At 33.3% G+C, this 50205-nt stretch carries 51 protein-coding genes, 1 tRNA gene and 6 pseudogenes; 24 read left to right on the top strand and 34 right to left on the bottom strand.

The window, feature by feature from the left end:
- The 3 genes and pseudogenes from OUY_RS00220 to OUY_RS06045 form a co-directional block, all read right to left on the bottom strand.
- A pseudogene (locus OUY_RS00220) lies at positions 1 to 702 on the bottom strand (helix-turn-helix domain-containing protein); the annotation flags it as partial.
- A gap of 53 nt (positions 703 to 755) precedes the next feature.
- Complete coding sequence (locus OUY_RS06040; protein WP_246038491.1) at positions 756 to 1001, bottom strand: hypothetical protein; 246 nt, start codon at positions 999 to 1001, stop codon at positions 756 to 758.
- A gap of 69 nt (positions 1002 to 1070) precedes the next feature.
- Positions 1071 to 1505, bottom strand: coding sequence for a hypothetical protein (locus OUY_RS06045; RefSeq protein ID WP_246038493.1), 435 nt, complete (start codon positions 1503 to 1505; stop codon positions 1071 to 1073).
- Positions 1506 to 1717: 212 nt separating this feature from the next.
- Here OUY_RS06045 and OUY_RS06775 point away from each other — a divergent pair.
- A pseudogene (locus tag OUY_RS06775) lies at positions 1718 to 1894 on the top strand (IS481 family transposase); the annotation flags it as partial.
- A gap of 241 nt (positions 1895 to 2135) precedes the next feature.
- Here OUY_RS06775 and glmS read toward each other — a convergent pair.
- The 3 genes from glmS to OUY_RS00240 all read right to left on the bottom strand — a co-directional run bounded on the left by glmS (position 2136) and on the right by OUY_RS00240 (position 4576).
- Positions 2136 to 3947: a glutamine--fructose-6-phosphate transaminase (isomerizing) gene (glmS, locus tag OUY_RS00230; RefSeq protein ID WP_139686380.1), complete on the bottom strand. Its 1812-nt coding sequence runs from the start codon at positions 3945 to 3947 to the stop codon at positions 2136 to 2138.
- Positions 3948 to 3955: 8 nt separating this feature from the next.
- Entirely contained in the window at positions 3956 to 4369 is a 414-nt protein-coding gene (gene yajC / locus OUY_RS00235) for a preprotein translocase subunit YajC (RefSeq protein WP_139686381.1), read from the bottom strand.
- Between the two features lie 130 nt (positions 4370 to 4499).
- Positions 4500 to 4576, bottom strand: a tRNA-Asp gene (locus tag OUY_RS00240).
- A gap of 181 nt (positions 4577 to 4757) precedes the next feature.
- Here OUY_RS00240 and rpsB point away from each other — a divergent pair.
- The 5 genes from rpsB to OUY_RS00265 all read left to right on the top strand — a co-directional run bounded on the left by rpsB (position 4758) and on the right by OUY_RS00265 (position 8917).
- Positions 4758 to 5573, top strand: a complete 816-nt coding sequence (gene rpsB / locus OUY_RS00245; RefSeq protein ID WP_139686382.1) for a 30S ribosomal protein S2 — start codon at positions 4758 to 4760, stop codon at positions 5571 to 5573.
- Positions 5570 to 6415, top strand: coding sequence for a translation elongation factor Ts (gene tsf / locus OUY_RS00250; RefSeq protein WP_010407216.1), 846 nt, complete (start codon positions 5570 to 5572; stop codon positions 6413 to 6415). Before rpsB ends, tsf begins: the two co-directional genes overlap by 4 nt.
- Positions 6399 to 7142, top strand: a complete 744-nt coding sequence (gene pyrH, locus OUY_RS00255; RefSeq protein ID WP_139686383.1) for a UMP kinase — start codon at positions 6399 to 6401, stop codon at positions 7140 to 7142. Before tsf ends, pyrH begins: the two co-directional genes overlap by 17 nt.
- A gap of 7 nt (positions 7143 to 7149) precedes the next feature.
- The gene (gene frr / locus OUY_RS00260) at positions 7150 to 7707 is read left to right on the top strand and encodes a ribosome recycling factor (RefSeq protein WP_017532537.1); all 558 of its coding nucleotides are present in this window, start codon (positions 7150 to 7152) and stop codon (positions 7705 to 7707) included.
- A 193-nt stretch (positions 7708 to 7900) separates the two neighbouring features.
- Positions 7901 to 8917 carry a substrate-binding domain-containing protein gene (locus OUY_RS00265; protein WP_139686384.1) on the top strand — a complete coding sequence of 339 codons (1017 nt, stop codon included), beginning with the start codon at positions 7901 to 7903 and terminating at the stop codon, positions 8915 to 8917.
- A 632-nt stretch (positions 8918 to 9549) separates the two neighbouring features.
- Here the strand turns inward: OUY_RS00265 and pyrE are convergent.
- Both pyrE and OUY_RS00275 read right to left on the bottom strand, forming a co-directional pair.
- Positions 9550 to 10140, bottom strand: coding sequence for an orotate phosphoribosyltransferase (gene pyrE / locus OUY_RS00270; RefSeq protein ID WP_139686385.1), 591 nt, complete (start codon positions 10138 to 10140; stop codon positions 9550 to 9552).
- Complete coding sequence (locus OUY_RS00275) at positions 10137 to 11321, bottom strand: dicarboxylate/amino acid:cation symporter (protein WP_010402120.1); 1185 nt, start codon at positions 11319 to 11321, stop codon at positions 10137 to 10139. The genes pyrE and OUY_RS00275 overlap by 4 nt, the downstream gene beginning before the upstream one ends.
- A 121-nt stretch (positions 11322 to 11442) precedes the next feature.
- On the opposite strand from OUY_RS00275, the gene OUY_RS00280 reads away from it, so the two are divergent.
- Positions 11443 to 11652, top strand: coding sequence for a hypothetical protein (locus tag OUY_RS00280; protein WP_139686386.1), 210 nt, complete (start codon positions 11443 to 11445; stop codon positions 11650 to 11652).
- A complete protein-coding gene (locus OUY_RS00285) occupies positions 11627 to 11908 on the top strand; it encodes a hypothetical protein (protein ID WP_139686387.1) in 282 nt (93 codons plus the stop codon). Before OUY_RS00280 ends, OUY_RS00285 begins: the two co-directional genes overlap by 26 nt.
- Before the next feature lie 82 nt (positions 11909 to 11990).
- Here the strand turns inward: OUY_RS00285 and murB are convergent, their stop codons facing one another.
- Positions 11991 to 12875 (bottom strand): UDP-N-acetylmuramate dehydrogenase, encoded by an 885-nt coding sequence (gene murB, locus OUY_RS00290; RefSeq protein ID WP_010405304.1) that lies wholly within the window; start codon positions 12873 to 12875, stop codon positions 11991 to 11993.
- Positions 12866 to 13744, bottom strand: a complete 879-nt coding sequence (gene hemC, locus OUY_RS00295; RefSeq protein WP_139686388.1) for a hydroxymethylbilane synthase — start codon at positions 13742 to 13744, stop codon at positions 12866 to 12868. The genes murB and hemC overlap by 10 nt, the downstream gene beginning before the upstream one ends.
- Before the next feature lie 119 nt (positions 13745 to 13863).
- Here hemC and OUY_RS00300 point away from each other — a divergent pair, with 119 nt between their 5' ends.
- From OUY_RS00300 to OUY_RS06780, 4 genes and pseudogenes are all read left to right on the top strand, one after another.
- Complete coding sequence (locus OUY_RS00300) at positions 13864 to 14238, top strand: hypothetical protein (protein WP_010405308.1); 375 nt, start codon at positions 13864 to 13866, stop codon at positions 14236 to 14238.
- A gap of 72 nt (positions 14239 to 14310) precedes the next feature.
- Complete coding sequence (gene secD, locus OUY_RS00305) at positions 14311 to 15825, top strand: protein translocase subunit SecD (protein ID WP_010405309.1); 1515 nt, start codon at positions 14311 to 14313, stop codon at positions 15823 to 15825.
- A gap of 480 nt (positions 15826 to 16305) precedes the next feature.
- A pseudogene (locus tag OUY_RS06050) lies at positions 16306 to 16533 on the top strand (transposase); the annotation flags it as partial.
- Positions 16534 to 16568: 35 nt separating this feature from the next.
- A complete protein-coding gene (locus tag OUY_RS06780; protein WP_410543256.1) occupies positions 16569 to 16613 on the top strand; it encodes a hypothetical protein in 45 nt (14 codons plus the stop codon).
- A 157-nt stretch (positions 16614 to 16770) separates the two neighbouring features.
- On the opposite strand, the pseudogene OUY_RS06060 reads toward OUY_RS06780, so the two are convergent.
- From OUY_RS06060 to OUY_RS00340, 4 genes and pseudogenes are all read right to left on the bottom strand, one after another.
- Positions 16771 to 17049, bottom strand: a pseudogene (locus OUY_RS06060) (helix-turn-helix domain-containing protein); the annotation flags it as partial.
- A gap of 106 nt (positions 17050 to 17155) precedes the next feature.
- Positions 17156 to 18070 (bottom strand): outer membrane protein, encoded by a 915-nt coding sequence (locus OUY_RS00325; protein WP_139686391.1) that lies wholly within the window; start codon positions 18068 to 18070, stop codon positions 17156 to 17158.
- A 59-nt stretch (positions 18071 to 18129) separates the two neighbouring features.
- Positions 18130 to 19356, bottom strand: coding sequence for a tRNA (N(6)-L-threonylcarbamoyladenosine(37)-C(2))-methylthiotransferase MtaB (gene mtaB / locus OUY_RS00330; protein WP_010402133.1), 1227 nt, complete (start codon positions 19354 to 19356; stop codon positions 18130 to 18132).
- 345 nt (positions 19357 to 19701) lie between these two features.
- Positions 19702 to 20789, bottom strand: a pseudogene (locus tag OUY_RS00340) (IS481 family transposase).
- Between the two features lie 92 nt (positions 20790 to 20881).
- On the opposite strand from OUY_RS00340, the gene OUY_RS00345 reads away from it, so the two are divergent.
- From OUY_RS00345 to OUY_RS06070, 3 genes are all read left to right on the top strand, one after another.
- Positions 20882 to 21409, top strand: a complete 528-nt coding sequence (locus tag OUY_RS00345; RefSeq protein ID WP_139686392.1) for a phospholipase D family nuclease — start codon at positions 20882 to 20884, stop codon at positions 21407 to 21409.
- An 84-nt stretch (positions 21410 to 21493) separates the two neighbouring features.
- Positions 21494 to 21658: a hypothetical protein gene (locus OUY_RS06065; RefSeq protein WP_246038495.1), complete on the top strand. Its 165-nt coding sequence runs from the start codon at positions 21494 to 21496 to the stop codon at positions 21656 to 21658.
- 121 nt (positions 21659 to 21779) lie between these two features.
- Positions 21780 to 22034: a hypothetical protein gene (locus OUY_RS06070; protein ID WP_246038497.1), complete on the top strand. Its 255-nt coding sequence runs from the start codon at positions 21780 to 21782 to the stop codon at positions 22032 to 22034.
- Between the two features lie 213 nt (positions 22035 to 22247).
- Here the strand turns inward: OUY_RS06070 and lgt are convergent, their stop codons facing one another.
- The 3 genes from lgt to OUY_RS00365 form a co-directional block, all read right to left on the bottom strand.
- Entirely contained in the window at positions 22248 to 23039 is a 792-nt protein-coding gene (lgt, locus tag OUY_RS00355; protein WP_139686393.1) for a prolipoprotein diacylglyceryl transferase, read from the bottom strand.
- Positions 23040 to 23045: 6 nt separating this feature from the next.
- Complete coding sequence (smpB, locus tag OUY_RS00360; RefSeq protein ID WP_007301946.1) at positions 23046 to 23495, bottom strand: SsrA-binding protein SmpB; 450 nt, start codon at positions 23493 to 23495, stop codon at positions 23046 to 23048.
- Between the two features lie 88 nt (positions 23496 to 23583).
- Complete coding sequence (locus OUY_RS00365; RefSeq protein ID WP_139686394.1) at positions 23584 to 24495, bottom strand: ankyrin repeat domain-containing protein; 912 nt, start codon at positions 24493 to 24495, stop codon at positions 23584 to 23586.
- Between the two features lie 103 nt (positions 24496 to 24598).
- On the opposite strand from OUY_RS00365, the gene OUY_RS00370 reads away from it, so the two are divergent.
- Complete coding sequence (locus tag OUY_RS00370) at positions 24599 to 25120, top strand: Na+/H+ antiporter subunit E (protein WP_139686395.1); 522 nt, start codon at positions 24599 to 24601, stop codon at positions 25118 to 25120.
- On the opposite strand, the gene OUY_RS00375 is transcribed toward OUY_RS00370, so the two are convergent.
- Complete coding sequence (locus OUY_RS00375) at positions 25113 to 25529, bottom strand: hypothetical protein (protein ID WP_007301944.1); 417 nt, start codon at positions 25527 to 25529, stop codon at positions 25113 to 25115. The two genes, OUY_RS00370 and OUY_RS00375, sit on opposite strands and share 8 nt — an antisense overlap.
- Positions 25530 to 25795: 266 nt before the next feature.
- Here OUY_RS00375 and purN point away from each other — a divergent pair, with 266 nt between their 5' ends.
- Positions 25796 to 26362 (top strand): phosphoribosylglycinamide formyltransferase, encoded by a 567-nt coding sequence (purN, locus tag OUY_RS00380; RefSeq protein ID WP_010402201.1) that lies wholly within the window; start codon positions 25796 to 25798, stop codon positions 26360 to 26362.
- Here purN and OUY_RS00385 read toward each other — a convergent pair.
- The 4 genes from OUY_RS00385 to ribF are packed head-to-tail and all read right to left on the bottom strand — an operon-like array spanning position 26356 to position 30403.
- A complete protein-coding gene (locus tag OUY_RS00385) occupies positions 26356 to 27678 on the bottom strand; it encodes a M16 family metallopeptidase (protein ID WP_139686396.1) in 1323 nt (440 codons plus the stop codon). The genes purN and OUY_RS00385 overlap by 7 nt on opposite strands.
- Positions 27665 to 28993, bottom strand: a complete 1329-nt coding sequence (locus OUY_RS00390; protein ID WP_139686397.1) for a M16 family metallopeptidase — start codon at positions 28991 to 28993, stop codon at positions 27665 to 27667. The genes OUY_RS00385 and OUY_RS00390 overlap by 14 nt, the downstream gene beginning before the upstream one ends.
- A 4-nt stretch (positions 28994 to 28997) precedes the next feature.
- Positions 28998 to 29474, bottom strand: coding sequence for a signal peptidase II (lspA, locus tag OUY_RS00395; RefSeq protein WP_139686398.1), 477 nt, complete (start codon positions 29472 to 29474; stop codon positions 28998 to 29000).
- Positions 29471 to 30403, bottom strand: coding sequence for a riboflavin biosynthesis protein RibF (gene ribF / locus OUY_RS00400; protein ID WP_139686399.1), 933 nt, complete (start codon positions 30401 to 30403; stop codon positions 29471 to 29473). The genes lspA and ribF overlap by 4 nt, the downstream gene beginning before the upstream one ends.
- Positions 30404 to 30471: 68 nt before the next feature.
- On the opposite strand from ribF, the gene OUY_RS00405 reads away from it, so the two are divergent.
- Positions 30472 to 30843 carry a glutaredoxin gene (locus tag OUY_RS00405; protein ID WP_006015443.1) on the top strand — a complete coding sequence of 124 codons (372 nt, stop codon included), beginning with the start codon at positions 30472 to 30474 and terminating at the stop codon, positions 30841 to 30843.
- A gap of 95 nt (positions 30844 to 30938) precedes the next feature.
- Complete coding sequence (locus OUY_RS00410; protein ID WP_139686400.1) at positions 30939 to 31811, top strand: hypothetical protein; 873 nt, start codon at positions 30939 to 30941, stop codon at positions 31809 to 31811.
- A gap of 239 nt (positions 31812 to 32050) precedes the next feature.
- Here OUY_RS00410 and lepA read toward each other — a convergent pair whose 3' ends face one another.
- The 3 genes from lepA to OUY_RS00425 all read right to left on the bottom strand — a co-directional run bounded on the left by lepA (position 32051) and on the right by OUY_RS00425 (position 36401).
- Entirely contained in the window at positions 32051 to 33847 is a 1797-nt protein-coding gene (lepA, locus tag OUY_RS00415) for a translation elongation factor 4 (RefSeq protein ID WP_139686401.1), read from the bottom strand.
- 81 nt (positions 33848 to 33928) lie between these two features.
- On the bottom strand, positions 33929 to 34747 hold the full coding sequence (locus OUY_RS00420) for a hypothetical protein (protein ID WP_246038499.1): 819 nt from the start codon (positions 34745 to 34747) through the stop codon (positions 33929 to 33931).
- A 277-nt stretch (positions 34748 to 35024) separates the two neighbouring features.
- Positions 35025 to 36401: a malonyl-CoA decarboxylase gene (locus tag OUY_RS00425; protein ID WP_010402191.1), complete on the bottom strand. Its 1377-nt coding sequence runs from the start codon at positions 36399 to 36401 to the stop codon at positions 35025 to 35027.
- A 282-nt stretch (positions 36402 to 36683) separates the two neighbouring features.
- Here OUY_RS00425 and OUY_RS00430 point away from each other — a divergent pair, with 282 nt between their 5' ends.
- Positions 36684 to 37376 (top strand): TerC family protein, encoded by a 693-nt coding sequence (locus OUY_RS00430; RefSeq protein WP_029237607.1) that lies wholly within the window; start codon positions 36684 to 36686, stop codon positions 37374 to 37376.
- A gap of 248 nt (positions 37377 to 37624) precedes the next feature.
- On the opposite strand, the gene OUY_RS00435 is transcribed toward OUY_RS00430, so the two are convergent.
- From OUY_RS00435 to OUY_RS06080, 5 genes are all read right to left on the bottom strand, one after another.
- Positions 37625 to 38329: an ankyrin repeat domain-containing protein gene (locus OUY_RS00435; protein ID WP_139686403.1), complete on the bottom strand. Its 705-nt coding sequence runs from the start codon at positions 38327 to 38329 to the stop codon at positions 37625 to 37627.
- Positions 38330 to 38698: 369 nt separating this feature from the next.
- Positions 38699 to 40261 carry a glutamine-hydrolyzing GMP synthase gene (gene guaA / locus OUY_RS00440; protein ID WP_139686404.1) on the bottom strand — a complete coding sequence of 521 codons (1563 nt, stop codon included), beginning with the start codon at positions 40259 to 40261 and terminating at the stop codon, positions 38699 to 38701.
- A 227-nt stretch (positions 40262 to 40488) separates the two neighbouring features.
- Positions 40489 to 41964, bottom strand: a complete 1476-nt coding sequence (locus OUY_RS00445) for a type II secretion system protein GspD (RefSeq protein WP_179949510.1) — start codon at positions 41962 to 41964, stop codon at positions 40489 to 40491.
- A gap of 563 nt (positions 41965 to 42527) precedes the next feature.
- Positions 42528 to 42737, bottom strand: a complete 210-nt coding sequence (locus OUY_RS06075; RefSeq protein WP_246038501.1) for a hypothetical protein — start codon at positions 42735 to 42737, stop codon at positions 42528 to 42530.
- Complete coding sequence (locus tag OUY_RS06080) at positions 42734 to 43123, bottom strand: hypothetical protein (RefSeq protein WP_246038503.1); 390 nt, start codon at positions 43121 to 43123, stop codon at positions 42734 to 42736. The genes OUY_RS06075 and OUY_RS06080 overlap by 4 nt, the downstream gene beginning before the upstream one ends.
- Before the next feature lie 103 nt (positions 43124 to 43226).
- Between OUY_RS06080 and OUY_RS06085 the strand changes: the two genes are divergently transcribed.
- A complete protein-coding gene (locus OUY_RS06085) occupies positions 43227 to 43421 on the top strand; it encodes a hypothetical protein (protein ID WP_246038505.1) in 195 nt (64 codons plus the stop codon).
- Between the two features lie 42 nt (positions 43422 to 43463).
- Here OUY_RS06085 and ccmC read toward each other — a convergent pair whose 3' ends face one another.
- Positions 43464 to 44174: a heme ABC transporter permease CcmC gene (ccmC, locus tag OUY_RS00455; protein ID WP_139686406.1), complete on the bottom strand. Its 711-nt coding sequence runs from the start codon at positions 44172 to 44174 to the stop codon at positions 43464 to 43466.
- Positions 44175 to 44316: 142 nt separating this feature from the next.
- On the opposite strand from ccmC, the gene OUY_RS00460 reads away from it, so the two are divergent.
- Complete coding sequence (locus OUY_RS00460) at positions 44317 to 45135, top strand: pyruvate, water dikinase regulatory protein (protein WP_010402159.1); 819 nt, start codon at positions 44317 to 44319, stop codon at positions 45133 to 45135.
- 69 nt (positions 45136 to 45204) lie between these two features.
- Entirely contained in the window at positions 45205 to 45333 is a 129-nt protein-coding gene (gene ykgO, locus OUY_RS00465; protein WP_006015378.1) for a type B 50S ribosomal protein L36, read from the top strand.
- A gap of 220 nt (positions 45334 to 45553) precedes the next feature.
- On the opposite strand, the gene OUY_RS00475 is transcribed toward ykgO, so the two are convergent.
- A complete protein-coding gene (locus tag OUY_RS00475) occupies positions 45554 to 45748 on the bottom strand; it encodes a hypothetical protein (protein ID WP_139686407.1) in 195 nt (64 codons plus the stop codon).
- 328 nt (positions 45749 to 46076) lie between these two features.
- Positions 46077 to 48116 (bottom strand): ATP-dependent DNA helicase RecG, encoded by a 2040-nt coding sequence (gene recG, locus OUY_RS00480; RefSeq protein ID WP_139686408.1) that lies wholly within the window; start codon positions 48114 to 48116, stop codon positions 46077 to 46079.
- Positions 48117 to 48260: 144 nt separating this feature from the next.
- Between recG and OUY_RS06785 the strand changes: the two are divergent.
- Positions 48261 to 49230: pseudogene (locus OUY_RS06785) on the top strand (hypothetical protein).
- 370 nt (positions 49231 to 49600) lie between these two features.
- Here the strand turns inward: OUY_RS06785 and OUY_RS00490 are convergent.
- A complete protein-coding gene (locus tag OUY_RS00490) occupies positions 49601 to 49849 on the bottom strand; it encodes a hypothetical protein (RefSeq protein WP_139686409.1) in 249 nt (82 codons plus the stop codon).
- Positions 49850 to 50205: the final 356 nt, after the last annotated feature.

The raw sequence follows: 50205 nt of genomic DNA on the forward strand, positions 1-50205 counted from the left end.
GATCCGTCAAAACACGTAGCAATGATACTTTCTGTTCATCAAAGAACGGTACTACCCTATCATTAAGAAGATCTGCAGCTGTGATAGCAGTCCTTTCTGTGTAAAGCTTAGCAAAAGCAACTCTGGAATAGGTATCAACAAAGGTTTGCTGGTAAATTCGTCCAATACCTTTGATATTACCAACATAATAACTGTCTTGGCTACCTAAGTATCCTGGATGCTCTGTTTCAATTTCTCCATGGGCCTCTTTTTCTTCCTTAGCCTTTTCTAGAGCTGTTATCTGTTCTTCTGTTAAAATGATACCATCCTGAGCTACTTTTGCTTCTAATGCCTTTAACCTCTTTTTAAAATTTTCAAGATCGTTTCTTTGCCACACTGATCTTATTCCACTTGCAGAGATGAGAATTCCTCTCTTTTTCAGTTCGTTTGCTGCTCTTTCTTGTCCGTATGCTGGAAACTCTATTGCTATTTCAACTACTGCTTTTTCTATATCCTCCGACACTCTATTTGCATACAATGGCTTGCTTTTGCTTATCTCGTGTAAAGCCTCTTCTCCTCCTGTTTCATACAGTTCTTTGAAGCGGTAAATGTATCCCTTGAATATCCCATTACTTTACACGCCTGTGATACATTTCCTAATTGCTTTGCAAGTTCTAGCAATCCCAACTTTGGTTTTAGTATTTTTTCTTGTGTTGTATTCATATCTGACACTCCTTTAAAACTTGTCTATATTTTTATCTTACTTTGTTTGCTTGTCAGATCAAGTCTAGACTATTACAGTTTATTTGGACTTCTTTTGATTCATCTATTTTAGTATTAGGTCTTAGTGCTGCATATGTAGCACCACCAGCTACGAGTGCAGATGATGTAGCTATGCCAATTATTGCTAACATACTTAGTCTAGTTGTATGTTCAAGTATAGTACTTGCTACCAGCCCAACAGCAAGACCAACACCAATAACAGCAGTGTACAACATTCTAGGATTATTTGAATTAGGCATATAGCTCACTAACTCTCTGCAACACTTTTCTGATTCTTTCTTTATGTCCTCGAGCTTATTTAGATCTTCTTATTCTATTTTAGCATTTAATTCTAGTTTCTTACATAATTCTTGCATTTCTTTTACTTGTTTTTCTAATTTTTTTAAAAAATTTATTATTTTTGTTCCTTGTAATTTTATTATTGTTTCCTTAAGTAGTAACGTTGATATTGGCATTGCTATTTCTTCTATCTCTTTTTCTGTTTTCCTTTCCAATTCCACTACTTTTTCTATTCCTTCGTCTGATATTTCAGTGTCTTTTTTTAGTTCTATTTCAAACTTTCTTTTTTTTAACTCTGATTTTGCTTCTTGTAATGATTCTAATGCATTCCATAGCTTTTCACCAGAATTCCGACTACGTTTTGGTGACATTTGTTGACTACTTTTGGACTTTTTTGGTGACATAAGCTGAAATTTAATTTCTTTGAGCTTTCTTGCGCTTTCACCTGCATTTACTTTAGCCATAATAAACCTCGCATATTAAATAATGCTATTACATAATATCTTTAAAGCTCAAGGTCAAATAGTATCTTTACATAATATAAATCATAAACAGAAAATTTAGTGTAAATTGCCATATTTACTTTGTGCTACAGTTTGAGATAGAATAACAACTTGCTTCAAATATGGAAAGGCAGTACAACTCTATAATCAAGTTACTGAACTCTCATTTACTCCTCTTTTTTTGTAAAACAATCTACAATTCATTAGAAGATCTTCAGATAGACGTTGATCATTGGTTGTGTTTTTACAATGAGACAAGACCTCATTCTAGTAAATATTGTTATGGCGATGTAGACTTTCCTGAATAGAAAACATATTGCTTTTAGAAAAATATTAGTAGCATTACATAAGAGACTGATATTAGTTTTCAATTTTTCTGTTAGTTAATTCTTGCTTGCTAGATTAAGTTGTGTCTGGTAACCATAATGGCAAATCTTGTTAATTTGAGGCGTGGATTTTAGCCTCTCTCATCCTTACATTAGTTACATATTCTTTCGCAGAGGGCTAATGATAGCAATGAATTTATTAGTAAAATTCAGTAATTTATAACTGACAATTAGAGCTGTTAATTAGCAACTCACTTTAAATAAGTTACTCAACTGTGACAGATTTAGCTAAATTTCTCGGACAATCTACATCTAACCCTTTTTTTTCTGCAATAGAATAAGCAAGAAATTGCATAGCAACACTGTAGATAATTGGAGAAACAAAATTGTCAACTTCTGGAAGTTGCACCACATCTATGCAAATTCCCTTTAAGAGCGGTGCTCCTTGCTTATCACTAAAGGCAATTACTTTACCTTTTCTTGCAATAATCTCTTGTATATTGGATAGCGTTTTAAAGAATAAATTATCGTAAGGAATAATTGCGATAACAAGTACAGTAGAGTCTATCAAGGCGATAGAACCGTGCTTCATTTCTCCTGCTGCAATACCAATTGTGTTGATATATGAAAGCTCTTTTATCTTCAATGCACCTTCCATTGCAACTCCATATGAGCTTCCTCTCCCAATTATAATTATATTATTGTGCTCTAATATACTGCCTGATATATGTTGTATTTCCATCACATTCAAAACATGCTCTACATGTTCGGGAATGGAATTAATAGCACCGCTTAGTTCCTTTATCCTCTCTCTACCCAGTATACCTTTTATTTTTCCAAGCTCTACAGCAAAGCATGCTAAAATTGCAAGCTGCGTAGAAAAGGTTTTTGTCGAAGCAACACCAATCTCAGGTCCAGCAAGAGTATGCAATACAATATCTGAGGCTTTTTCTATGCTGCTATTAAATGTATTAATTATGCTAATGATCATTTGTTTCTGCAATCTCGCATAACGTAGTGCTTCCATAGTATCTGCAGTTTCACCAGATTGAGAAATGAATAAGCCAATACTACCTTCTTCGAGCTTGACGCTGCTATACCTAAATTCTGACGAGATTTCTAGATATACCCGAATTTGAGCAATACTTTCCAGCCAACACTTTGCTATTAGTCCAGCAAAATAGGATGAACCGCATCCAACTATAGTAATGTAACCTAGTTCAGAAAATAATTCTTTGTTGATTTCTTTATATTGTTTATAAAATTGATTTATTGTTTTGTTTAATGCATACGGTTGCTCAAAAATTTCTTTTAGCATAAAGCTAGGGTAACCATTTTTACTAATTAGAAAATTTCTTGGACTGCTATTTTCTGTTCTGCGTTTAACTTGTATACCATTATTATATATACTGAATTCGTTAGATTTTATTACTGCAATATCATTATCTTCTAAATGCAATATTTTTTCTACAAATGAATTCAAAGTATTAGTATCAGAAGCAGCAAACACTTTATTACAGTTATATCCTATTGCTAAAGGCAAATTTCTTTTTGCAACAAATAAAGTATCTGGATATTCTGCAAATAATAAAGCCAAAGCAAGTGAACCTTGTAAATTGTTTAGACACTGTAATATAGAATCAACTGGTGATAACCCTTCACCAAGATATGAAGTTAATATGTTTGGTATCACTTCTGTATCAGTATCGGTGTGGAAAGATACTCCCTTTTCCTCCAGATCCTTTTTTAATATATTGTAATTTTCAATTATGCCATTATGAGCAACAACAACATTATTTATATAAATGGGATGAGCATTTTTAAGATTTGGAGCTCCATGTGTAGCCCAACGAGTATGTGCTATACCAACTTTGCTACTAGATATCTTGCTCTTATGAACAACTTCACACAATCTTTCAACTTTACCTTCTGATTTTTTTACTTCTATCTTACCTCTATTATTTATAATTGCTATACCTGAAGAGTCATAACCTCTGTATTCCAATTTTTGCAACGCGGTTAGTAAAGTTGGTATTACTGAATCACCGCTACTTACTATACCTAATATTCCACACACTTCTTAAATTATGAAGCATTTTTGTCTTTTTTACTTTCCTCTAGTTTATTTTTCTTGCCATTCTTTTCAACTTTGCTTTTTTCAATAAATTTAGCTACTGGCTTTTGAATTTCTTTATTTAAGATTTCAGATATAGCAGACTTTAGGATTTTTATTTCAATTTTTGGTGCTATTTCTAGTATTAGTTGTGCATTTACTTCGTCAACTTTGTTTACTTCACCTATTATTCCACTAGAAGTAATAACCGTATCACCACGTTTTATTTGATCTATCATCCTTCTATGTTCTTTTAGTTTTTTGTGATTGGGGCGAATAATGAGAAAATAAAATACTACAAATATTAAAATGAGTGGAATAAAGCTAGCAACAGATGCTGATACATTCTTAGTCGCATCTGCCGCAAAAACCTCAGAAATGAACATATTTGATCCCAATTATTAATGATAAAATTAAATAGATTAAGCAGCAATTACAATATCATGTCAAGTCTCTGAAAGAAATTAATTCGAATTAATAAGAAAGTTAAAGAATTTTAAGATGTTTCTGCTGTAATGGCGGGAGTGATGAGACTTGAACTCACGACCTCATGCGTGACAGGCATGCGCTCTAACCAACTGAGCTACACCCCCCATTGCTTTTTAACGTTTGCAACCTTAAAGCTAATCAACGTGTTGCCACTTGTCAATATTTTTTGTTTGCGCTTTTTTGTCTTTTCTATTACTATGTAAATAACTTAATTTCACACATGGCTTATGCAAGTAGTCCCGTTAGGGTTATGCCATGGAGGATAAACTATTTGGAGGAGTAAATATGACAAATTTGCCTAAAGTCACTATACGTGATTTAGCTGAATCTGGTGTGCATTTTGGCCATAAAGTTAGTCGCTGGAATGCGAAAATGGCCCCATATATATATGGTATACATCAAGAGAATCGTATACACATAATAGACTTACGAAAAACATTACCATTGTTAGAGGCGGCGATGAAAGCTTTATACGATGTTGCATCTCAAGATGGTCGCATTTTATTTGTTGGTACAAAATTTCAAGCTTTAGATATTGTTGCAAGTGAAGCAGTTCGTTGTGGTCAGTATTATGTAAATGATCGATGGCTTGGTGGTATGCTTACTAATTGGAACACTGTTTCTTCTTCGATAAAAACTTTGATACAATATGAGAAAATATCCAATGATGAAGATAGCATCTTAACAAAAAAAGAATTAGGAAACATTGAAAAGAAAAGAAAAAAGCTTGATAAAGAATTGGGTGGAATTAGAGAAATGGGAGCAGTTCCTGATATTTTATTTATTATTGATACTAACAAAGAGCATATAGCGGTTAAAGAGGCTAAAAAACTGGGTATTCCTGTAGTTGGAGTACTTGATACCAATTCTGACCCAGATGGTATTGCCTATCCTATACCAGGAAATGATGATTCAAGAAAATCAATAGAGCTCTATTGTAAATTAGTTGCTGATTCTATATTAGCTGGAATAGAGTCTAGTTTGACAAGGTCTAGAGTTAAGGATGATGAGCTTATTCAAGAAAAAGAAGAGGATATTGTGCAAACTAAAAAGAAGCGTATTAAGGTTGAAACAGAAAAGGAGGTAATAGTAAGTAAATGAAGATGGATTCAAGTAGTATAAGGGAATTACGCGATAGAACAGGGCTTGGCTTAAGCGATTGTAAGAAAGCGTTAGAAGAGTGTGATGGTGATATTAAGAAAGCCGTTGATAGGTTGCGTACAATAGGATTTGCTAAAGCTGACAAAAAGTCTGATAGAGTAGCTTCGGACGGGCTTATTGCTATGTGCTTGGCTAAAAATTATGGTGTATTGGTTAAAGTCAATTGTGAAACTGATTTTGTTGCTAGAAATGAGAAGTTCATAGCATTAGTTTCAAATTTAGCATCAATTGCTTGTCAAGAACGTTGTACTAGTCTTGATGAGTTAAAAAATGCAAAATATGAAGATGTTGGTACAGTGCAGGAAGCTATTATGAGTGATACATCGGTTCTTGGTGAGAAGTTAGAGTTAAGCAATCTTTGCTACCTAGAGACTAAAGATGGGATTATTTCTGGATACGTACATGGTGATATGCCTGGCTTAGGTAAGATTGGTGCTTTAGTAGCATTGCAGTCATCTGGTGATAAAAAAGAGATTGGAAAGCAAATAGCTATGCATGTAGTTGCTATGAAACCTGAAGCTTTATCTATAAATGATTTAGATCAAGAAAAATTAAAAAATGAGCGTTCTATAATCGAGGAGCAAGTAAAGAGCTTAAATAAACCTGAAGAGGTAGCGAAAAAAATAGTAGATGGACGAATGGCTAAATACTATGAAGAAGTTGTTCTGCTAGAGCAGAAGTTTATAAAAGATGATAAAATGAAGATTGCTGATTTTATAGAATCAAGTGCTGTTAAATTAGCTAATTATAAGTTACTTACTTTGGATGGTGCAAATAAGTAACAAAACTTCAGAAGTAAAGTACCCCAGAGTGTTATTCAAAATCTCTGGGGAGGCTTTGATGGGATCAAAGCTATTTGGCCATGATATGGAAGTTATAGATAAACTATCCAAAGACATAGTTGAAGTTTGTAATCTCGGAGTTCAAGTTTGTATTGTTGTTGGTGGTGGAAATATTTTTCGTGGTGCATCAGCATCTTTAAGTGGCTGTGAAAGAGCAAGCAGTGATTATATTGGAATGCTTGGTACTGTCATTAATGCTTTAATTTTGCAAAATTTTTTAGAAAAAAGCTCTATAGTCTCTAGGGTGTTGTCTGCTATACCCATGACTACTATATGTGAGCCTTATATAAGAAGGAAGGCTATTCATCATTTAGAGAAAGGTAGAGTGGTCATTTTTGCAGCAGGCACAGGTAACCCATTTTTTACTACAGATACAGCTGCAGCTTTACGTGCTGTTGAAATGAATTGTGATGTTATTTTAAAAGGTACTCAAGTAAGTGGTGTATATTCTGCCGATCCAAAAAAAAATGAGAATGCTGTGATGTATGATAGGCTTTCTTATACAGATCTGCTAACTCGTGATTTAAAAGTTATGGATGCATCAGCAATTTCACTTGCTCGTGAGAATTCTATCCCAATTGTAGTTTTTTCTTTAAAAGGAGAAAAAATGGTTGATATTATTAAGGGTCAAGGCACTTATACTATAGTTTCAGATTGTAAACATTAGGTAATTTATGTTAAACGAAATAAAAGCTAAAACAAAAGAAAGAATGCTAAAAACTATTCAGTCTTTTCACGATGATATGAAAGGTGTACGTACTGGTAGAGCTAACGCATCATTACTTGATGGTATAGTTGTAAATATCTATGGTGGACATCAAAAACTGAACCAAGTTGCAGGCGTTTCAGCTATAGATAACAAAACTCTATCAGTTAAAGTTTGGGATGCTACTGTTATCGGTGAAGTAAAAAATGCGATAATCAATGCTAACCTGAATTTAAATCCTGTTGTTGAAGGAAATACTATACGTATAGTTCTTCCAGACTTAACACAAGAAACTCGTGAAAAATTAGTGAAATTATTGCATCAATTTTCTGAAAATGCACGAGTTGCAATTAGAAATATACGCAGAGATGTTATGGAAGAAATAGAGGAAATGAAGAAAAATAAGGAAATCTCAGAAGATGATTTTCATGTTGCCAAAAAGGAAATACAAAACATTACTGATGATAATGTAAAAAAAGTCGATGATGACTTATCTATTAAAGAAAAGGATATATTGCATCATTAAGTTAATATGAAAGAATTTTTCAGTATTGAAAAACATAAGAGGATTCGATATAGATACAGTTGTATGAATGCTGTGATTCAGATCTCATCATTACGCACACATTTGATCGTTATACCTTTTGAAATCTAGAAAAAAAGCTTTTCAGTTTGATTTTTTATTACGATAATTAAGTTTACACTCTTGAGCGAAAACGATGCTGAAACGCCTTTTCCTTATTTTTGCATTTGTATTACTCATCCCACTGTCAAATGTTGATGCCAGAAGATATATCAGAATTGTTGGATCTTCAACTGTTTTTCCTTTTATCTCATTTATATCTGAAGAATTCAGCCGTATATTTTCCTTTAAAACTCCAGTTGTAGAATCGATAGGAAGTGGATCAGGATTCAAAATGTTTTGTTCAGGAATAGGGGAAGGCACACCAGATATCACTACTTCATCTCGCCCTATGAAGGAAGTAGAGAAAGAATTATGTAAAAGAAATAAAGTGAATGAAGTAATAGAGATCATAATTGGCTATGATGGAATTGTTATTGCAAATTCAAATCAAAGCCATAGATTTGATTTTACAAAAAATGACCTGTTTGAAACTTTATCTTCATATTCTGAAGACAATGATAGATTAGTAAAGAATAACAAGAAATTTTGGTCTGATGTAAATCAAGCTCTACCAAAAACAGAAATTAAAATCTATGGCCCACATCAAAATACAGGTACACATGAAACTTTGATTAATTTTATTATGCTTGATCAATATTCATGTATGAACTCAAGGATTTTCAAAGAGAATTATCAAGACCAAGAAAAAAGAAAGAAAGCATGTAGTAATATCAGAGATGATGGAAGATATATAGAAGTTGGAATTAATGAAAACATAATAATACAAAAATTGAAGAGCAATAAAAATGCTTTAGGAATATTTAGCTTCAGCTTTTTAGCGAAAAACCAAGATGAGATTCAAGGAAGCACAATCGCAGGAATTGAGCCAACTTATAAAAATATATCATCGGGGGAGTATATGTTAGCAAGGCCTTTATATCTTTATATAAAGAAAGAACACTTAGATACTGTTGATGGATTAAGGGAATTCATTAGAGAAGTTATAGACTCTATTAGTACTGAAGGTGGATATTTATCTAGGCTTGACTTAATTCCACTTTCAAGCGAAAATATGAAAAAAGTCTTGGAAAAGGTTCGTGATATAATATGATGACTTTGATATTTTTTTATTGGAAGTGTTAAATAAACCATACGCGTCAAGTTAAGGAAATATCGTGAAATATAGCAACATTTGAGATGGGCATTTTATTTGTTACATTTATTTTTTTAGGGAGTTCTTATCTAGAAGAAGATGATTTTTTCAGAAGAACCTATAAATTAATAACTTTATTACTTAATATATAAAATAGTTTTTTTTCGTTTCCTTTCTTCCTTATACCACTTTTCCTTAACTTGACGCGTATGGTTTATTTAACACTCCCTTCCTTTCTGGATTACAGCGTCACGCGCTGGAATAACACCTATTTGTTTTAGTAGTTCCTTTCCTGTCATTCAAGTAGCCTTTTCTTGTCATTCCAGTGCCCAGACACTGGTGCTCACAAGCAAACTAATCATAGGAGGTATTATAATAAAAACAACGTTTTCAATGAAACTACATAAAGCAAGTGTCACGAACCGGAATGACACCTATTATTGTTTTTACTTTATATCTTTATTTGTCTATCTTATTTTGCCATTCTGTTGAACGAATACAGGAAAATAAACTGTAATATCTAACTTTGATGCAAAAAGATTAACATATAACACGTAAAAGTTACTGAATCACTTTAGCCATATATAGAATTATTTTGTTAAATATTCTCTACTCCCAGGTTTCATTATAGGTAATTGTTTTAATTCACTTGGCAGTTCTTCCTCGCTATAGTTTTTGATATTTAGTTCAATCAAAGATATTACAGGAAAGGGCAGTTTTGTTTCACTATTTCTCTTGATCAAAGAAGCTCCAGCAACAACTTTACCTCCATTCTCTTCTGCACATTTTACTGCTTCAAGTGAAGATTTACCTGTGGTAATCACATCTTCAATTAGTAAGATTTTCTCACCTTGTTTAATCTCAAATCCACGGCGTAATTCAAATTTACCATTAACACGTTCGCAAAATATTGTTCGGATTCCAAGCTGTCTACCAATCTCATAACCCACGATTATTCCACCAATCGCAGGAGATAGTATTAAATCTATGGGTTCAATAAGCTCTTTTCTTATTTTATTCGCCAATAGCTCACAAACGTTCATTGCTCTGCTTGGATTTTCAAAAATTTTAGCGCATTGTATGTAAGTGTTGCTGTGCAGCCCTGACGAGAGTACAAAATGTCCGTGCAAAATCGCACCAGCCTCTTCAAATTCTTTTATTATTATATTATCTAATATCATTCTTGAGTTTGAAATTCTTTATTAATTATCTGCGTTATACAGATATCAGACCACACATTTATTGCAGTTTCAAACATATCAATGATTGTATAAATAGGCAAAATCAATCCCATAATGTACAAAGGAACATTCATTGATACCAAATAACTAGTTGCCATAAAATAGCACCCCATCGGCACTCCAGCGTTACCAATTGCAGCTCCTGTAGCTAAAAAAATCCATATGAACATCTCACTTAAGGAAAATGTGTGCCCATTCATCTCTGCAACAAACATCACTGTGATTAAAATAAATGCAGCACACGCATTCATATTGACTGTTGTGCATATTGGTAGAATAAAAGATGACAATTTCTTTGGTACCTTTAGCTGATTTTGCACACATTCTATAGTTGTAGGCAGCGTTGCACTAGATGATTTAGAAAAAAACGCAAGTGTAAGTGCTGGCATCACACCTTTCATCGTTTGAATTGGTGATATACCTTTATACCACATGAGTAGTGGCAAAATCACAAATGCTTGCACGAAATTTGCAGACATTATGCAAGCAAAATACCAAAAAAGACTATGGAATTCGCTGCCACCTTTTAACTCGTATAAAAAACATGTGATAAAAGACCATACAGCAAGAGGAATAAACTTTAATAACCCTTGAGCAATTCTAAGAAGTGTATCAAATAGTGCAGAAAATATTTGGTGTAATATATCTTGTTTTTCTTTTGAGAGCGAAATAATAGCTCCACCCATCAAAAAAGCAATCAATATGCTGCCAATAACATTATTTTCAAGAAAAACTTGCACAAAATTCGAAGGAATGAGTGATTTTAAGTATGAAAAGTAATTGTGGTTGCTGTCACTCACACTTTCTATTGTGTTACTTATGAAATTTTTTCTTACTGGATCTATGAATAAATAGAAAGATAGCGCAACAAATGCAGCTATAATGGTTGTAAGCAGCGTATAAAACAGCGTCTTCTTAAGTAATACTTTAATTTCAATTGAGTCTTTAAGCCCTGAAATTGTGGACACTATAGATAGAAAAACTAAAGGTAAGCTAATCAATTTCAACAGACTGATGAATATATCGCTAAATAGCTTTGCTATTTCAAATATTACTTCATTGTTTAAATAGTAAGCAATTACCGCAAACAGTATAGAAAAGAGTATTGCAAGTTTGCGCATTGAAAATAAAACCTCAAAATAACATTATATAACAATTTTTGGAATTAGGTTAAGATAACTTTACAGATGAAGGAAAAATGAGTAACATTTCATTATTAATTAAATATACATAGAAGAAGGTATGGGTCCAGAAATTAAAAAGCGTTTAAAGTCTTATGGGATAGCAGCTATAATAGGAACACTTATAGGCTTTAGTTTAAACTTTGCAGCTTTATCACCTTTAATCATAGGCGGAATTATTTCCTTGGTTTCTACATACTCATTTCTCATTTTAATTACTTCCAGAGAAGATAATCTTAAGCATTATGAAAAAACAAGCCAAACAAAATAGCTTATTTTTTATGTACCTTAGCTACCACTGCCGCAGTAGGGATTGGTCTTGGTGCAGCTATAGGTACTTTTTTCCTGCTGTAATGTTAAATATAGAATCAGCAGCTTTGATGAGTGCAACAATAGGAGTTATTGCACCAGTTGTAAGTCTTTTTGCATTAGGTTTATTAGCATTGACGGCTGAAAAAATAAATGAATGTATTATAGAACCTACAGTCGAAAAAATAAAAGAATGCTTTTCTTCAAAGGAAGCATAAATTATCCTCGCAAAATAGTGTACCTTGGACTTAAATTGAAGTGTACTCAATTGAAATAGGTCATATTAGAGAAGGTTAGAAGTTACCTACCCAAAACCCTTATCTCCCACTCAAGTTCAATGTTAAATCTATCTTTTACTGCATCTTGTACTCTGTTGCCAAGGTTTTCTAAGTCGAATGCAGTTGCGTTATTGTAATTGAGCAGAAAATTACAATGTTTCTTAGAAATTTTAGCTCTACCGTTACTTAATCCTCGGCAGCCAGACTCATCAATCAGTTTCCATGCCTTGCAGCCTATTGGATTTTTGAATATACAACCAGCAGTTTTTCCTCTTACTGGTTGACTTTTATTTTTTTTATCAATAACTTCTTTCAATCTTTGCAATATAAGCTCATACTCTGAACTTACTCCTTTAAATTCAGCTTCAATAAAAATCCACCTGCCTTTTAGACTATGTCCACGATAAAAATATCCCATTTCTTCGCTGGAGAATTCATATAAATTTCCATCTTCTAGATTCACTGCCCTTATAAATTTTACAACACTCGCAATATCACTACCATATGCACCTGCATTCATCTCTACCCCACCGCCAACTGTTCCTGGAATTCCAGCAAGAAACTCAAGCCCACTAATTTGCTGTTCCCCTGCAAAGTAGGCAAGGTTACTAAGCAGTGCAGCACCACCTGCAACTATAGAGCTATTATCTTTACATTTAATATACGCAAATTCCTTACCTAATTTCACCGTTATTCCTCGAATGCCACTATCTCGAATTATTATGTTGGATGTTGCACCGATAACGCTAATTGGTAACTCCGCATCTTTTATCAAGCACATTAGATCTTCAATGTCACGTGGCTTAAATAGTACATCAGCTTGGCCACCAACATTTAACCAAGTCATTTTAGACATTGAAACATTATAACGGTAGATTCCACATACTTTAGGTAAGCTTATAAGCATTTTGATTTTAACTCTAATCCTGCATCCATACCCATTTTTTCTGCATCTTCTACAAACGAAGTGCGTTCAGTAAAGTATATAACTCTCTCGCCCGCTAACATACAATAAAGATGTAGCATGTTTTCACTCACATATTCTGCTAAAGCTGCAAGCGGTGTAAAGCATGAACCATTTACTGTCTTCATGAAACTGCGCTCTGATTTTGCCCTTATAAAAGACATATTATTATTAATTTTCTCTAAAAGATCGATAACTTTTATATCATTCTTTCGGCATTGAATGCAAATTGCCCCCTGCCCTACTGCGCTTAACATGACTTTTGGTGGCAATACCTCTGTAATTAAGTGATATTTTTTTAATCTTATCAGCCCTGCTTCAGCTAAAATCATTCCATCAAAATTCTGATTTTGCAGTCTAGTTGTCACATTTCCACGCAGTGTCACTACATTTAAGTCTGGCCTGAGATTTAACAGCTGAACTTTTCTTCTTATTGAAGAAGTTGCAATTGTAGCCTGCTGTGGCAAAGTTTTTAGGCTCTTATATTTATGAGAAATAAATACATCACATGGACTTAGCCTCTCTAAAACACAAGGAATTGTTAAGTCCTTCGAGAAAAACGCAGGTACATCTTTTAGCGAATGAACCGCCATATCTATATTATTTTTTAGTAATTCAGCCTCAATCTCCCTGAGGAACAGTCCTTTACCTCCTATTTCAGCAAGGGTTACATTAGCATATTTATCACCAGAAGTTTTGATTTTAATGATCTTAACGGATAGATTAGGAAAAGACTCTAATAATCTTTGTTTTGCTTCCAAAGCTTGGATGATCGCAAGGTCGCTTCCTCTCGTACCTATTTTAACTAGCATATATCCTTCATATTATATGTCTATATTCTATGTCCATTTTTTATTATCTCCAGTTTAGTTATTGAATACTTTATAATTAGTGCATAGTATCACGAACATTTAGTAATCGACGAGTATGTATGTTTGATATTTTAAAAGATTCTAATGGCAGATTTAATAAAAAGAATATTTTACCTCTTGTAGGTGCCACTGTCGCTATTATTCTAACAGCATTAAGTGCAGTAGTAGCAATTCCCAGATTTTCCTCTCACCCCTCTCTATCTAGTCCTCTCGGTTGGAAAGATCCAAGTTATAGTGAATTTCTTGCTATTCACATACCAGCTACCATAGTTACTTTCTCAATACTTGGTTTATGCATTTACCTTCCGATTGATAGTATTAGAAAAAATAAACAAATAGAGAATCTTAAAGCTACCTCTGAACCTCATTCATGGATTTATAATGATATTTTAGAAAAACAAACGCAGACCATCAATTATAGATCAGGGCTTTAGGCGGTCCTAATCTTTTAGGTGCTTGTGATTAGCAACTATTCGGTCTACAATGCACTAATATAGTTTAAATTTATGCCAAACAAGATAATAGTTAAATCTCTTTCAGTGTTACTAATTTTTTTGCTGTCCTTATATATAATACTGCCAAATTTTATTGATAATAAGTTCTTTACCTCAAAAAAGAGAATAAATTTAGGGCTTGACCTGAAAGGTGGATCATCTCTACTTCTAAATGTAGACTTAGATTTTTACTTCAAAGAGAAACTAAGCATGCTAACCGATGAAATAAAAGAAGGTCTGTTAACACAAAAGATTGAATTTAGCGCAAAAAACGATAAACAAGTGGTTGTAACTTTAAATAATATTGATGATTACAAAAAAGTTTCAACATTAATACATAAAATAAACCCAAATTTAGAATTGAGTAGAAAAAATACTGCAATTTTCATTTCATATAAACCGCATTATAAGAATTCATTAATCAATGAAGTAGTTTCAGAGTCAATAGTTAATGTTCAAAGACGCTTAGATAAGCTTGGTACTAAGGAAGTAAGTGTGCAAAAACAAGGACAAAATAAGATATTAGTCCAAGTTCCTGGAGTAGAAGACACTCAGCAGATAAAATCTCTGCTTGGCAAAACAGCCAAGCTGGCCTTCCATTTGGCAAACACCAATGTAGCTAAAATGCAAGATATCGATCATGACACTACGATTATGCTCAAGGATTCTTTGGGTAATTCCTACCCGATATTCCGCAAAACTGAAATAGGCGGTGATTCATTAGTTAACGCATCAGTTAGATTTGGCAATTTAGGTAAACCAACAGTACATTTCAAATTCGACAGCATAGCAAGTAAAAAATTTGCAAAAATTACTAAAGAAAATGTAGGAAAGCCTTTTGCAATTGTTTTAGATAATACAGTCTTAACTGTACCAACAATACGTGAACCTATTCTAAATGGAGAGGGAGAAATTAGCGGTAATTTCACTGAAAAACAAGCGAGTGAACTTGCAATACTTTTAAAATCAGGTGCACTACCTGCACCACTTAAAATAATTGAAGAAAAAAACATTGGTCCAAGCCTTGGAGAAGAGTCAATAAAAGCAGGAGAAATTGCAGCAATAATCTCTATCATAGCCGTTGGTTTATCTATAATCATTACTTACGGCAAATTAGGCTTATTAGCGTCTGTTGCACTCGTTTTTAATGTAATCTCTATACTACTCATTCTTACCTTACTTGAAGCAACTCTTACTCTCCCTGGAATTGCTGGAATTGCGCTAACTGTTGGCATGTCAGTGGATGCAAATGTTTTAATATTTGAACGCATCCGCGAAGAAATAAGAGCAGGAAAAAGAACAGCTCGTGCCATTGAAGAAGGATTTAAAAACGCAATAAAAACAATTCTTGACTCAAACCTCACTACACTGATTGCTGCAGGAATAATGTTCATTATTGGTAGCGGAGCAATTAGAGGGTTTTCTGTCACTTTATCGATAGGAATCCTGTGCTCGATGTTTTCTGCAATTATAGTCACAAAACTTCTGATAGAATTGTGCATCAACCCACAAAAGCTAGTACTTTAGTATCTGTTCAGCAGAGTGACAAAATAAGATAGACGAGAAAAGACAACTAAATGGTTGTCATGAAAGTAGCTATCCAGTCTTTTCGTCGTCAAAAACGTTGTAACATGCTCACCAATTTAGTGAGCATAAAACCAATATATTTGTGGAGGAAAAAGAAAAAAGAAACAGAAACCATCTTCAGGCTATCACAAAGGATATGGCCATAAGATTAAAGATATGGATAGATTTATCAAATTTCTGAATGGAAATCAGGATATTAGAATTGAAAAGATAATTGAAGAATTTGGTAATATGTGTAGAAGCACAGTATATAACTACCTTAGCAAAGTAAACTATACATATAAAAAAAACTTTTCTTTATCGAGAAAGAGATAAAGAGAAACGCAAAGAGTTCATAAAAAAAGTAGAAGAAATAAATAAAGGAAACTTGATATACATAGATGAGTCTGGAATAGAGGACAATGAATTTTATGAATATGGGTGGTCTCAAAGAGGCAAGAGGTTATTTGCCCAGGGTTTAAAAGAAAGAGGGTAAGCATAATTGGAGCACTGAATGAAGGAAAAGTTAAAGCATCATGGATAATTGATGGCTACTGCAACAGGGAGATTTTTGATGCTTATGTAGAAAATGTACTTGTCCCTGTATTTAAACCTGGACAGACTATTGTTCTCGACAATGCGAGTTTTTATAAATCTGCAAGGACGAAAAATTTGATAGAAATATTGGGTGTAAAATTTTGTTCTTGCCTCCATACTCGCCAGATTTAAATCCGATTGAGAAGTTCTGATCAAGCACGACATAAGAAAGGCTCTACAAACCTTTTGGCCCAATATTAATTCGGCTATTGATTTTGTTTTTCAGTGCTCGGGCAAATCTTACTTCGGTTAGCTATATTACTAAAATCTCGTATTCTACATTTGACTTTAATAGCTCTTTATCTTCCTGAAATCTGAATGTTTTATCAATGCATCTTCTATCCATCCGTTAGCAATACTTTCACTTATTCCATAGCTTTGCGCTATATGGAAATATGTACGGTATTTACGCAAATATTCTAGTGCCATTAGCAAACATGCATTGTTTATTTGGTTTTCCTCCTCTTGCATTTTTCTTGGCCTCTTCCTCTATTAAAATTTCTATTATTTTTCCAATGTTTTTCTTTTTACTCCTCTTAGTCTTCGAAGCTTCTCTTCATCAAGTTTACTTACCTGCTCAAAATTTATACCTTCCCTAATATTGCTTCTACTACTTGTTTCTTAAGTTATCCAAGAAGTCTAATGGCAAGCACTGACCACTTTTGCTTCAGATGCCCTTGAACAGATATTATTACTAAAAATTAAACATCAAACCAACTTCAATATTATGAGTGGATATATCATCTGCAATAGGTGTTGGAATATTAAAGTAACGATAGCCGAGAAAGGTTTTAACTTCTGGAATTACTGAGTAATCAACACCAAGCTTTATTTGATAAACAAGCCAAGGAACATTCAGTGGCATTAAATTTTTAGATGATTTATCAATCCTTTTTAATCTAAAAACTGTTGATCCTATACCAATACCAATATACGGAGCAAATTGAGTATTTTGAACATTAGGGTTATAGTAAAAATTTAATAAGAATGCAGATACACTTGCTGATTTATCAAATACCGGAGGAGAGTTACTATCTTCAATATTGACTTTAGAATACGCGATCTCAAAATCAACTCGGCCATTTTCTCCAGTATAGTAACCTACAGATATGCTGCTAAGCCACTGAAAATCAATTTTACCGTTAAATTCTTTTATGTTTTTAATTTCATCTCCTAAGAATAGGTCTAAAAGAAAACCACCATAACGGCCCTCAGCTAAAGCAAGAATTCTTTTTCCTATTGCACATATACCCTCCACAAATACTTCTGAGCTATTAGAATATATCTTACCACCATTAGCACTAACATAGAAATCAAGTTTTTTTGATTTTTCCTTTGTAGGTTCAGCTTGATCTGCAATACTTGGCCACATATTTTTCTGATTAGCTACTTGGAAAACAGAAGGTGAACTACTTTCAAGTTCTTGACATTTTATTGGCACTTCTTTTTCAGTAACTTCTTCAGAATGTATCACACTTTCATTATTGTCCGTTTCTAATTTTAAGGGCTGCACTTGCTCAATGTGTGTATTGTTACTGATATAAGTAATAAAAAAATAGACACACGGAATGAAGATGAAAAATAAAGCAATAGATATTCTAATTATCATAAATGAATTATTACTTATAGTATAACTACTATATCATATATTCCTTTAATGTACAAAAATTAAGAAATAATATTTCCAATTAAACAATTATTTTCTATTCCTTTAACATGAGCTTTCACAATACTTTTAGCTTGAACTCTTGATGTAAGTTTTATTAATGCAAAATTTTCTGTTCTACCAATATTATTCTGCTCAACCAAAACGCTTTGCTCAGTGCCGAGCAAAGACTGATAAAAACTGCTCATCATTTCTTTATTTATTTCTCTTAGATGCTTTACTCGTTCTTTACGTACATTCTCTGGTATTTGTGGCATCCGTGCAGCAGGTGTGTTTTTCCGCTCTGAATATGGAAAAGCATGTAGATAAACTACATTTATTTTTTTCAGTAAATCAACTGTATCCTGAAACATTTCATCAGTTTCTGTTGGAAATCCAGCAATAATATCAGCGCCAAATGCTATATTAGGTCTTAAGCTCTTCATTTTATGATAAAATTCTATCACTTGTTCTCTATTGTGACGACGTTTCATTCTCTTTAGTATTAAATTATTACCAGACTGTAGACTCAAGTGTAAGTGAGGCATAAGTCTTGACTCATTAGCTATTAAATCCATTAGTTCATCATCAACTTCAGCAACATCAATAGAGGAAAGTCTTAGTCTCTTTAACTGTGGTATATCCTTTAAAACTCTTCTAATCATTGAACTGAGTGATTGCTTACCAAACAAATCTGTACCAAAGTCAGTAATATCAACACCTGTAAACACCACTTCTTGATACCCATTTTCTATAAAAATCTTAATTTGCTCTATAATATTGTTTACTGGCACAGATCGATTATTTCCTCTTGCCTCAGTAATTGAGCAAAATGTACAACTATGATTACAACCATTTTGAATTTCAATAAATGCCCTTGATTTATCTTCAAATCCATTAATGAGAATAGGTTCTACTTGGTTATCACTGACTAAGATTTCATCATTATTTAGTAGATAATTTTCAGCTCTTAGCTTGTCTTGATTACCTAGCACTTTACTTACACCAGGAATATCACTATATGATTTAGGATCTAATTGAACGGCACAGCCAACTACGATAATTTCTTTACTTGGGTCGTTTTTATAGATCTTACGTATTTTTTGCTTCACTTGGCGTTCTGCTTCGTTTGTCACTGCACAGCTATGCACTACAACAACATTTTCTCTCTTTGCTTTTTTTAATGCTTCTTTGATTAACTCACTCTCGTAGAAATTTAGACGACAACCAAATGTTATTACTTCATTCATGCTTTTGCTTTAATAGATCTAAATTATATCAAATATCCAAGCAAAATGACTATTTTTTGGTAGATATTATAATTTAAACATAACCTCCAGAGTTGAAAATCACAGGAAGAATTTGTAGATATACAGTAAGATCATTTAACATTTTGGTATTAGATTTCTTGCATAACTGGAATTCAAAGAGTTCCAGCTCGTGACGCTGGAATCAAGATTTTCTTATTGGATACCAAGCTGGCTGGTTATGCAAGAAATCTATTATATTCCATAAAAAAAGCTTAATGCCAATGATGTTAACCTCAAGCAAATATAAAAACTGTAATAGTCTAGACTTAATCTGACAAGCATGAATTAACTGACAGAAGAATTAACAAAGTCAAAACCAAAATCAACATCCTGTTTAATGCTATCAATATTTTTCTGATAAGCAATATGCATACTATCAAAAAAGGTTTGCATAGGAGTCTTACCATAGCAATATTTACCTGAATGCGGTCTAGATCTATTGTAAGAATGCACCCAATGGTCTACGTCTAACTGAAGTTCTGCCAAAGAGGTGTAAATTTTCTTTCTAAAGATAATATTGTAACATTCATCTTGCATAGTTCTGTGGAACCTTTCACATATGCCATTAGTCTGTGGAGAACGAGCTTTGGTTCGAGAATGATCAATATTTTCTACCCCTAAATATAGCTGGTAAGCGTGATTTTCAGGTCTGCCACAATACTCTGTACCACGATCCGTCAAAACACGTAGCAATGATACTTTCTGTTCATCAAAGAACGGTACTACCCTATCATTAAGAAGATCTGCAGCTGTGATAGCAGTCCTTTCTGTGTAAAGCTTAGCAAAAGCAACTCTGGAATAGGTATCAACAAAGGTTTGCTGGTAAATTCGTCCAATACCTTTGATATTACCAACATAATAACTGTCTTGGCTACCTAAGTATCCTGGATGCTCTGTTTCAATTTCTCCATGGGCCTCTTTTTCTTCCTTAGCCTTTTCTAGAGCTGTTATCTGTTCTTCTGTTAAAATGATACCATCCTGAGCTACTTTTGCTTCTAATGCCTTTAACCTCTTTTTAAAATTTTCAAGATCGTTTCTTTGCCACACTGATCTTATTCCACTTGCAGAGATGAGAATTCCTCTCTTTTTCAGTTCGTTTGCTGCTCTTTCTTGTCCGTATGCTGGAAACTCTATTGCTATTTCAACTACTGCTTTTTCTATATCCTCCGACACTCTATTTGCATACAATGGCTTGCTTTTGCTTATCTCGTGTAAAGCCTCTTCTCCTCCTGTTTCATACAGTTCTTTGAAGCGATAAATGTATCCCTTGAATATCCCATTACTTTACACGCCTGTGATACATTTCCTAATTGCTTTGCAAGTTCTAGCAATCCCAACTTTGGTTTTAGTATTTTTTCTTGTGTTGTATTCATATCTGACACTCCTTTAAAACTTGTCTATATTTTTATCTTACTTTGTTTGCTTGTCAGATCAAGTCTAGACTATTACAATTCAGGTGTGGTTTGTGAGGCTTTTATATCTTTTATTTTTGTCGGCATGTTTTTCTCTGTATTACTATGTGGGTCCTACATTCTCGCCTTGCCCAAAAGCAACAGTTTGCTTCTCACCTGAAGAAGACTGTGCTGTACCGATAATCAGCGAGATAGACCAATCTAAAGAATCTATCTTAGTTCAAGAATATACATTTACTCTTGGAACAGTTGCAAAATCTTTGATTAACGCCAAAGAGCGTGGTGTTGATGTTAAAGTTGTCTTAGATAAATCACAACTCCATTCAAAATATAGTGTCATAAGCGAATTGTTTTCAAATGGAATACCGATTTGGATCGATAATAAGCCAAAAATTGCTCATAATAAGGTAATAATTGTTGATAATCAAAAAGTCATCACAGGATCGTTTAACCTCAGTAAGACAGCTGAAAAGGGAAACGCTGAAAATTTATTAATTATTGAAAATTATCCTGAATTAGTCCAGCAGTATGTGAAGAATTGGGAAATACGAATGTCACAATCCTATCAATATGCTTCCTAGATACTTGATATCAAAAAAAGTCTTTTTATTGATAGATTTAATTTCTTGTGATATAATAAATTAAAAGGTTTTAAGGGGTAGGTAATGGATTACATAAATGATGCTGCTGATAGTTACGCTGCCATTCATGATTTTTTTCAAAATAATGGCGTTGGAGATACAAAGTTCAATGCAATTATGGTGGTGTACCGTATGCTACTGACGAATATGTACATTCTGGAGACAAATTTTGGAGCAATAATTTTATAGACTCACATTTTGGAAGGGAAATAAAAATGTATCCTCAAAGTGAGCTTTTAGCTAAAGAGTATGCTGGTAATACACTACCGGTTTCAATATCACTAGACAAGGATCTAATAAAAATAAAAGAATGTCAGAAAAAACTAAATTTGTAGAACTAGAAGGGGAATCAGGTGATATAGTATATGATAAGCAAAAGCATATAAAGTGCTACACGACAAAGTTATCATATGACGATGTTTCTGTTCATAATAAAAACGAAGTTTCAATACTGAATATTAGATATGATATGCCAAATGATCCGAGATACAGTTTAAACATAGCCTTCACAAAGGTTAATGATAATCAACCAGGTTTTTGGCAAAAATTTAAAAATATGTTTTAATAAAGTAGCTTCTCAATCAGGAATATTCTGGTGGAAAATGAATATCTACTTAGTAATGAATTTGGTCAGTAGCTACTAAGTTTTTCTTATAGCTATACAACGAAGGTTTGCTGGTCTTACATTTATTCTCTGCAAGACAAAAATTCACATAATTGTACATAGTATGGAATAAATAAACTTCCACTATATTTTTCGATTAAACTTACCTTTTCTCTATTGAACAGATTTCGTATTAAATCTTAAGCTCAACGCACCTAAATATATAAGCATTCCCAGCAAAATCATAGGTATAGAAAGAAATTGTCCCATAGTTAAATTGAACCATAAATAGCCAATTTGATAGTCTGGCTCGCGGAAAAATTCAACAACAAAACGTGCTATTCCATACCACATAACTGCAATACCAGTTGTTGCACCGTAATACAGTTTCACTCTAGTCAAGAAAAACAGTGAATTTGCAACTACAAAAAGTAGCGCTCCTTCAAAAAATGCCTCATAAAGTTGGCTTGGATGGCGCAATAAATTATCACCATTTTCTGGAAATACCATACCCCACGGCATATTTGTAACCCTGCCAAATAACTCTCCATTTATAAAATTACCTATGCGGCCTAGAAGTAAACCTATCGGAACTCCACAAGAAATTAGATCCAGTGTGTAAAATATAGGAATGTCATGTCTTCTACAGGAGATTATTACTGCAAGCAAAACTCCTATAGCACCGCCATGAAATGACATACCTCCTTCCCAGGTCTTTAGTATTTCGATAGGATTGCTTATATAGAGAACTGGATCATATATCAATACGTACCCAAGCCTACCTCCAAGGATAATGCCTATAATAACGGCTGTTAATAACGAATCGTAAAAATTCTTAGTAAATATTTTTTGATTGTCTAGCTTATGTAAATACCAATATGCAAAAACTATACCCAAAACATATGCTAAAGAGTACCAATATATAGAAACAGGACCGATGCTAAAAATAACTGGACTTAAAGACATATTTTACTACAAATTATTCTTAGACAATCTACTTTTCTCACGTTCCCACTCTCTCTGCTTTATGGTTGCTCTCTTATCATAGAGTTTTTTTCCTTTCACAATGGCAATTTTAGTTTTTGCCAACCCTTTATCATTAAAATAGATAGAAAGTGGCACAACAGTTATTCCAGAGGTTTTGATTTGACCAATTAGCTTATTTATCTCTTTTTTATGCAAAAGCAATTTTCGTTCTCTTTTTGGCTTGTGATTCTTTTGGTTTGCAGCTTTATACTCTGCGATATGCATATTGTTTAGCCATATTTCACCTTTTTTTTCGGTAACGTAAGCATCAGAAATGTTTGCTTTTCTTTCCCTTAGTGATTTCACTTCACTACTTAAGAGGATCATACCTGCTTCAAATTCTTCTAAGATAAAGTATTCAAACCTTGCTTTTCTATTTTCTGCAATAACTTCCATATCTAAAGATATCTTTAAGCTTCAATATATTACAGAACTTTTGGTTTAATTCATAACAAAACAATTATCTCAGTAAATGCAAGTTTGGTTAAAAAAGCTCCAATCTTCCTGCAAGTGTAATTTGTTCCACTCTTCCTACTGCCATTTCAGCCCCAGGACTAGCATTACCTGACAAAGAACTTATCACATCTTTGCAGCCCCATTCAATAGCAAAGTGTAAAGGAGCATATCTATTATTGTTCTGTTTACTAACATATGCCCCACTTTCAATTAAAATATCTCTTATACTTTCATGATCGCTAGCAAAATGCAAAGGAGTGCGTCCACAACTATCCCACACATTAACACATGCTCCATGTTCAATCAGAGTTCTTACTATGTTTTCATTATCACTTTCAGCAGCAAAATGCAAGGGAGTGCTTCTATAATTATCCCACGCATCGACATATGCTCCGTGTTCAATTAGAGCTATTACTATGTTCTCATAGCCACTCTTAGTAGCAAAATGTAGAGGAGTGTGTCCATCATTGTTCTGCGCGTTAACATCTGCTCCACATGCAATTAGAGCTCTTACTACACTTTCATTCCCACCTTCGGCAGCAAGATGTAAAGGTGTACATACATCATTGTCCCACGCATTAACATTTGCTCCACTTTCAATTAAAATATCTAATATGCCTTTGTGGTTCCATTCAGCAGCAAAATGTAAAGGAGTGCATCCATCGCTGTCCCATGCATCAACATATGCTCCATATTCAATTAGAGCTATTACTATGTTCTCATAGCCACTCTTAGCAGCAAAATGCAACAATGTAGTTTCTACAGGATCTAGATCACTATGTGTAGTGAATATATGATTGATATTAAATCCACTATCTTCCCACCTCCGTAAATCAATTCTTTCTAATTTTATTTTTATTCGTTCAACTATGTTGTTCTTGCTTAAACCTGAAGTATCATTTATTTCTTCAAGCATTTTTAGAAAATCATCAAGCGTCATAATCTCCACTACTTATTAAAATAACTTGGTTATTATGTTCTTTGACACAAAAATCAAGAACTTTTTATTTTCCTAAAAAATCATTTAAGCTATACTCCAAATCATGAAAGTCAGGCAAAATATTAAGTTTTTTTCTCTATCATTTGTGATTTTGTCTTCTCTATGGATTACATTGTCTGGTTATTTTGAGCCTTTTTTTATTCTCTGTGGAGTATTTTCTTCTGTGTTCACATTGATTATCTTTAAAAGGTTAATTGATGCTGAAAGTGCCCTTAGTCAAATTCTAAATGATAGTGGTAGGCTGTCACTTTATCAGCTTATAAGTTATATACCTTGGCTAATTTACCAAATTATTTTTTCAAGTATTTATGTAGCAAAAAAGGTGCTACGATTCAAATCTACAGTTGAGCCAATTGTTATTGTAAGAGAATGCATAGGACATAATGATAAGACCATTGCATTATTTGCTAACTCGGTTACGATTACTCCTGGAACTTTAACTATCAATGTTGAAAAGAAGCAGAAAACATATTTATCTACCATATGTTTGATAGATAAAGATCTTGAAAGTGGCATTTCTGAAATAGAAGGTAAAGTCTTAAAAATGCTACACCTAGTTAAGTAATTGCTTTAAATAAGTTAACAGCGTCTCTGTATTCTCTTCTTAGGCTTTCAAGCATTTCTTTTGGAAGGCTATCAATAACAGTAGAACATAAATAATTGTACAAATCTTCTAGCCTTGATATGTTATTTTTCTTCTTGCTGTTGAATTTGTACGGAAAAATGCCCTCCATAATTTCAATATCAACAACCTTATTTAAAAATGCATTTTCACTTGTTATGCTTATTCTTGTAAGTATAGTATTAATTTCAGGTTCATTACTCGTATAAATATCTGATAATTCTGCCATTTTAATGACGTACAAAGTTACTACTTTTGATAAACAATTATCAGAATATTCACAATTTTTTATTACCTCCCACTGAGTAACCTGAGACTTGCTTGTTTTTGCATTGCTTGGTAATTTATTCATTGAATTTTCTCCATTTAATTCAGTGTAGTAAATTATACTAATACTTTGTTAAATAAATAATAACGCAGCCATAAAAATATGCATTTATTTACCATAAATTGTATAATATTCCTAAAATTAAATGTTAAAGTTACTTCAAACTGAATGATTTCTTTAATTCCATGTTATCCAGCAGTGTAAAATATTGCTACACAATAGTATTTATTCTAAAATAAACTTTCCTTTTGAGCTATTTTATTAATATCCATTCTTACGGCTGCACTAAAATGAAAAAGATAAAACTCGGAATACTAATTTCAGGTAGAGGATCAAACATGCAGGCTTTAATAGAAGCATGTCAAGATCAGAATTTCCCTGCTGAAACTGTGTGTGTTATCACAAATAATAGTGAAGCTGGAGGCCTTAAAATAGCAAAGCAAGCAGGAGTTTCAGCGTTTGTTGTTGAAGATAAGCCACTTGATACTGATAAAATTCATGAAATACTTGTTCAACATAAGGTTGATTTAATTTGCCTTGCAGGGTTTATGAGAATTATAAAGGCCAATTTCCTGAATAAATGGCATAACAAAGTTATAAATATTCATCCCTCTTTACTTCCGTCATTTAAGGGCCTAAATGCTCAGGAGCAAGCTCTGAAAGCGGGTGTAAAAATTACAGGATGTACTGTGCATTATGTTACTCCTGAAATTGATGCTGGAGCCATAATCGCTCAAGCTACTGTTCCAGTGTTACCAAATGATGATGTTCACAGTCTCTCAGAGCGCATTCTAGCTGAAGAGCATAAGTGTTATGTAAAAGCAGTAAGATCAATAGCAGAAGGTATTAACTATTGACCTTGAGCGTTTCTTCCAACTTCAACAAAAAATAAATTTTCAGGATTCAGTAAAGAACTTGCCAGCTTGTTTACTTTTTCCAATTGAACATCATTAATGATATTTGCATAATTATTTATATGGTTAATATCACGATCATCTATCTGCATACTATCCAGTAACGTTGCTGTATTCGCATTATTGGATAGAAAAGAGAAGATAAGGTTATTTACTAAACTGGTTTTTGCATCCTTGAATAATTGTTCGTCAATTCCTTCCTCTTTTATTCTGCTAAATGTATCTTTTACTGCTGATATAGCTTTGCTAGCAGTGGAACTATCAGTACTCATAAATCCAGATATAATATTTCCATGCTTATTAGGAACATTACGTGCACTAACACCATAAGTAATACCTAGATTTTGTCTCAACTCTTTCATCAGTATTGAGTTTAGACTCATACCACCAAGCGCATTAATCAAAACACTAGCATTATAGTAATTAGGGTCTTCATATGCTATGCCTTTTTGAGCAAAAAGTATTACACTCTGTGGTATATCCATAAAAACGCTCTTACTTTCTGCAGGCCCAAATTCATTTTTTACAGATACCTTCCTAACTTTCGATCTTTTTGATGGTAACTTAGATAAATATTTATCGAGCAGCGTACTAACTTCTTCTTTTGTTGCACAACCAACAATACTAATAACGATATTATCCTTAGTAAAACTACGCTTTATGTATGTTAAAACATCGTCTCTAGTAATGTTCATTATAGTGTCTAGAGTTCCATATGGATCTCTTGAGTAAGGATGTTTTTTGAACAACAATGTATCTAACTCTTTTGCAGCAATAAAATAAGGGTCTTTTTCAAAATTATTAAAGTTTACTTTGACTTTTTCGAATACTCTATTTAACCCCTCAGGATCAACTTTAGGGCGCATTATAGCATCACTCAGTAGTGAAATTGCATCCTCTAGATTCTCAGATAAAGTGTTTAATGAAACCCTAAATGCTTCTAAACCAGCAGTAAAATTTAAACTAATTCCTTTATCCTCAAGCTTTTTCGCAAAATCTTTGGCATCATTTTTTCCTGCTCCCTCTTGAATTACAAGAGAAGTAAACCAAGCAAGCCCCTGCTTTTCTGCACTTTCATACACACAACCTGCATCTTTGAATGATATATTAAGTGAAACTTTTGGTAGATCATGGTTTTCAACAAATAAAAACTTAAATCCTTTATTAGTAGTAACCTCCTCTATATTTAAGTGACTGCTTGCTTGCAAATTAAAGCCTAGACAGAAAAAAAATAGAAATACATATTTACTTATCTTCATTATTACCTCCTTTTGGTAGCAAACGACCAACTAATTTATTAGTAGAAAAGATAGCGTGAACTTTATTATTTACATCCTCTAGATTGACATCATTAATTTTGCTATATGAAATGTCTATTTCATCAAGTGGAATACCTAGTGCTAGACGTGGTATATAAAACATTGCTATATTAGTTAAATCAGATAGATTATCAAGCTGTGCTGCTTTGTATTTAGACTTTGTACTTTGCAACTCTTCACTTGTTATTCCTTCAGAGTTAAAGTGATTAATAGAATTTTCTAACTCTCTTGCAACAGCATCCAAATTCACCCCGCTTTTTGGAGTTACCCGAATCTCAATGTAACCATTACTAAAAGCTAAGCTATTATAATAAGCAAACACTTCTACTGCTACATTCTTATCTAGAACTAAATCTTTATATAGCTTACTAGACTTGCCATTCCCCAAAACATCAACTGCCAAATCAACAGGAAAAGTTTCACTTATTTGCTCAAATAAAGGAACACTATAGCGAAAGTATAAAACTGGCTCTTTTACTTCAGTGCTTTCTAAAATTACCGATATATCTGCATTATGTATTGAATCTTGGTTTGGATAATGCCTAATTATAGGCTTAGCTTTAATTTCGCCATATTTTTCTTCTGCTAATTTCACTACTTCATCAAATTTCACATTGCCAACAATCAGCAATATTGCATTGCTTGGATGGTAATAGTTATCATGAAACCTTGTTATGTCATCTTGATTGTAAGTTTTAATATCGCTCTCCCAACCAATAACAGACCTACCATAGCCATTACGATAAAATGCACTGTTCATTTCCTCCCATAGTAAAGCTTCAGGATTATTATCAAATCTCATCTTTCTTTCTTCTAATACGATATTTTTTTCTCTATCTATTTTGTCTTGCGTAACATCAAAATTGCCCATTCTATCTGCTTCAATTTCCATTGCTAATGGTAAATCTTTTTTGAGAACTAATTCGTAGTAGCAGGTGTATTCTTTAGTGGTAAAAGCATTAAATTGGGCCCCAATGCTGCCCAAAGTGGATTCTATGTCTTTAAATTTTCCTGTAGTTTCAAACATTAAGTGTTCAAAGTAGTGAGCCAAGCCTGCTTTGCCAATTGGGTCATCCATTCCCCCAACTTTATATATTATTGCATGAAAAACAGCTGGAATTCGGTGATTAGGTACTACATAAACATCCAATCCGTTACTGAGCTTAGCATGCTTTATGATTTCAGCTTCCAAAGAAATCGGACAAATGAAAAAAAACACAGATAGTATAAAAAAACTAAAGAATTTGCGAAGCATTATTTCATTCCTCATTTTGCTTAGAGATAGACCTATCATATATATACCACTTATATAACAATGTACACATTCCACAAACTATAGATAGATCTGCTAAATTAAAGGCTGGCCAATACCAATCATTGATATGAAAATATATGAAGTCATATACAGCTCCCCAATAGATTCTATCAATTACATTTCCGATCGCTCCACCAATCATCAGAGAAAAACTAAGGTAAATTGACTTATCATTAGATTTATATATCAAGTATGTAAGTATACCAATTATTAATATTGAACATGCTGAAAAAAAGAAGCTGCCATGCGGCAGAGTACTACACATTCCAAAGCTAATTCCTGAATTCCAAACTTCAACTAATTTCATAAAACTAGTAATCTCGATTGACTCCCCCTCATCAATCAAAGAGTTTATATACAATTTACTTGTTTGATCGAATGATACTATAATCAATATAATAACTAAACATATCCTTTTCATAAATTTATCTTTAACTGGTAAGCCTTCATTATATCACGATCTATCTGTTTTGTTAACTCGTTAATACTATGGAATTTTTTTTCTGCCCTAATAAATTTTAAAAGTTGTATATCAACCTTAAAATTGTATACATTTTCGTTGAAGTCAAATATATGCATTTCTACTATAGGTTTTTTTAAGTCCTTAAATGTAGGTCTCATACCAATGTTGACTACTCCATATAGCCAACTTGAACTATTTTCAGAAAATGCAACTTTGGCGTAATATGTACCAAGCTTAGGTTTTATCATGTAATCTTCTATCGGAATGTTTATGGTTGGAAACCCTATTTCTCTACCTCTACATGCACCTTTTGTTACAATACCAGAAACTTGATAAGACCTACCAAGCAATTTATTAGCAATTTCTATTTCTCCTTTTTGTAAACACTCCCTGATTGAGGAAGAAGAGCAAATTTTTCTATCGATTATCAATGGCTCTAATTTAGTTAAAGAATATTCATACATCTGAGAATATTTTTCTAGAGTTAATATGTTACCCAATCGTTTGTGACCAAAAGTACAACTTTCTCCAACAGTTATATGTTTAGCACCATACTTCTTTACCAAAATCTTACCAATAAAGTCATCGCAGCTAACCTCAGAAAAACCTCTACTAAAATTAATAATATACAAGTAATCTATACCATAGCTGCTGATTAGTTCCCTTTTTTGTTCTTGATCTATTAACCTAAAATTGTTCCTACTAAATAAAACAGTTGATGGGTGAGGCTCAAAAGTTAAAACTGCAGAGGGTAATCCTCTTTCTTGTGCTACCTTCTTTAGATTGGAAATTGCAAACTTATGCCCTAAATGAACGCCATCGAAATTTCCGAAAGTTAGCGCCACATTATCTTTTATCCCTCGCTCACAGTTGTAAATAATTTTCATACAATTTGATATTTTATATATATTTTTTATATATAATAGTTGTATTTTATAAACTATGGAGATAAATCGTGAAAAACACTAAAGGAAAAGTTGTAATATATGTGAAGAAGTACTGCCCATTCTGCAAGAAAGCAAAAGAGTTATTGGATGAAAAAGGTGTGAAATACGAAGAAATTGATGTACTTAGAAACTCGGATTTGTTTGACGGTATAAAATCAAAATATAACGTCAGGACAGTTCCACAAATTTTTATTACTGATGAAAATGGTGATTATGTACATCATATTGCTGGATGTGACAAATTGATGGATCTTGAAAAAGAAGGAAAGTTGGATAATATGTTAAATAACAATGAAGATAGCATTAATGCAACAGCTTACACAAGCGGCAGTGATGAACACGAGGGATGTAATATAATACATAATGAAGATTTTATGTGATTTTTTTGTCTTACTGTTGCTGGCATACCCACTTTAAACAATTTTTAATGAATTAAAAATACAATTCATCTAGTGAGTTTTTTTAGTGGGAAAAAATGATAAAAAATATTATAATTGTTAGCAAAAACTTAATTAGTATTGAATTAATTAACAAACAAGATTTAGAGAGTTTCATCAAGATTTTCACAGTGCTTGATAAGCATATAGCAGCTAAAACTCTTTTTACAGAAGAAGTGACAATAGAGTATAAACAACACAATTGCATAGAAGTTGTTGAATTGATAAAAGATACAGGTTTTACATATCATGATGTTGAGAATGTGTTAAATCACCTAAGTAATCATGGAATGAAAGTACCAAGTAGCGTTATAGCAAGCACCCTTTCTTCTTCATACAATCACGCACTTGAGTCTAAGGATGTAGCATTTGCCTGTTCTAAAGGGTTGCCACAATTTTACATCAGGGTAAATAAGAATACCTTTATAATGACTCCTATAAGTGAAGAGAATCTGGAATTGAATTCGCAAAATAGCAAAATGCTTATAGAGTCATTAAAGAGCGAAAAAAGCACTTATGATTGCATAGTGGAAGAAAATATCATCAAAGTTATAGTGCATTCTGAAATACATCAGGCTATAAACTCGATTATAAAATCACTGATAAAGTCTTGCCTTTTAGTAAGAGATGAAGAAGAAAAATTCAAAGAGAAATTGAGACAACTTGCTTTTAAAGATCAAGCTTTCGTTGAGTATTCTAGCATCAAAACCATTCATAGATATCTGAATAACCATCCTCTGAGAAAGCATGAAAGTGTTATTAAAGATATAGAAAATATTTTATGTGATTTCATAATAAATGAGAACAGCGGGTTTGCTATAGAGCGGTTAAATAGACTGGGCTCAGAAGTCTCTCCAAATACTCCAAGAATCATCACTAAAACTATAGATAAGCTTGTTAAGTTTCACTAAAATGTTGTTGGAATGGTTTTAGCCAATGTCTACATATATCTGATTTTTACTGATTGAGTGGAGCAATTGAGCTGCTCTCTGTCATCCCAGCGTTTAACACTGGGATGATTTCGTTGTATGGTATCTTATATAGTGTTTTACAAATTCACATAGCTATTTCAAATTTACCCATATCAATGTCAGTAAATTTATTGAGAAAATATCACTTAGTTCTTTAAATTTATGTTTTTGGATATATATTAATCATTTATTTTCAAAGCCTCAATAAAAGCATTTTGTGGGATGTTTATGTTTCCTACAGAATGCAATCTTTTCTTACCTTTCTTCTGCTTTTCAAGCAGCTTCATCCTTCGTGTGACGTCTCCACCATAGAGCTTGGCTATTACATCTTTTCTATACGGGTTAATCGTTTCTCTAGCAATAATTTTTCCGCCTACTGCCGCTTGAATCGCGATTTTATATTGCTGGCGTGGTATCAAGTCTTTCAAACGTGCACATATTTCACGGCCTCTTTTTTCTGCCCTGCTTTTATGAACAATGCAGGCTAACGCATCCACAGGTTCTCCATTAACTAAAAAACTTAATTTATCTATCTGACTTTCCTGATAATCGGATATTTCCCAATCTAAACTTGCATATCCCTTGGAAATTGATTTTAGTCTATCGTAAAAATCAAAAACAACCTCAGACAGCGGTAATTTATACTTCAGTAGTGCTGTTGTCGTATTACCAACATAAGATAAATCCTGCTGTTCCCCTCTCCTCTCTTCACACAGAGATAGAATCTCTCCTAAATATTGATCAGGTACCATTATAGTTGCAGTGATCCACGGTTCTTCCACTATTTCAATTTTTGTAGGGTCTGGCATATCGCTTGGGTTATGGATATTTAAAACTTTACCATTTTGTGTTGCAACTTTATATATAACACTCGGTGCAGTTGCTGTTAGATCTAAATCAAATTCTCTTTCGAGTCTTTCTTGAATGACTTCAAGATGTAGCATTCCTAAGAAACCGCAACGAAATCCATAACCTAGGGCATTTGACGTTTCAGCATCAAATGTAAAACTAGCATCATTTAAATGTAATTTTTCTAGTGCTTCCCTTAAATATTTAAAATCATCTGTGTTATTGGGAAAAATACTGCAAAATACTACAGGATGTACTTCTTTAAAGCCAGGTAATGCCTTGCTGCACGGCCTTTTCTCTTCAGTAATAGTGTCTCCTACTTTGCAGTCTGCTACTTCTTTCATTGAAGCAGTTATAAAACCAACTTCACCTGCTGAAAGTTCACCAGTCATAACTTTTTTAGGAGTGAAAATACCGATATTATCGACCTGATATGTAGCATTATTAGACATCATAACGATTCTCATGCCTTTTTTTAGTACTCCATTTTTAACTCGCACTAAAATTACTACTCCTAGGTAAGGATCATACCAACTATCAACTAAAATTGCTTGCAGTGGAGCATTTGTATCACCTTGAGGAGCGGGAAGTTTTGTCACTATAGCTTCAAGTACATCCTTTATCCCAAGACCAGTTTTTGCCGATATCAAAATTGACTCAGTTGCATCAATTCCGATTACCTCTTCAATCTGAAGCTTTACCTTTTCTGGATCTGCAGCAGGAAGGTCAACTTTATTGAGCACAACTATTATCTCATGATTATTGTCAATTGCCTTGTACACATTTGCCAGAGTCTGAGCTTCAACTCCTTGGCTGCTGTCCACCACCAAAAGTGAGCCTTCACATGCAGCTAAGCTTCGGCTGACTTCATATGAAAAGTCAACATGACCTGGTGTGTCCATGAGGTTGAGGCAATATTTATTACCATTATTTGCAGTGTAATTGAGTCTTACCGTTTGTGCTTTGATTGTGATTCCGCGTTCACGCTCTATATCCATTGAGTCAAGTACCTGATTGGTCATTTCCCTTGTCTCAAGACCGTTACATTCTTCTATCAAACGATCAGCAAGAGTTGACTTCCCATGATCTATATGTGCTATTATTGCAAAATTTCTTATATTGTTCATAGATCTACTTATTTAAGTAGATCTATTTTACATTTTAAGTATTACAAGAGCAATTACTTATCTTCCTTTTTGCTGAAAACATTAAGCTGGCGTCTGTACTGGTCGGAAGTATTCAGTAGTTGATGGTTGACTCAGTTTGCTACTTTCCTCATTCTTTTCCTGCTTGCATGTTTTTACTGCATCAGCAAGGCTTAGGTAATCATTACCAACTTTAATTCTTACATCTTTATTTTCTTCTAAATCTTTATCATCTGGCTTATCACTTGCTATTTTAATAGTGCCATCGCTATTAGCACTTAATATAATGATAAATTCCCTTTCATCTATATACCAATTAAACTTTATTCCATATTGAGCTGCAGTACCTAAATTATAACACCTCACTCCATTTTTATCTACAAAGCCACAGACAACTTCTTCTTGATCGCCATTTAAAATATGAATTTCATGAATATTGTTTTTTTTACGAAAATCATTATTTAAAAACTCGCTTATCTCAATATTTATGCTTTTACTGTTGTCTTTTAGATTGATTACTGCATCACACAAACTACAATTATCATATTTTTCAATTGATACTGCATCAATAGTGCCGTTTTCTATATACTTTCTAAACTTTTCTTCAATTTTCTTTTCTAATTCTTCTTGCCTTGCTTCATTTTGTTGTTGCATTCCTTTTAGCTTTTCTTCCATTTTTTTCTGAAGTGATTCGATATCACAAATTAACGTGGATTCATCAATGCCGAGTATCACGTATGCTTGGCCCAATCCTGTCTTCAATCCTTCAATTATGATTACCATCTCTAAGACAGACCCTAAGTTTTGATAATGTATATTAATTTTTTCACTACTTAGGCTACCTCGATTGCTATCCCAGTCGATAGCAATGTTAGTAAACATAGAATTAAGGCCTTCATAAATATCTTTCAATAGACTTGATTTCTCTGAGTTTATTCCATCACGTTTAATACTACTAACATAATCATTAAATGACTTTATTTCTTCAGAATATGTAAAGACACTGTACAGTTCTTTACGTGTTACTCTATCTTGTATTTTTTGTTTTATTTTTTTTAATATCTCACTACTAATACATTTTACCTCATAAAACTATTCAATATTATATACATAAACATTAGGGAATGTTAGCACTTTCTACATGCTTGCGCACTTCCTATTATTCCTTTAACATAGCTGACACTTTTTTTGAATGAGAAATCACTTTATTAATCATATAATTCTCATGATTGTTACCTATTTTAGGCAATTCATACAAATAATTCACCATTATCCCGGCTGACTGACTAATGCCTTTTTCAGAAGTATCAGCCATCCAGTTTAGTTGTTTTATTGATGCACCATTGCTTAAATGAAAGTGTGCGACCGGATCATAAGCACCACCACTACTGCTTTTAACCTTTAGCAAATAGTGTGCACAAAGTTTCAGTAGGGACTGTTTTTCGCATTCAATGTTAGTTTTTATGCTTTCTAAAATTTCTGTACCTGATTGTTTTATATTAAGCTTACCTAATAAAGCTACGTCTTGATTTTTTAGCCATTTTGTAAATCCAGGAACTGGAGAAAGAGTTGCATACACTTTTACGCTTTTAAATTCTTGCGATAGTTTTTCTACGACTCTCTTTATTAAAAAGTTACCGAGGCTAATTCCAGATAAACCAGTTTGAGTGTTTGATATTGAATAGAATATAGCAGTACTTGCACTACTTGGGTCACTTGAGGGCACTGACTCATCCAAAAGGTGTTGAATACTATCTGAAATCTCATTCATCAATGCAACCTCTACAAAAATTAGAGGTTCGTTTGGTATTTTGTAATGAAAGAAAGCAAAACAGAGACGATCAGAATCTAGCCTATTTTTTAGGTCACCCCAAGAAGAAATTTTATGTACAGCTTCATATTTTATAAGTTTTTCCAACAATGATGCAGGTGAATCCCAGGTGATTTGATGAAGATCAAGTAGATCAACATCAACCAAAGTACAGAGTATATTTTTTAATTCATTTTCTAGTGGGTTTAGATTTTCATATTGGTTCTTTAGCTTAAGCACATCAGAACGCATATCAACAATAAACTTAAGACCTTCTGGTAAGGAGATAAACTGCTTCAATATTTTAGAGCGTGGTGATTCAAGGACTTTTATTAAGTCTTGTTCAAACTTATAGCTCGACTCAGAATCTTGATTTTTCTTATATACTTTTATTTCTTCATCTATTTTCGTTTTATCCGGATTGAATTTTTCTGCCAGGGTTTGTAAAAATTTTATTTGACCTGCCTCTGATAAACTCAAGTACAAATTACCAAGAGATACGGTGTTCTTACGTGCTGAGACTTCACCTCCCTTTGGGTTTAAGCATTCGTTCATCTTCAAGACTAAACTATCGACATCGCGACTACTACTTAAATCAGGGTTAATATTGCCAACCCATGATCTTACAGCGTTTGCTACTTCACCTAGTATCTTAAAAAAGCTCTTTGGTGCTTTCTGATCTTCAACTTTCACTATATCAGTTTTTGCTAATGATTCTTTTGTCATAAATTCCTTTTACTATGTATCTATCTTAATTTAAAGAAAAATCTTAGTCTACAAAGAAGGCATATACTTTCATGGTACAACTATTTTATAATCTATTTAAAATTTTCGTAAAGAGAGTTAGATTTTTAATTTTATTATTCTTCTTATAAAAGTACTTTTATTATAAAAATGACCTTTTTTCTCTTCCTTTTTCGGGTAAGGCTGATTTTTTAATTACCTAGGCGAAGTTACTTAATTTTTACACATCTATTGTAAAGTACAAAATCTGACTTTGGAATGAAAATGCTAGCTGATGCTTGGACTTTATTGATACTTACGCTACTTGAAACTATACTTGGTATAGACAATTTAATCTTTATTTCTCTAGCAATAGATAAGGTGCCAAATCTGCTGAGAGAAAGAGCCCGCCTTATAGGTTTTGGCTTGGCGCTATTGATGCGTTTTGTAATACTATTTTTTACATCATATATATTATCAATGCAAAAGCCTATATTTCACACTGTATCTCTGGATATCTCAGTAAAGGATTTACTTATGATTGCAGGAGGGTTATTCCTTATTGTTAAAAGCTCTATGGAGTTATGGAGCGACATTTTTGTACATAAGGAGAATAAAACAAAGGCAAATGTTAAATCACAATTTTTTTTAGTTGTGCTACAAATTATATTAATAGATTTAGTTTTTTCGGTTGATTCGATATTAACTGCCATAGCATTAACTCACAATATGATAATCATTGCCATAGCATTTACATTTTCCATACTAGCGATGCTATTTTCATCAAGTTATACCGCTCAGGTAATAAAATCCAACCCAAGCTTAAAAGTAATTGCCATTCTATTTATTTTACTCGTCGGTGTATATCTAACACTTGAAGGGCTTCACATAGAACTACCAAAAGCATGTTTGTATTCTTCATTTATGTTTGCATTGCTTGTGGAAGCTATAAGCAAAATAAAGAAAATACAGCCTTGAAACTATTTTACACGAAGCAAAAATCCAATCAGTGCGTGACGTACAACTGTGCGAACATTTTTTAGCAGGAAGGTGTCATTCAGCTTCGGTGTCATCCCAATGCTTGACACTGGGATCCATTTTTCCATCATCAAAAACATTGTATTTTTACATTACTTTTATGCTTACCAACTTAACTGGATCCCAGTGCCCATACACTGGCATCCTACAGATAATGTTCATACAGCTGTGCGTCACACGCTCTACTGTCAAGTAGGTGCTTGCTGTCCATTTATTAAGGCGGCAGATGGTTTCTCTGCTCCATCAACTTTAGTACTAGGCTTTAGTAATGCATATGTAGCACAACCAACTACCAGTGCTGCTGCTGTAACTGCAACCACTGCTATAACGATAGGTGTCAACTGAGCTGTAATTGTTCCAGTTGTAAAAAGTGCCACTGCTATAGCAGTGCCTAATAATCCAGTTACTCCACCGGCAATCTTTGCTTTATTACGCGCTTTTACAAAAGAGCCTCCTCCTGCGTCTAATAGAGCTTTTACTACGTCTTGACTCTTAGCATGATCTAAAGGAGTCTTTCCATCTTTATCTACTGCATTAACTTTTGCTCCTTCTTTGAGTAAAACCTCTACTATCTCTGTGTAAGCAGCAAAGTGCAAAGCAGTGTACCCACTTTTATCTCTCACATTAACATCTGCTTTTGCTCCGATTAAAAACCCTACTGTCTTTTTGTAACCATTCTCAGCAGCTATAATTAATAACGTCCACTTTTCGTATGGGTAAATATCAAATACATGATTTACATCAAAATTACCTTTCTCCCACTCTTGATATAGATCTTGATTCTGTTTCTTTAGTTCTTCTTGTATTTTCTTAATTATATTATCTTTATTTAAATCTTTCTTAGCCTCAATCGTCCTCAGTACTGTTTTCAGTGATTCATATTCTCTTGTCATGATTTTACCTTCAATATCAAACGATATGTTTAATTATTACATGATTATGATAAAAAGTCGATTAAAACAAGCTAATAACTGGGATTGTGAATAGTAAATTAGATTCAAGTAGCCTCTGTGGTGTCATTCAACTTCCTTGTCATCCAAGTGCTCCTTTTTCTGTCATCCGAGTAGCTTGACACTGGAATCCAGATCAAGTACGGCTATTATCCAAATAACCCTTCGTTGTCATCCCAGTGCCCGGACACTGGGATCCAGGAACCAGCGTCACGCGCTGGAATGACATTAAATAGTTTTCCTTAAAATTTGAGTTATGCAAGCAGCCTCTTTGGTGTGATTCGAGTAGCTGAAACTGGAATGAAATTATTGCTACTCCCACTCAATAGTTGCTGGTGGCTTGGAAGTTAAATCATACACAACTCGATTTACTCCGGAAACCTTGTTAACAATTATACTACTGACGTCTTGCAAAAACCTCCAAAATACTAACGAATGTTGATCTTTATTTTCAAATGGAAATGCATCAGCTGTCATGCCATCAGATGAAGTCACAGCCCTTAAAGCGCAAACATATCCGTATGTACGATTATCTCCCATAACTCCCACAGTTTTTACTGGTAACAGTACAGCAAAAGCCTGCCATATTTTATCATACAGATCATAATTTTTCATTGTGTTGATATATATTTCATCTACTTCTTGCAATATTCGTACCTTTTCTTCATCAACCTCACCTATGATCCTCACTGCAAGTCCAGGCCCAGGAAATGGATGTTGAAATATTATCTCATCTGAAAGCCCAATTTCTTTGCCAAGCAGCCTTACTTCATCTTTAAAGAGATAGCGTAAAGGTTCTACTAGTTTCAGATTCATTTTTTCTGGCAACCCACCAACATTGTGATGAGATTTAATTGTACTAGTGTTTCCTGAAGCGTGCCCTGATTCAACTACATCAGAGTAAATGGTGCCTTGCATTAAAAAATCCACATCACCTATTTTTTTTGCCTCTTCTTCAAATACTTCGATAAAAGTATTGCCGATAATTTTTCGCTTTTCTTCCGGATCAGTTATTCCCTTTAACCTACTTAAAAACAAGTTTGATTTATCAACGTAATTTATTGGAATTTCTTTTAACATAGCAGTGGTCTGGCTCTTACGCAATAACCCAGTATCGATAAAAATACAGTTTAATTGTTTTCCTATAGCTTTGTGTGTAAGAACTGCTGCAACACTTGAATCAACCCCCCCACTTACTGCAGCAATTACTTTTTTCTCCCCTACTAAGTTTTGAATTTTTTCTTTCTGTTTTTCAACGAATGACTTCATTGTCCAATCTCTCTCACAATTTGCAATATCTAAGAAATTAGAGAGAAGTTTACTACCATTTGTCGTAGGCTTAACTTCAGGATGGAACTGAGTACAGTAAATCTTCCGCTGTTCGTTGGCAATTATTGCGATTGTTTGATTTATTATACCTGAGGCAATAGCAGTAAATCCTTGCGGTATAGTTTCGACACTGTCTGCATGGTTCATTAGCACATCGACTTCGGAATTAACGTTCCAAGTATCCTTTATAATTGGGGATTCTTTTAGTATCTTGATTTTAGTTTTGCCAAATTCCTGATTGAATTCTTTTCTTACCTTTGCCCCGAAATAATGACAAATGAGTTGCTGTCCATAACATATTCCAAGTATAGGAGTGTTTATTGTTTCGTTAAGTTTTATAATTTTATGTGCTACTTCACTTACTTCAGAGCAATTGTCATTTACAGATTGCGGTCCTCCAGAAAAAATAAATCCATTGAATTTTGATACTGTTTCGAAATCGATATTGCTTGGAAATATTTCACAGTAAACGCCCATTTCCCTGATTTGTCTTGCAATAAGCTGTGTAAACTGTGAACCAAAATCAATAACGGCAATTGCTGACAATGTGCTCCTCCATATTATTTAAAGCAATATTTGATAATAAAGAAAACAATAAAGTAAGTAAACTAAGACCTGTTTAAAAACTTTAATATATGACTAAAGTAACTTAAATTTACCGCAACAGATTTGTGATTAAGCTGTCTTAATTATCATTCTGATACTCTCTTCTTATCATAATAGCAACCCCAACATCTTTCCTTAAGTTGATGCCATTGCCTGAACGGATACGTTTAATATATATATAAATTCCTATCTTTTATATCTAATAAACCAAGTGTTGGTACGATTGTTGCTTTCAGGAAGATGACGGTTTCTACTGTCTTAGCCAGTTTTTTTGACTTTTGATGCAATAAGTTTTGGTTATCTTTTCTATGCTCTATAAGCCCACCAATTACCATAACTTCGCCGCTCTTAATTTTTAACGTAGAGTGCATTTCTCTGGTTTCAATAATTGGAATGTCACTATTTAATTTCATTTTATTCTGCTGTGCGACATATTCTATATTTGGGTCTTTAGTGTAATCGTTAATTCTTGATAAGGTTGGATGTATATCCATGAATATTTCATTAGTATCAATGTTAATGCTTGGGTGGATTATTAACACCACACCTATTGGAGTGCTATTCATCTTGGTAATTAAGGCATGATTGGAGTTTCCGGTATCTTTCTGTATATCGGAAGTAAAATAGATATGGTTTTTAGTAAATGAAATCATTGCTTGCTGATTATTTATAGCATGTACTCTAGGGCTTGAAATTACGGTTGAAGTGCCAAATTTATTTAAAATTTTTACTAAATCTCCTAAATCACTCACACTAGAGTTAATTGCTAGGTCAATAATAGAGTTACCTTGATTTGTTATAGATTTGGTTTCATTATGCAAATCATTTAAGTTGATACCAGAAAGGTATTTATCGTCTAATAAAACTTCAACTATTTTGGCCTCGATCATTACTTGAGAAGACGCCAATTTCTTAACTTTATTAATATATTCTTCAACAGCTTTGTGAATATCTTTTCTAGCATTTAGAATAATGACACCAGTTTCTCTGTTGGATGAAAGAAACTCACCATCATCTACTCCGTTAACATCCATTATTGCATTTAAGCCTTTTTCTAATGAATTCCATAAATCACTACTATATTGAGATTTCATATAGTTTCTATCACCATCACTGTCGGTAATATTGTTACCAATGATAAAACTCCTTTGCGCAGAGTGTTGAATATTGATGAAGTCTACGTAATAATTTTGTGCATATGGCAAATCTTGTTCAATTCTAATTACACCATTATTCATTGAGTAACGCAATTTGGCGCTGTTGGCTATATTCTGAATTACTTCGTTTATGTTCTTATCTTTTAGCTTTAAAATAATATTACCTGATATTTTGGGATCTATGTCTAAGTTAACGTCAGAAAGTTTTCCTATCTCAATCAGTAAATCCTTTACTGGTACTTTTTCATCAACATTAATCGAAAGAAACTGATTACTGGTTGTAAGATTGGGAAACTCTACCGGTAAAGGTATCATTTCTGGTATTGCTGGTTCGTTATTCTTCAAAGGAGTATTATATTGTTGCAACGAATAATCGTGCTTATAATTGTCTATATTAACAGAATGTTGCTTGTTAGGTAGATGTGTACAAGAAATAATGAAAAGGAGTATTAAACATTTTAAAATAGCCATGAGGGCAGCATACAAATCTATACTAATAGTTTTCTATAAAAATGTTAAAAATGTATTTAATTGTATCCGTTCAGGGGAGTGGTTTAAGAAATGATAGATAGGAGATTATGAAAAGGGTTTAGCCGTATGGAAGTGGGATGAAAAGAAGCACTGGTTTCACATGCGTCTGAACAGACACCATTTTACAGCATTTTAAATTTGTCCTGTGCAATGTTTGTACAGTTGCGATAAAAATTACTTGCAAATTTTGACAGCTTTGTTATTTTGATAGTGAAGATATTCTAGAGCTCGAAATCTATCTTCGTCTGCAGACTTTTCAACTTAATTAATTTATAATCTCTAGTTAAAGTATATTGTACTTATGTATAGATAACTTCTATCATAGCTATGTACATTTTTCTGAGTTTTTTTGTATTACTTAGGAGGATCATCATGTTTAAAATCATGGATTACGCATATCATTGACATAAATGCCTTAAAAGGACAGATGGTACCTACGTCCTCTTTATATAGATTATGTATTTGTTCAGATACGACTAAATTGTGTCTAGTGTAGAAAAAATTAGACAAATTCAGCCTTATATAGAACCAAATTCAACGGAAGTAGAATTATCCTCATTTCCATAATAGTAAGGATTTGCTTCTTGCGTATTATTAACAGCAGTTTTTAATAGTACTTCCTTATCACTATTCCATGCAACTTTCTCCATAATTGGAATATAATCCTTACACTTTTGATTATCTCCACAATCCTTGATTTTACTATCATCATTTAGATAACGCTTCAATGCATCATAGTATACTTTGTGTTATTACCCTCTTTATCTATCATTTGTCCTAAGGTATTAACAAGTATCAATGGTGCAACTTGTTTTGCTTTTACAACACTTGTTTCACTGGACTCTCTAAAGAGATTAGGACATGCTCCTCTGGAAAAAAAGCTCTTGTTGAATTCTGGATTACCATAGTAAACGTTCGGGTAACAGAAACTCTTAATCTCTTCTTCTTGACACGCTAACTCTATTTGATCATCGACACATTTTTCACATTCTATATTACCAAGCCAGGATATTGAATTAAGATCCTCTGTAAAGGCAAATTTAAAATTTACTGCACCATAATTACCATTTGCTCCCCCTTCTATATATTTTGCAATCTTAGGATTACTGTACATCTCAGGATATAATTCCTTTAGTAAATCAGATGCACTAAAACCTTGACAACCTATCTTATTATCAACTTTATAAAAATGAGAATATGGCCCACAATTTTCATACTTGGAACAATCTGAGGTTACTTTTCGAGATGTAATTTCTCCATTTTCATTCTCTCCTTCATCAGTAACAGGTTCGCCCGTATCAATTTCACCTTCTCTATCGGTAACAGATTTATCTATACCACTTCCTTTTTTACATTCTTCAGCTATTTTTTTATACCACTCAGTCTCTGCTGATGATTGCTCTACATTTTAATTTCCGTAGCTGTTCACAACATTACACTCTGGAACTATATACCTAATATCGCATGCTGATTTCTCTCTTTATCTTCTGCAAATTAATTAAATGAAGGGCATTAAGTATCCACACTACTAAAAAAAGTGTGGTACAAAATATAAACATTGCAATTAGTGGCAGCAGTAAAGAACCTTCTATTGCTACTCCACCTTTTCTAAAAATACTTGCTGGCTGATGAAGAGTAGACCATAAATTCACAGAAAATTTTACTATGGGAATATTTATAGCACTAAAAATGGCAAATACTGCTGATGATTTCTCTGCTCTTGCTTGATTATCAAAAGCGCTCCACAATGAAAGATAACCAACATACAGAAAAAACAAAATCAGCATTGAAGTAAGCCTTGCATCCCATACCCACCAAGTACCCCATGTTCCTTTTCCCCAGACGCTACCTGTGATTAAGCATATTGCCGCAAAGACTGTCCCTGCAGGAGCAGCAGCATGTGCCAAAACACTAGCAACGCTATTGTTCCACACCAATGAAATGAAACTGAGTGATGCAATGAGTCCGTATATTCCAAGAGCAAGCCATGCAGAAGGCACATGAAGATACATAATTCGTACAATTTCTCCTTGTTTATAATCTCCTGGGGAGAAGAATAATGCCAAGAACATTCCAATTAAAAAACATGCGAAACAAATAACCCCAAGCCAAGGTAGAGCTTTTTTAGTAAAAGAAGTGAAATTTGTAGGCTTTAATAAAAACATTCGTTTTGAGAATAATTGTGTTAAGAATTTATCAATTAGTTTGAGTTTTATCAACAAGATAGTTTTTCTATATTTACGTAGTATAATAAATTAGCACAATTTCAGTAGCAGATTGCTTGCTATTATTTTTAGTATAACGTTGATGATCCTTAAAAAGCTTAACCTACACTTAGTGTCAGATTCAAGTGGTGAAACTGTTATATCAGTTGCAAAATCAGCTCTGAAACACTTTCGTTCTGTAGAAACGATCGAATATGTTTGGTCTTTCGTAAAAGGAGAAGAGCAGATTGACAAAATTTTAGAGGAAATTAATAGAAAAAGTGATGAGCATAATTTTGTTATATGCACTATTACTAATGATGAGCTAAGAAAATATCTAAAAAATAATTGTATAAAGCTAAAAATTCCCTACAGAGCGATATTATCACACATTATTAGGGAAATCTCATCCTATCTTGAAATTGAAAAAGACGAAAAACTTGACTTACATGCTGAGATAAATAACGAATATTTTCAGCGCATTGAGGCAATAAACTATACCATTAATCATGATGATGGACAAAATATTCAAGATATTGATAAAGCCGATATAATTTTGGTTGGAGTTTCACGCACATCAAAATCTCCCACCAGTATGTATTTAGCTTACCGAGGCTATAAAGTTGCAAATGTTCCTTTTGTTAGCGAGATACCCTTTTACGTCGACTTAGCAAAATTAAAAAATAAACTGACTATAGGAGTAACAATAGACGTAAGAAGGCTAATAGAAATACGCAAAAATAGACTGACTTCAATTAATAATGAAGGTAATAATATATATGCTGACCCTAGAAAAGTAGAAAAGGAAATTAAAGAAGCAGAGGAGTTCTTTAAGCAAAATAACTGGCCAATTATTGATGTCACGCAAAGATCAATCGAAGAAGTATCAGCAACAATTATACAGTATTTTAATAAAATGTGAAAAATTTATCAATTGACTAACTCTCTGTCAGTGATCATAATGTAAGGTAATTCTATTCTTACTGTAGATATGAAAGTTAAAGGGTCACTAAAATCTCATCGTAACAGAGATAAAAATTGTAAAGTTGTGAAAAGGGGTGGTAAGGTTTATATTATAAATAAGGTAAAGCCAAGATGTAAAGCGCGTCAAGGTTCTTAGCTTTTTGTTTTCCTTTTTATGTCATATGTTTTTCATATGGAAGCATGGTTAGAAAGAAACAAAAATTGTTGTATTTAACCACAGCACTGCCCATTTCTTCTCTTACATTATATTTTGGTATTAACATGATTACAGGCAGACGTGGCTTGTTAACATTAATTAACTTAAAAAAAAGAAATTAATTACGCGCGTCAACAAGTCCATGAATTTTAGTTCCACCCTAAGCCTTCTTGAGCTTGAGAATTTTTTCTATATATAGGCTGAGCATGAATGACATCTGATCATCAATTATGCAAATCTGGATCTTGTTGTGCATACTTAAGTCATTTTGCCAAAATTCCCTTTTTGCATCACCTTTTAAACCTCTTGTGTATACTTCTGTAATTGTGGTAAATTTTTGATCATTGGCAGCCACTTCTCCACACTGCTTCCATACATATTCTCAACTTCTTCTCGCTTTTACTGTGTATTCCTTTTGTGCTCTTTAAAACGGTACCTTCTATATATATATTTATTGTCATTAGGCTAAGTTACCGCTTTTTTCCATTTTTATACTTCTTGCCCTTGATTAATTTGACCTGCTAACATTTTGTTTACAGGGCCTGCTATTAACTCTGCACAATTTATTCTTATGGTAAAAACTTCTTCTTCACTCTTATTTTTCCTTAACTTGACGCGTATGGTTTTTTAAATACTCCCGTCTGTCAAGGAATTTCTACTCATGAAGGTTATGGCTTGGAAGATTACTGAAATTTTGAAAAATGTAGTCTACTTCTATATTCAAATATATCAAGCAGTAATTCAAAATTAGCTATTGTACCTTTTGCACTATTATATGCAAGGTTGAGCAATTCTCTGTCCTCATATAAATCAGCAAATTTAAACTCCATACACCCTGATTGTTTTGTGCCTAGAATATCTCCGCTACCCCTCAGCATCATATCCTTTTCAGCAATATAAAATCCATCTTGTGACTCACACATAATCTTTAACTTTGAATACGAACTTTTACTGAGATTATCATATAACAGTACACAAAAAGACGGTTTATTTCCTCGTCCTACTCTACCTCTCAACTGATGTAATTGCGATAACCCAAACTGTTCTGCATTCTCTATAATCATAATAGTTGCATCTGGTACATCTATGCCAACTTCTATCACAGTGGTTGCAACAAGCAGAGAAAATTCATTTCTCTTGAAGGAAAACATGACTTGATCTTTCTGATCTTGAGTTAGTTTTCCGTGTATTATTCCAACTCTATCAAAAAATGTCTTTTGTAACTCCTGAAAGCGTATTTCTGCTGCGGCAACATTGAGTTCTTCATTTTCTTCTATATATGGACAAATCCAATATGCTTTTTCGCCTCTATTTATAGCATCTTTCAGTTTTTGAATAATATCTGATACTTTTTTAACGTTCATAATAACGGTTTTTATTGGCAATCTAGATTTTGGTTTTTCCCTTAAAATAGAACATTCAACATCACCATACATAGCTTGCTGCAAGGTTCTTGGAATGGGAGTTGCAGTAACAAAAAGTATATCGGTATTTTCTCCTTTTCCTACCAACCGATTCCTCTGTATCACTCCAAATCGCTGTTGTTCGTCTATGACTGCGAGTCCTAAATTTTTAAATGTAACGTTGGCTTGAAATAATGCATGAGTACCAATTACTATATTTAAAATACCACTTGCAAGTTCGTTCATAATAATCTTTCTTTCCTTGCGCGCAGTTTTACCGGTAAGCAAAGCAACTTTTATATCAGTACAAGATAGAGCTTCTTCGATCCAATTATAATGTTGCTCAGCCAAGATAGTAGTTGGTGCCATTAGAGCTGCTTGCATGTTATTTTCTACCACATTCAGCATCGCAAAGAGTGCAACTACAGTTTTGCCACTCCCAACGTCACCTTGCAGCAGACTTACCATGCGGTATCTGGATTTTTGTCTTTCTGAGATTTCATCTATCGCTCGAATTTGATCATTTGTTAATTGGAACGGTAATTCATTTAAGACCTGCTCTTTGTATTTACTCAATATTATAAATTCTTTTCCCTCTTTTTTTACATGATTTTCCCTTGCAAGCTTTAGTGCCAACTGGTACGCAAATAGCTCATCATAAGCAAGTCTTTCTCTGCAAACTTCTGCTTCTGCGAGTGAGCTCGGTCTGTGCAATCTTATGATGCTTTCTTTCCAATTCAGCCATTTCTTTTGCTTGATTAATATTTCATCTATCCACTCTGGCAAATCAGGCAAATCTTTTAGATTAGAACTTATTATGTTTCTAATGCTCTTGTTAGTAATACCGCGACATAATTGGTAAACTGGCTCTATGCAGGCTATTTCTTTAAATAGATTGATATCAGACAACATGTAATCTGGGTGAGTAATTTGCCAATGTTCGGCAAACTTTTCAAGTTTACCACTGATTACTATATCTGTTCCAACTGGAAATAATTTATACAAATATTTAACTGAGTAATTAAAAAAAACTATAAATAAATACTGACTTTCACTTTCAACGATTATTTTATATGGCCTACCTCTAACAGTGGGGCGCTGGTGCTCATACACTTTTGCCACAAAAGTTGTAAATTCTCCCACTTGAGCATCAGGTAGTGATTTACTTCTATCCACATAGCTGAGCGGCCTATAAAACAGCAAGTCCATTACTCTGTCTCCACCGCAAAGTTTAGGCAATATTGCGGAATGAAACCTTGGTATATTCTCAATTTTACTATTTAGAAAAGTCAGCACACTTGACTGCTCATCAACATTCATACTGTGTAAAACCGTTTATTCATAATAGAGCCTTACTAAAATCCTGTCACCCTATTATGACTGTCTATGTTAAGTATATTATTGATATATTAACTATTTTTATGTATTATTATACTATCAGCAATTCATATCAAAGTATTAACAATGAACAACTCTACACAGGAAAAAAATGAAAATCCAGTAGTTACACTCAAAGCTCAGGCAGAAAAGTTTGATTTTAGTAGGTTAAGGGCTGACAAAAGCAACAAGTTAGCAACTACTGGAAAACAGATGTATGACGATTTTCGAAGAATGAGGTTTGTTATTAACAGCAAAAGTCTAGACGAAATTTTAATTGGCGCATTGATAGATGGAGTAGATCAACATAATTTTGATGAAGTTTGGAATAGACATTATAAAAAGCAAGAGATACCTGGTAATAAAAAAACCGACCAATATAAAGAGGAGTTTGAAAGGTTTTACAATCTAGGTAAAGGGTACACTCATCTATTACCAAAAAAAAGGAGATAAAAACAATAATTATCGCCTAATTGCAAAAGAAGTTTTCAGGGAAATGTTCAAATATGCTGCAGCAAAAGTTCCAAGTGATCCTATTTTGGAAGAGTTAATCACCAGTTGTAACCAACTTGGTTATGATGGTAATTTATCTTTTCATGTTGATACACCTGCGTTGGCAAGCCACAACCTCGTAACTGGGGTTCTCAAGAAAACAATAAATATTAATTGCACTGAATCAAGTTATACAAAAATTGAATCTAAAATGTCTATATCTGTATTAGACCCTAACAAGACAAAGGAATATGAAAACTCAAAAGATGCAGCTATAGCTACTATACAAAGTTCAATCAAATTCACACTTCAGTATCAAGATGGGAAAGATGATGTAGTATATCAAGATGGCAAATTGTCACTTACTGTACCTCGAAAATTGAGAGATTATAAAACTGATGGCATAAGTTTATTTGATATTATTAAAGAATATTTCTATAAATTCTGCGAGAAGTTAGGGTTCAAGTTTGAAGTAGAAATAGAGCATGATTTAGGTGATCCGATGAGCTACCTCGAAGAGGTAGCTCTGCCCATTCATAGCAATGAACACGAAAATACACCCTAAAACTAACAATTAAAATATCTCAAGTTCTGTTAGCTTATTTGCATAGTCAGTTGTACTAGACGCAACTTAATCTGACAGAAAAACTAATATCAATCTCTATGTTTGATGCTACTAATATTTTTCTAAAAAGCAATATGCTTGCTATCAAGAAAAGTCTGCATAGCAATATTTACCTAAATGAGGCCTTGTCTCAATTCCTAAATATAGCTGTGATTTTCTGGTTTATCATAGCCCATATCAGTCAAAATGCGCGATAATAGAACCATCAAAGAAAGATATATTAAAGATTAGCGGCAGTAATTGCAGTTTTCTCTGTTTGCCATAGCAACTCTTGAGTAGGTATCAATAATAATGATAATCTATATATCTGCTATAAAACCTCGAGATCCGTAGAATAGGGCTGACTAAGGTTCTCATACATTCCTGTATGCTGAGAACATAAAAGCTCTTTTGATTCTATTCCTAAATCCTCAAGTATTTGCTCCTGTTCAGCTATAAGTTCTAATAGCCCTGTTCCACTTTCACTTACTTTACTTCGTTCAAGACACATAAGTTCTGTTAACTCTGCTATGTCTTCTCTAGAAAGCTGATTTTTTTCAGAAAAAGTTGCTTCACTCATATGGTCCTCTTTTTTATATAAAGAGTATCTTATACAAGAGAATAACTAAAATAATCTAAACTCTTGTGTCATATTTGTAGCTTGGTGTAGTTATATGGTACATTTCAGATAAGAGTACTGATTATCTAATTGTAGGAGAAGACCTAGTCAAAATATAAAAAAGCAGTGGAATTGGGGATGGTAAATTCAGAAGTGTCTGAATAACTGTGTGAACTAAGTTCGGAGGAGAATAGTATGTAATAGTCTAGACTTGATCTGACAAGCAAACAAAGTAAGATAAAAATATAGACAAGTTTTAAAGGAGTGTCAGATATGAATACAACACAAGAAAAAATACTAAAACCAAAGTTGGGATT

Source organism: Wolbachia endosymbiont of Leptopilina clavipes, from assembly GCF_006334525.1.
Taxonomy (GTDB): Bacteria; Pseudomonadota; Alphaproteobacteria; order Rickettsiales; family Anaplasmataceae; genus Wolbachia.

What these genes read in the sequence shown, in the direction of transcription:
- OUY_RS06040 (WP_246038491.1), bottom strand. Translation starts at nt 1,001, where the DNA reads ATGCCTAATTCAAATAATCCTAGAATGTTGTACACTGCTGTTATTGGT.
- OUY_RS06045 (WP_246038493.1), bottom strand. Translation starts at nt 1,505, where the DNA reads ATGGCTAAAGTAAATGCAGGTGAAAGCGCAAGAAAGCTCAAAGAAATT.
- yajC (WP_139686381.1), bottom strand. Translation starts at nt 4,369, where the DNA reads ATGTTCATTTCTGAGGTTTTTGCGGCAGATGCGACTAAGAATGTATCA.
- rpsB (WP_139686382.1), top strand. Translation starts at nt 4,758, where the DNA reads ATGACAAATTTGCCTAAAGTCACTATACGTGATTTAGCTGAATCTGGT.
- tsf (WP_010407216.1), top strand. Translation starts at nt 5,570, where the DNA reads ATGAAGATGGATTCAAGTAGTATAAGGGAATTACGCGATAGAACAGGG.
- pyrH (WP_139686383.1), top strand. Translation starts at nt 6,399, where the DNA reads ATGGTGCAAATAAGTAACAAAACTTCAGAAGTAAAGTACCCCAGAGTG.
- frr (WP_017532537.1), top strand. Translation starts at nt 7,150, where the DNA reads ATGTTAAACGAAATAAAAGCTAAAACAAAAGAAAGAATGCTAAAAACT.
- OUY_RS00265 (WP_139686384.1), top strand. Translation starts at nt 7,901, where the DNA reads ATGCTGAAACGCCTTTTCCTTATTTTTGCATTTGTATTACTCATCCCA.
- pyrE (WP_139686385.1), bottom strand. Translation starts at nt 10,140, where the DNA reads ATGATATTAGATAATATAATAATAAAAGAATTTGAAGAGGCTGGTGCG.
- OUY_RS00275 (WP_010402120.1), bottom strand. Translation starts at nt 11,321, where the DNA reads ATGCGCAAACTTGCAATACTCTTTTCTATACTGTTTGCGGTAATTGCT.
- OUY_RS00280 (WP_139686386.1), top strand. Translation starts at nt 11,443, where the DNA reads ATGGGTCCAGAAATTAAAAAGCGTTTAAAGTCTTATGGGATAGCAGCT.
- OUY_RS00285 (WP_139686387.1), top strand. Translation starts at nt 11,627, where the DNA reads ATGAAAAAACAAGCCAAACAAAATAGCTTATTTTTTATGTACCTTAGC.
- murB (WP_010405304.1), bottom strand. Translation starts at nt 12,875, where the DNA reads ATGCTTATAAGCTTACCTAAAGTATGTGGAATCTACCGTTATAATGTT.
- hemC (WP_139686388.1), bottom strand. Translation starts at nt 13,744, where the DNA reads ATGCTAGTTAAAATAGGTACGAGAGGAAGCGACCTTGCGATCATCCAA.
- OUY_RS00300 (WP_010405308.1), top strand. Translation starts at nt 13,864, where the DNA reads ATGTTTGATATTTTAAAAGATTCTAATGGCAGATTTAATAAAAAGAAT.
- secD (WP_010405309.1), top strand. Translation starts at nt 14,311, where the DNA reads ATGCCAAACAAGATAATAGTTAAATCTCTTTCAGTGTTACTAATTTTT.
- OUY_RS00325 (WP_139686391.1), bottom strand. Translation starts at nt 18,070, where the DNA reads ATGATAATTAGAATATCTATTGCTTTATTTTTCATCTTCATTCCGTGT.
- mtaB (WP_010402133.1), bottom strand. Translation starts at nt 19,356, where the DNA reads ATGAATGAAGTAATAACATTTGGTTGTCGTCTAAATTTCTACGAGAGT.
- OUY_RS06065 (WP_246038495.1), top strand. Translation starts at nt 21,494, where the DNA reads ATGGATTACATAAATGATGCTGCTGATAGTTACGCTGCCATTCATGAT.
- OUY_RS06070 (WP_246038497.1), top strand. Translation starts at nt 21,780, where the DNA reads ATGTCAGAAAAAACTAAATTTGTAGAACTAGAAGGGGAATCAGGTGAT.
- lgt (WP_139686393.1), bottom strand. Translation starts at nt 23,039, where the DNA reads ATGTCTTTAAGTCCAGTTATTTTTAGCATCGGTCCTGTTTCTATATAT.
- smpB (WP_007301946.1), bottom strand. Translation starts at nt 23,495, where the DNA reads ATGGAAGTTATTGCAGAAAATAGAAAAGCAAGGTTTGAATACTTTATC.
- OUY_RS00365 (WP_139686394.1), bottom strand. Translation starts at nt 24,495, where the DNA reads ATGACGCTTGATGATTTTCTAAAAATGCTTGAAGAAATAAATGATACT.
- OUY_RS00370 (WP_139686395.1), top strand. Translation starts at nt 24,599, where the DNA reads ATGAAAGTCAGGCAAAATATTAAGTTTTTTTCTCTATCATTTGTGATT.
- OUY_RS00375 (WP_007301944.1), bottom strand. Translation starts at nt 25,529, where the DNA reads ATGAATAAATTACCAAGCAATGCAAAAACAAGCAAGTCTCAGGTTACT.
- purN (WP_010402201.1), top strand. Translation starts at nt 25,796, where the DNA reads ATGAAAAAGATAAAACTCGGAATACTAATTTCAGGTAGAGGATCAAAC.
- OUY_RS00385 (WP_139686396.1), bottom strand. Translation starts at nt 27,678, where the DNA reads ATGAAGATAAGTAAATATGTATTTCTATTTTTTTTCTGTCTAGGCTTT.
- OUY_RS00390 (WP_139686397.1), bottom strand. Translation starts at nt 28,993, where the DNA reads ATGCTTCGCAAATTCTTTAGTTTTTTTATACTATCTGTGTTTTTTTTC.
- lspA (WP_139686398.1), bottom strand. Translation starts at nt 29,474, where the DNA reads ATGAAAAGGATATGTTTAGTTATTATATTGATTATAGTATCATTCGAT.
- ribF (WP_139686399.1), bottom strand. Translation starts at nt 30,403, where the DNA reads ATGAAAATTATTTACAACTGTGAGCGAGGGATAAAAGATAATGTGGCG.
- OUY_RS00410 (WP_139686400.1), top strand. Translation starts at nt 30,939, where the DNA reads ATGATAAAAAATATTATAATTGTTAGCAAAAACTTAATTAGTATTGAA.
- lepA (WP_139686401.1), bottom strand. Translation starts at nt 33,847, where the DNA reads ATGAACAATATAAGAAATTTTGCAATAATAGCACATATAGATCATGGG.
- OUY_RS00420 (WP_246038499.1), bottom strand. Translation starts at nt 34,747, where the DNA reads ATGTTTACTAACATTGCTATCGACTGGGATAGCAATCGAGGTAGCCTA.
- OUY_RS00425 (WP_010402191.1), bottom strand. Translation starts at nt 36,401, where the DNA reads ATGACAAAAGAATCATTAGCAAAAACTGATATAGTGAAAGTTGAAGAT.
- OUY_RS00430 (WP_029237607.1), top strand. Translation starts at nt 36,684, where the DNA reads ATGCTAGCTGATGCTTGGACTTTATTGATACTTACGCTACTTGAAACT.
- OUY_RS00435 (WP_139686403.1), bottom strand. Translation starts at nt 38,329, where the DNA reads ATGACAAGAGAATATGAATCACTGAAAACAGTACTGAGGACGATTGAG.
- OUY_RS06080 (WP_246038503.1), bottom strand. Translation starts at nt 43,123, where the DNA reads ATGTACAGTAATCCTAAGATTGCAAAATATATAGAAGGGGGAGCAAAT.
- ccmC (WP_139686406.1), bottom strand. Translation starts at nt 44,174, where the DNA reads ATGTTTTTATTAAAGCCTACAAATTTCACTTCTTTTACTAAAAAAGCT.
- OUY_RS00460 (WP_010402159.1), top strand. Translation starts at nt 44,317, where the DNA reads ATGATCCTTAAAAAGCTTAACCTACACTTAGTGTCAGATTCAAGTGGT.
- ykgO (WP_006015378.1), top strand. Translation starts at nt 45,205, where the DNA reads ATGAAAGTTAAAGGGTCACTAAAATCTCATCGTAACAGAGATAAAAAT.
- recG (WP_139686408.1), bottom strand. Translation starts at nt 48,116, where the DNA reads ATGAATGTTGATGAGCAGTCAAGTGTGCTGACTTTTCTAAATAGTAAA.
- OUY_RS00490 (WP_139686409.1), bottom strand. Translation starts at nt 49,849, where the DNA reads ATGAGTGAAGCAACTTTTTCTGAAAAAAATCAGCTTTCTAGAGAAGAC.